Annotated in this window: 55 protein-coding genes and 1 tRNA gene (1 of these 56 running past the window's edge); 17 read left to right on the forward strand and 39 right to left on the reverse strand. The window is 61.7% G+C overall.

The features are described from left to right. Positions 1–215: 215 nt before the first annotated feature. Complete coding sequence (ffh, locus tag BT179_RS09150; RefSeq protein WP_072388092.1) at positions 216–1,592, reverse strand: signal recognition particle protein; 1,377 nt, start codon at positions 1,590–1,592, stop codon at positions 216–218. A 203-nt stretch (positions 1,593–1,795) separates the two neighbouring features. Between ffh and BT179_RS09155 the strand changes: the two genes are divergently transcribed. The 8 genes from BT179_RS09155 to cmoB all read left to right on the forward strand — a co-directional run bounded on the left by BT179_RS09155 (position 1,796) and on the right by cmoB (position 10,831). Then, positions 1,796–2,608: a cytochrome C assembly family protein gene (locus BT179_RS09155; RefSeq protein ID WP_072388094.1), complete on the forward strand. Its 813-nt coding sequence runs from the start codon at positions 1,796–1,798 to the stop codon at positions 2,606–2,608. Between the two features lie 12 nt (positions 2,609–2,620). Continuing rightward, entirely contained in the window at positions 2,621–3,835 is a 1,215-nt protein-coding gene (locus BT179_RS09160) for a CNNM domain-containing protein (protein ID WP_072388096.1), read from the forward strand. 76 nt (positions 3,836–3,911) lie between these two features. Next, the gene (locus BT179_RS09165) at positions 3,912–5,228 is read left to right on the forward strand and encodes an MFS transporter (RefSeq protein WP_072388098.1); all 1,317 of its coding nucleotides are present in this window, start codon (positions 3,912–3,914) and stop codon (positions 5,226–5,228) included. 166 nt (positions 5,229–5,394) lie between these two features. Further along, positions 5,395–7,809 carry an endopeptidase La gene (gene lon, locus BT179_RS09170; protein ID WP_072430824.1) on the forward strand — a complete coding sequence of 805 codons (2,415 nt, stop codon included), beginning with the start codon at positions 5,395–5,397 and terminating at the stop codon, positions 7,807–7,809. A 142-nt stretch (positions 7,810–7,951) separates the two neighbouring features. Continuing rightward, entirely contained in the window at positions 7,952–8,344 is a 393-nt protein-coding gene (locus tag BT179_RS09175) for a protease inhibitor I42 family protein (protein WP_072388102.1), read from the forward strand. Positions 8,345–8,346: 2 nt separating this feature from the next. Beyond that, the gene (locus BT179_RS09180) at positions 8,347–8,982 is read left to right on the forward strand and encodes a lysoplasmalogenase (RefSeq protein WP_072388104.1); all 636 of its coding nucleotides are present in this window, start codon (positions 8,347–8,349) and stop codon (positions 8,980–8,982) included. Between the two features lie 152 nt (positions 8,983–9,134). Further along, positions 9,135–9,878, forward strand: coding sequence for a carboxy-S-adenosyl-L-methionine synthase CmoA (cmoA, locus tag BT179_RS09185; protein WP_072388106.1), 744 nt, complete (start codon positions 9,135–9,137; stop codon positions 9,876–9,878). Continuing rightward, a complete protein-coding gene (gene cmoB / locus BT179_RS09190; RefSeq protein ID WP_072430823.1) occupies positions 9,875–10,831 on the forward strand; it encodes a tRNA 5-methoxyuridine(34)/uridine 5-oxyacetic acid(34) synthase CmoB in 957 nt (318 codons plus the stop codon). The genes cmoA and cmoB overlap by 4 nt, the downstream gene beginning before the upstream one ends. Positions 10,832–10,991: 160 nt before the next feature. Here the strand turns inward: cmoB and tadA are convergent, their stop codons facing one another. The 5 genes from tadA to BT179_RS09215 all read right to left on the reverse strand — a co-directional run bounded on the left by tadA (position 10,992) and on the right by BT179_RS09215 (position 15,241). After that, positions 10,992–11,489 carry a tRNA adenosine(34) deaminase TadA gene (gene tadA, locus BT179_RS09195; protein WP_072388110.1) on the reverse strand — a complete coding sequence of 166 codons (498 nt, stop codon included), beginning with the start codon at positions 11,487–11,489 and terminating at the stop codon, positions 10,992–10,994. After that, on the reverse strand, positions 11,489–12,865 hold the full coding sequence (locus BT179_RS09200) for a multicopper oxidase family protein (RefSeq protein WP_072430822.1): 1,377 nt from the start codon (positions 12,863–12,865) through the stop codon (positions 11,489–11,491). Before BT179_RS09200 ends, tadA begins: the two co-directional genes overlap by 1 nt. A gap of 111 nt (positions 12,866–12,976) precedes the next feature. Next, positions 12,977–13,840, reverse strand: a complete 864-nt coding sequence (locus tag BT179_RS09205; protein ID WP_072388114.1) for a class I SAM-dependent methyltransferase — start codon at positions 13,838–13,840, stop codon at positions 12,977–12,979. 26 nt (positions 13,841–13,866) lie between these two features. Further along, positions 13,867–14,256 carry an antibiotic biosynthesis monooxygenase family protein gene (locus BT179_RS09210; protein WP_072430821.1) on the reverse strand — a complete coding sequence of 130 codons (390 nt, stop codon included), beginning with the start codon at positions 14,254–14,256 and terminating at the stop codon, positions 13,867–13,869. Positions 14,257–14,347: 91 nt separating this feature from the next. Then, a complete protein-coding gene (locus BT179_RS09215) occupies positions 14,348–15,241 on the reverse strand; it encodes an NAD(P)/FAD-dependent oxidoreductase (protein ID WP_072430820.1) in 894 nt (297 codons plus the stop codon). Positions 15,242–15,347: 106 nt separating this feature from the next. On the opposite strand from BT179_RS09215, the gene BT179_RS09220 reads away from it, so the two are divergent. Then, complete coding sequence (locus tag BT179_RS09220; protein WP_072430819.1) at positions 15,348–15,977, forward strand: TetR/AcrR family transcriptional regulator; 630 nt, start codon at positions 15,348–15,350, stop codon at positions 15,975–15,977. A gap of 208 nt (positions 15,978–16,185) precedes the next feature. Here BT179_RS09220 and guaA read toward each other — a convergent pair whose 3' ends face one another. The 4 genes from guaA to BT179_RS09240 form a co-directional block, all read right to left on the reverse strand. Then, positions 16,186–17,763: a glutamine-hydrolyzing GMP synthase gene (gene guaA / locus BT179_RS09225; RefSeq protein WP_072388122.1), complete on the reverse strand. Its 1,578-nt coding sequence runs from the start codon at positions 17,761–17,763 to the stop codon at positions 16,186–16,188. 78 nt (positions 17,764–17,841) lie between these two features. Next, a complete protein-coding gene (gene guaB / locus BT179_RS09230; protein WP_072388124.1) occupies positions 17,842–19,311 on the reverse strand; it encodes an IMP dehydrogenase in 1,470 nt (489 codons plus the stop codon). A 291-nt stretch (positions 19,312–19,602) separates the two neighbouring features. Beyond that, positions 19,603–20,151, reverse strand: coding sequence for a sugar ABC transporter ATPase (locus BT179_RS09235; RefSeq protein WP_072430818.1), 549 nt, complete (start codon positions 20,149–20,151; stop codon positions 19,603–19,605). Between the two features lie 67 nt (positions 20,152–20,218). Next, positions 20,219–20,986 carry a sulfite exporter TauE/SafE family protein gene (locus tag BT179_RS09240; protein WP_072430817.1) on the reverse strand — a complete coding sequence of 256 codons (768 nt, stop codon included), beginning with the start codon at positions 20,984–20,986 and terminating at the stop codon, positions 20,219–20,221. Positions 20,987–21,233: 247 nt separating this feature from the next. On the opposite strand from BT179_RS09240, the gene xseA reads away from it, so the two are divergent. The 3 genes from xseA to leuA all read left to right on the forward strand — a co-directional run bounded on the left by xseA (position 21,234) and on the right by leuA (position 25,478). Next, on the forward strand, positions 21,234–22,613 hold the full coding sequence (gene xseA, locus BT179_RS09245) for an exodeoxyribonuclease VII large subunit (RefSeq protein WP_072430816.1): 1,380 nt from the start codon (positions 21,234–21,236) through the stop codon (positions 22,611–22,613). A 3-nt stretch (positions 22,614–22,616) separates the two neighbouring features. Next, the gene (locus BT179_RS09250) at positions 22,617–23,438 is read left to right on the forward strand and encodes a peptidoglycan DD-metalloendopeptidase family protein (protein ID WP_072388132.1); all 822 of its coding nucleotides are present in this window, start codon (positions 22,617–22,619) and stop codon (positions 23,436–23,438) included. A 360-nt stretch (positions 23,439–23,798) separates the two neighbouring features. After that, complete coding sequence (gene leuA, locus BT179_RS09260; RefSeq protein ID WP_072388134.1) at positions 23,799–25,478, forward strand: 2-isopropylmalate synthase; 1,680 nt, start codon at positions 23,799–23,801, stop codon at positions 25,476–25,478. A 120-nt stretch (positions 25,479–25,598) separates the two neighbouring features. Here the strand turns inward: leuA and BT179_RS09265 are convergent, their stop codons facing one another. The 22 genes from BT179_RS09265 to trmJ form a co-directional block, all read right to left on the reverse strand. Continuing rightward, on the reverse strand, positions 25,599–26,006 hold the full coding sequence (locus BT179_RS09265; RefSeq protein WP_072388136.1) for a hypothetical protein: 408 nt from the start codon (positions 26,004–26,006) through the stop codon (positions 25,599–25,601). A 67-nt stretch (positions 26,007–26,073) separates the two neighbouring features. Further along, complete coding sequence (locus BT179_RS09270) at positions 26,074–26,865, reverse strand: amidohydrolase (RefSeq protein ID WP_072388138.1); 792 nt, start codon at positions 26,863–26,865, stop codon at positions 26,074–26,076. Further along, positions 26,853–28,001 carry a pyridoxal phosphate-dependent aminotransferase gene (locus BT179_RS09275; RefSeq protein WP_072388140.1) on the reverse strand — a complete coding sequence of 383 codons (1,149 nt, stop codon included), beginning with the start codon at positions 27,999–28,001 and terminating at the stop codon, positions 26,853–26,855. The genes BT179_RS09270 and BT179_RS09275 overlap by 13 nt, the downstream gene beginning before the upstream one ends. A gap of 174 nt (positions 28,002–28,175) precedes the next feature. After that, complete coding sequence (gene der, locus BT179_RS09280; protein WP_072388143.1) at positions 28,176–29,648, reverse strand: ribosome biogenesis GTPase Der; 1,473 nt, start codon at positions 29,646–29,648, stop codon at positions 28,176–28,178. Between the two features lie 204 nt (positions 29,649–29,852). Then, positions 29,853–31,004, reverse strand: coding sequence for an outer membrane protein assembly factor BamB (gene bamB / locus BT179_RS09285; RefSeq protein ID WP_072388146.1), 1,152 nt, complete (start codon positions 31,002–31,004; stop codon positions 29,853–29,855). Further along, positions 30,997–31,638, reverse strand: a complete 642-nt coding sequence (locus tag BT179_RS09290; RefSeq protein ID WP_072388148.1) for a YfgM family protein — start codon at positions 31,636–31,638, stop codon at positions 30,997–30,999. The genes bamB and BT179_RS09290 overlap by 8 nt, the downstream gene beginning before the upstream one ends. 40 nt (positions 31,639–31,678) lie before the next feature. Further along, complete coding sequence (gene hisS / locus BT179_RS09295; protein ID WP_072430815.1) at positions 31,679–32,968, reverse strand: histidine--tRNA ligase; 1,290 nt, start codon at positions 32,966–32,968, stop codon at positions 31,679–31,681. 23 nt (positions 32,969–32,991) lie between these two features. Continuing rightward, positions 32,992–34,101 carry a flavodoxin-dependent (E)-4-hydroxy-3-methylbut-2-enyl-diphosphate synthase gene (ispG, locus tag BT179_RS09300; RefSeq protein ID WP_072388152.1) on the reverse strand — a complete coding sequence of 370 codons (1,110 nt, stop codon included), beginning with the start codon at positions 34,099–34,101 and terminating at the stop codon, positions 32,992–32,994. A 3-nt stretch (positions 34,102–34,104) separates the two neighbouring features. Beyond that, complete coding sequence (locus BT179_RS09305; RefSeq protein ID WP_072430814.1) at positions 34,105–35,133, reverse strand: RodZ domain-containing protein; 1,029 nt, start codon at positions 35,131–35,133, stop codon at positions 34,105–34,107. Further along, the gene (gene pilW / locus BT179_RS09310; RefSeq protein ID WP_072388156.1) at positions 35,133–35,891 is read right to left on the reverse strand and encodes a type IV pilus biogenesis/stability protein PilW; all 759 of its coding nucleotides are present in this window, start codon (positions 35,889–35,891) and stop codon (positions 35,133–35,135) included. Before pilW ends, BT179_RS09305 begins: the two co-directional genes overlap by 1 nt. A 12-nt stretch (positions 35,892–35,903) precedes the next feature. Beyond that, on the reverse strand, positions 35,904–37,052 hold the full coding sequence (gene rlmN / locus BT179_RS09315) for a dual-specificity RNA methyltransferase RlmN (RefSeq protein ID WP_072388158.1): 1,149 nt from the start codon (positions 37,050–37,052) through the stop codon (positions 35,904–35,906). 27 nt (positions 37,053–37,079) lie between these two features. Beyond that, on the reverse strand, positions 37,080–37,505 hold the full coding sequence (gene ndk / locus BT179_RS09320) for a nucleoside-diphosphate kinase (RefSeq protein ID WP_072388160.1): 426 nt from the start codon (positions 37,503–37,505) through the stop codon (positions 37,080–37,082). 92 nt (positions 37,506–37,597) lie between these two features. Beyond that, positions 37,598–37,798, reverse strand: a complete 201-nt coding sequence (gene iscX / locus BT179_RS09325) for a Fe-S cluster assembly protein IscX (RefSeq protein WP_072388162.1) — start codon at positions 37,796–37,798, stop codon at positions 37,598–37,600. Between the two features lie 14 nt (positions 37,799–37,812). After that, positions 37,813–38,154, reverse strand: a complete 342-nt coding sequence (fdx, locus tag BT179_RS09330) for an ISC system 2Fe-2S type ferredoxin (protein WP_008014719.1) — start codon at positions 38,152–38,154, stop codon at positions 37,813–37,815. Between the two features lie 3 nt (positions 38,155–38,157). Further along, on the reverse strand, positions 38,158–40,020 hold the full coding sequence (gene hscA / locus BT179_RS09335; protein WP_072430813.1) for a Fe-S protein assembly chaperone HscA: 1,863 nt from the start codon (positions 40,018–40,020) through the stop codon (positions 38,158–38,160). 50 nt (positions 40,021–40,070) lie between these two features. Further along, positions 40,071–40,592: a co-chaperone HscB gene (gene hscB / locus BT179_RS09340; RefSeq protein ID WP_072388166.1), complete on the reverse strand. Its 522-nt coding sequence runs from the start codon at positions 40,590–40,592 to the stop codon at positions 40,071–40,073. Positions 40,593–40,600: 8 nt separating this feature from the next. Further along, positions 40,601–40,924 carry an iron-sulfur cluster assembly protein IscA gene (iscA, locus tag BT179_RS09345; protein WP_030139597.1) on the reverse strand — a complete coding sequence of 108 codons (324 nt, stop codon included), beginning with the start codon at positions 40,922–40,924 and terminating at the stop codon, positions 40,601–40,603. Positions 40,925–40,946: 22 nt separating this feature from the next. After that, a complete protein-coding gene (gene iscU / locus BT179_RS09350) occupies positions 40,947–41,333 on the reverse strand; it encodes a Fe-S cluster assembly scaffold IscU (RefSeq protein ID WP_003185157.1) in 387 nt (128 codons plus the stop codon). A 43-nt stretch (positions 41,334–41,376) separates the two neighbouring features. Next, complete coding sequence (locus BT179_RS09355) at positions 41,377–42,591, reverse strand: IscS subfamily cysteine desulfurase (protein ID WP_072388168.1); 1,215 nt, start codon at positions 42,589–42,591, stop codon at positions 41,377–41,379. 50 nt (positions 42,592–42,641) lie between these two features. Next, positions 42,642–43,133 carry a Fe-S cluster assembly transcriptional regulator IscR gene (gene iscR, locus BT179_RS09360; protein WP_024777044.1) on the reverse strand — a complete coding sequence of 164 codons (492 nt, stop codon included), beginning with the start codon at positions 43,131–43,133 and terminating at the stop codon, positions 42,642–42,644. 269 nt (positions 43,134–43,402) lie between these two features. Beyond that, positions 43,403–44,179: a serine O-acetyltransferase gene (gene cysE / locus BT179_RS09365; RefSeq protein ID WP_072388170.1), complete on the reverse strand. Its 777-nt coding sequence runs from the start codon at positions 44,177–44,179 to the stop codon at positions 43,403–43,405. 1 nt (position 44,180) lies between these two features. Further along, the gene (gene trmJ / locus BT179_RS09370) at positions 44,181–44,951 is read right to left on the reverse strand and encodes a tRNA (cytosine(32)/uridine(32)-2'-O)-methyltransferase TrmJ (RefSeq protein ID WP_072430812.1); all 771 of its coding nucleotides are present in this window, start codon (positions 44,949–44,951) and stop codon (positions 44,181–44,183) included. Between the two features lie 144 nt (positions 44,952–45,095). On the opposite strand from trmJ, the gene suhB reads away from it, so the two are divergent. Further along, a complete protein-coding gene (gene suhB, locus BT179_RS09375; protein WP_072388174.1) occupies positions 45,096–45,914 on the forward strand; it encodes a type III secretion system regulator SuhB in 819 nt (272 codons plus the stop codon). Between the two features lie 352 nt (positions 45,915–46,266). Here suhB and BT179_RS09380 read toward each other — a convergent pair whose 3' ends face one another. The 6 genes from BT179_RS09380 to queA form a co-directional block, all read right to left on the reverse strand. After that, positions 46,267–46,815: a glycine zipper 2TM domain-containing protein gene (locus BT179_RS09380; RefSeq protein WP_053152520.1), complete on the reverse strand. Its 549-nt coding sequence runs from the start codon at positions 46,813–46,815 to the stop codon at positions 46,267–46,269. Between the two features lie 116 nt (positions 46,816–46,931). Further along, positions 46,932–47,846 carry a protein translocase subunit SecF gene (gene secF, locus BT179_RS09385; RefSeq protein WP_072388178.1) on the reverse strand — a complete coding sequence of 305 codons (915 nt, stop codon included), beginning with the start codon at positions 47,844–47,846 and terminating at the stop codon, positions 46,932–46,934. Between the two features lie 9 nt (positions 47,847–47,855). After that, positions 47,856–49,724 (reverse strand): protein translocase subunit SecD, encoded by a 1,869-nt coding sequence (gene secD / locus BT179_RS09390; RefSeq protein WP_072388180.1) that lies wholly within the window; start codon positions 49,722–49,724, stop codon positions 47,856–47,858. 63 nt (positions 49,725–49,787) lie between these two features. After that, complete coding sequence (gene yajC, locus BT179_RS09395) at positions 49,788–50,123, reverse strand: preprotein translocase subunit YajC (RefSeq protein WP_007956696.1); 336 nt, start codon at positions 50,121–50,123, stop codon at positions 49,788–49,790. A gap of 43 nt (positions 50,124–50,166) precedes the next feature. Further along, positions 50,167–51,282: a tRNA guanosine(34) transglycosylase Tgt gene (gene tgt, locus BT179_RS09400; protein WP_165887911.1), complete on the reverse strand. Its 1,116-nt coding sequence runs from the start codon at positions 51,280–51,282 to the stop codon at positions 50,167–50,169. A gap of 14 nt (positions 51,283–51,296) precedes the next feature. Further along, complete coding sequence (gene queA / locus BT179_RS09405; protein WP_072430811.1) at positions 51,297–52,346, reverse strand: tRNA preQ1(34) S-adenosylmethionine ribosyltransferase-isomerase QueA; 1,050 nt, start codon at positions 52,344–52,346, stop codon at positions 51,297–51,299. A gap of 108 nt (positions 52,347–52,454) precedes the next feature. Here queA and BT179_RS09410 point away from each other — a divergent pair. From BT179_RS09410 to BT179_RS26290, 3 genes are all read left to right on the forward strand, one after another. Next, positions 52,455–52,539, forward strand: a tRNA-Leu gene (locus BT179_RS09410). A gap of 287 nt (positions 52,540–52,826) precedes the next feature. Next, on the forward strand, positions 52,827–53,156 hold the full coding sequence (locus BT179_RS09415; RefSeq protein WP_072430810.1) for a hypothetical protein: 330 nt from the start codon (positions 52,827–52,829) through the stop codon (positions 53,154–53,156). Positions 53,157–53,200: 44 nt separating this feature from the next. Beyond that, positions 53,201–54,250, forward strand: coding sequence for a PD-(D/E)XK nuclease domain-containing protein (locus BT179_RS26290; RefSeq protein WP_083569802.1), 1,050 nt, complete (start codon positions 53,201–53,203; stop codon positions 54,248–54,250). Positions 54,251–54,307: 57 nt separating this feature from the next. Here the strand turns inward: BT179_RS26290 and BT179_RS09425 are convergent, their stop codons facing one another. Continuing rightward, positions 54,308–54,634, reverse strand: a complete 327-nt coding sequence (locus BT179_RS09425; protein ID WP_072430809.1) for a low molecular weight protein tyrosine phosphatase family protein — start codon at positions 54,632–54,634, stop codon at positions 54,308–54,310. A 1,005-nt stretch (positions 54,635–55,639) separates the two neighbouring features. Here BT179_RS09425 and BT179_RS26475 point away from each other — a divergent pair. Next, positions 55,640–56,911, forward strand: the 5' end (the start) of a protein-coding gene (locus BT179_RS26475; RefSeq protein ID WP_143148690.1) for a KGGVGR-motif variant AAA ATPase. 1,473 nt of this gene lie beyond the right edge of the window; the window shows 1,272 of its 2,745 coding nt (coding positions 1–1,272); the start codon lies at positions 55,640–55,642; its stop codon lies beyond the right edge, outside the window.

Below are 56,911 nucleotides of genomic sequence, written 5' to 3' on the forward strand. Positions count from 1 at the left end.
CTGTAGTCGGTGCTGCAAATCTAAATGCACAGCGGGCATGGGTGCCCGAAAGGCCGCATATTCTAAGGAATATCCAGACTTTTGCAAATGACTTTTTCCGGCGAGTGCCGGCCTGCCATTCAGATCTGCGACGTTCAGCGCCCGCCGGAGACGGGTTGGCTGGAGATCCCGCGTCCCCGCGGGTAACGCCGGCATGAAGCCGGCGGCTGGATTCTTTACAGCTTGGGCATGCCGCCGCCGGGCAACATACCGCCCATGCCGCGCATCATCTTGGCCATCCCGCCCTTGGCGGAGAATTTCTTCATCATCTTCTGCATCTGCTTGTGCTGCTTGATCAAGCGCCCGATGTCCTGCACCTGGGTGCCGGAACCCATGGCGATCCGACGCTTGCGCGAACCGCTGATCAGGTCAGGGTCGCGGCGCTCGGCCGGGGTCATGGAGTTGATGATGGCTTCCATCTGCTTGAACTGTTTTTCAGCCGCGCTCTGGGCATTGCCCATCTGCGCCAGGTTCACGCCACCGATGCTCGGCAGCTTGTCCATGAGGCCGCCGAGGCCGCCCATGTTCTTCATCTGTTGCAGCTGGTCGCGGAAATCCTCGAGGTCGAAGCCCTTGCCCTTCTTCAGCTTCTTGGCCAGTTTGTCGGCCTTTTCCTTGTCGAGGGTCTGTTCGGCCTGCTCGATCAGGCTGAGCACGTCGCCCATGCCCAGGATGCGCGACGCGATACGCTCGGGGTGGAACGGTTCGAGCGCTTCGCTCTTCTCGCCCATACCGATGAACTTGATCGGTTTGCCGGTGATGGCGCGCACCGACAGCGCGGCACCGCCACGGGCGTCACCGTCGACCTTGGTCAGGATCACACCGGTGAGCGGCAGCGCGTCACCGAACGCCTTGGCGGTGTTGGCCGCATCCTGGCCGGTCATGGCGTCGACCACGAAGAGGGTTTCCACCGGGTTGACCGCGGCGTGCAACGCCTTGATCTCGCCCATCATCTCTTCGTCGATGTGCAGGCGACCGGCGGTGTCGACAATGACCACGTCGATGAACTTGAGCTTCGCTTCCCGGATGGCCGCCTGGGCGATATCCACCGGCTTCTGGCTCAGGTCGGAGGGGAAGAACGTCACGCCGATGTCATTGGCCAGGGTTTCCAGCTGCTTGATCGCTGCAGGGCGGTAGACGTCCGCGGACACCACCATCACCGACTTCTTCTTGCGCTCCTTGAGCAGGCGCGCCAGCTTGCCGGCAGTGGTGGTCTTGCCCGCGCCCTGCAGGCCGGCCATCAACACCACCGCTGGCGGCACGGCGCTCAGGTTCAGGTCCTCGTTGGCAGCGCCCATCAGGCTTTCGAGTTCGGCCTGGACGATCTTCACGAACGCCTGGCCCGGCGTCAGGCTGCGCGACACCTCGGTGCCGACGGCGCGTTCCTTGACCGAATTGACGAAGTCCTTGACCACTGGCAGGGCGACGTCGGCCTCAAGCAACGCCATGCGCACTTCGCGCAGGGTGTCTTTGATGTTGTCCTCGGTCAGTTTCGCCTTGCCGGTGACATGGCGCAGCGTCTGCGAGAGACGGTCGGTTAGGTTTTCAAACATGCGCGATCCTTTCGGGCCCGGATGGGGCCGGGATAATGGCGGCCCAGACCGTGAAGAAATGTGCTCGGCGAGCCTGCGGCGTGGGCAGGTCGCGGATTATAGCGAAGAAGCGTGCGGCGTACACCTGGTGACTCCGGTGGTCTTTCGTACGGTATGGGTTCTATGCCAAACTCAGCGCCTTTCGGGCCTGCCTAACAGGATTTATGCTCCCCTTGTCACCCAGTTTGCTTGCCTCCCTCGCCGCCGCCTGCCTTTATGCCGCTGCGACCCTCTATCAAGGCACCCGCCTGGCCTCCGGCGCCAGGGCGAACAAGCGCCTGCTGGTCACGCTCGGCGTGCTGGCGGTGCTCGGCCACGCGGCCAGCCTTTATACCCACCTGATGACGCCGATCGGCCTGGGCCTGGACTTCTTCAATGCCGCCAGCCTGATCGCCGTGGCCGTGATCGGCCTGACGCTGCTGGCCTGCTCGCGCATCCCGGTGGAGAACCTCCTCGTGCTGCTGTTCCCACTGGGGTTGGCCACGGTGCTGCTGGCGCAGTTCGCGCCATCGGGTACGGTCCAGATCATCGATGAGGAACCGGGGATCCTGGCCCATATCCTGCTGTCGATCCTGGCCTACGGGCTATTCACCATCGCCGTGTTCCAGGCCCTGCTGCTGCTGGTGCAGGACCACCAGCTCAAGCACAAGCACCCTTCCGGGCTGATCCGCAACTTCCCGCCGCTGCAGACCATGGAGAGCCTGCTGTTCGGTTTCCTCTGGGCCGGCTGGACCCTGCTGTCGCTGTCGCTGATCTCCGGCTGGCTGTTCGTCGAGAACCTGTTCGCCCAGCACCTGGTGCACAAGACTCTGCTGGCCTGCCTGGCATGGGTGGTGTTCAGCGTGCTGCTCTGGGGCCGCAACCGTCTCGGCTGGCGCGGCCATAAAGCCATTCGCTGGACCCTGGCCGGCTTCTGCCTGCTGATGCTGGCTTATTTCGGCAGCAAACTGGTCCGCGAATACATCCTGCATATCTGACGGACGGCACTGATGGATAGGTTGCCCGCGGGGCCGCTGCTCGCTGTACTGGTGGTGCTGATCCTCTGGGCGGGGCTGTTCACAGCCATAGAAGCCGCTCGCTCGCACCTGTTGACGCTGCGCCAGGCCTCCCGGAGCGGCGACAAACCCCTGGCGAAGCTGCATTTTCCCCTGACCAGCCTGATCCTGGGCAACACCCTGTGCCGCACCCTGGCGGTGGTGATCGCCACGCTGCTGAGCCTCTTCACCTGGCTGGACAACGGCCCGTGGATCGCCTGGCTCGCCACTGGCGCGGCGTTGCTGGTCCTGGCCGACTACCTGCCTCGCACCCTGGCCCAGCGCTATCCCGATGCGGTGCTGGCGCTGGGCAACGCCCTGCTTGCCGTCCCCTTGAAGCTGGTTTATCCACTGGCCTGGCTGCTGAACGGGCTCAGCGAGCTATTGCTGCGCCCCTTCGCCCGCAAGGCCAGCGCCGTGCAGCAGAGCGATGACGACATGCTCCTGCCCCGCGCCGAACATGACCCTGAACACAGCACCGGGCGTCCCCATCCGGTTTCCGGCATCCACGCCCTGGACAACATCACCGTCAACGACATCCTGGTCCCCCGCAGCGAAGTCGATGGAATCAATCTCGACGACCCCATCGGCGACATCATCGAGCAGTTGCGCCTGAACCGTCGTACCCGGTTGCCGGTTTTCCACAGCGATATCAACCAGGTCGAGGCGGTGCTCAACACCCGCCAGGTCCGCCACCTGCTGGCGGACGCCAGCCTGACCAAGGAAGCACTACTGGCCGCCTGCCACGACCCTTACTTCGTTCCCGAAAGCACACCGCTGCAACTGCAATTGCTGAATTTCCACAAGCAACAGCGCCGCCTGGGCATGGTGGTGGACGAATACGGCGAAGTACTGGGCATCGTCACCCTGGAAGACATCCTCGAGGAGATCGTCGGCGAGTTCGAAAGCGAGCACAGCCTCGACAACCCACACGTTCATCCCCAGCCCGACGGACGCCTGATGATCGATGGTGCGGCGTCGATCCGCGAATTGAACAGGACCCTGGGCTGGCACTTGCCCTGCGACGGTCCCAAGACCCTCAACGGGCTGGTCACCGAAGCGCTGGAGACCATTCCCGAAAGCCCGGTGTGCCTGAAGATCGGCCGCTACCGGCTGGAGATCATCGAAACCGTGGACAACCGCGTCAGCCAGGTACTGGCCTGGCTGTAGAAACAAACGCTCACCGGTGTTCGACCCATAATAATAAATCGCTCCAACGGAGCACATGACTGTCAGGGATAACCGCATGACGACGACCACCACCTGCAACGACGCTGTGCCCGCCCAACCGACAAACTCCACTACCCGCGTGGCGACCGCGAGCTTCATCGGCACCGCCATCGAATTCTACGACTTCTACGTCTATGCCACGGCCGCCGCCCTGGTGATCGGACCGGTATTCTTCCCGCAGACATCCGGCACGGCACAGATGCTGTCGTCCTTCCTGACATTCGGTATCGCCTTCCTCGCCCGCCCGTTGGGTTCGGCGCTGTTCGGTCACTTCGGCGACCGGATCGGGCGCAAGTCCACCCTGGTGGCCTCCCTGCTGCTCATGGGCATCTGCACCACGCTTATCGGCGTGCTGCCCGGCTACGCCAGCATTGGCGCCTGGGCACCGTTGCTGCTCTGCCTGCTGCGCTTCGGCCAAGGCCTGGGGCTGGGAGGCGAATGGGGCGGGGCCGCACTGCTGGCCACGGAGAATGCGCCCAAAGGCAAGCGCGCCTGGTTCGGCATGTTCCCCCAACTGGGCCCCTCCATCGGTTTCCTGGCGGCCAACGGGCTGTTCCTGAGCCTGGCCATGGGCCTGGACGACGAGCAGTTTCGCTCCTGGGGCTGGCGGATCCCGTTCCTGCTCAGCGCCGTGCTGGTGATCGTCGGCCTCTATGTGCGCCTCAAGCTCCATGAAACGCCGGTCTTCGCCAATGCCGTGGCCCGTCAGGAGCGGGTGAAGGTGCCGCTGGTGGAGCTGTTCAGCCAGTATTGGGCACCGACGTTGCTGGGCGCGGCGGCGATGGTGGTGTGCTACGCGCTGTTCTACATTTCAACGGTGTTTTCCCTGAGCTACGGGGTCGCCACCCTCGGCTACAGCCGAGAGACATTCCTGGCCCTGCTGTGCTTCGCCGTGCTGTTCATGGCCGCCGCCACGCCCTTGTCGGCCTGGGCCAGCGATCGCTTCGGCCGCAAACCGGTGCTGATCGTTGGTGGCGTGCTGGCGATTGCCTCGGGCTTTCTCATGGAACCCCTGCTGACCCACGGCTCGACCTGGGCCGTGGCCCTGTTCCTGTGCGTCGAGCTGTTCCTGATGGGCGTGACCTTCGCGCCGATGGGCGCCTTGCTGCCGGAACTGTTCCCCACGCATGTGCGTTATACCGGCGCTTCGGCGGCTTATAACCTGGGAGGCATCGTCGGCGCCTCGGCTGCCCCGTTCTTCGCCCAGAAGCTGGTGGCAATGGGCGGCCTGGGCTATGTCGGTGGCTACGTATCCGCGGCTGCGGTACTGAGCGTGATCGCCGTGCTGTGCCTGAAGGAAACCCGTCATAACGACCTGAACCGGGTTGCCTGACCCTCATCGTGGCGAGGGGGTTCGCTCCCTCGTCCACCCGCCCATCGCCAAACCTGTCACAAAGCTGAACGCCTCCCAATGAAATAACCGCTAACAATCCCCCACCATTGAAACCGCCCCCCACCTGCCCCATCTAAGAGCCATACTCCATTGCGCAGGTGCCCCAATGAGCGACCAGCACTCTACTGAAGCCACGAACGACTACGCAGATTCCGAACACATCGAACATACCGTTTCCGGAACCGGCCTCGCCCTGCCCGGCCAAAGCCTGCCGGACAAGGTCTACATCATTCCCATCCACAATCGCCCGTTCTTCCCGGCCCAGGTGCTGCCGGTCATCGTCAATGAAGAACCCTGGGCCGAAACCCTGGAACTGGTAGCCAAGTCCGAACATCATTCCCTGGCCCTGTTCTTCATGGACACGCCCCAGGAAGACCCGCGCCATTTCGACACCTCGGCCCTGCCGCTGTACGGCACGCTGGTCAAGGTCCATCACGCCAGCCGTGAAGCCGGCAAGCTGCAATTCGTCGCCCAGGGCCTGACCCGGGTGCGCATTCGCACCTGGCTCAAGCATCACCGCCCGCCGTACCTGGTGGAAGTCGAATACCCCCACCAGCCGAGCGAGCCGACCGACGAGGTCAAGGCCTATGGCATGGCGCTGATCAATGCGATCAAGGAACTGCTGCCGCTCAATCCGCTGTACAGCGAAGAGCTGAAGAACTACCTCAACCGCTTCAGCCCCAACGACCCATCGCCGCTGACCGACTTCGCCGCCGCGCTCACCTCCGCCACCGGCAATGAGCTGCAGGAAGTACTCGACTGCGTGCCGATGCTCAAGCGCATGGAAAAAGTGCTGCCGATGCTGCGCAAGGAAGTGGAAGTGGTGCGCCTGCAGAAGGAGATTTCCGCCGAGGTCAACAGCAAGATCGGCGAACATCAGCGCCAGTTCTTCCTCAAGGAACAGCTCAAGGTCATCCAGCAGGAACTGGGGCTGACCAAGGACGACCGCAGCGCCGACCTCGAACAGTTCGAACAGCGGCTGGAGGGCAAGACACTGCCGTCCCAGGCCCGCAAGCGCATCGACGAGGAAATGAACAAGCTCTCCATCCTGGAGACCGGCTCGCCGGAATACGCCGTTACCCGCAATTACCTCGACTGGGCGACCTCGGTGCCATGGGGCGTGTACGGCCAGGACAAGCTCGACCTCAAGCATGCCCGCAAGGTGCTGGACCAGCACCACGCCGGCCTGGACGACATCAAGGACCGCATCCTGGAGTTCCTCGCCGTTGGCGCCTACAAAGGCGAGATCAGCGGCTCCATCGTACTGCTGGTGGGACCGCCCGGAGTGGGCAAGACCAGCGTGGGCAAGTCCATCGCCGAATCCCTCGGCCGGCCGTTCTACCGCTTCAGCGTCGGCGGCATGCGCGACGAAGCCGAGATCAAGGGCCACCGGCGCACCTACATCGGCGCCCAACCGGGCAAGCTGGTGCAGGCGCTCAAGGACGTCGAGGTGATGAACCCGGTGATCATGCTCGACGAGATCGACAAGATGGGCCAGAGCTACCAGGGCGACCCGGCCTCGGCCTTGCTGGAAACCCTCGACCCGGAACAGAACGTCGAATTCCTCGACCACTACCTGGACATGCGCCTGGACCTGTCGAAGGTGCTCTTCGTCTGCACCGCCAACACCCTGGATTCGATCCCCGGCCCGTTGCTGGACCGGATGGAAGTGATTCGCCTGTCGGGCTACATCACCGAAGAGAAGATCGCCATCGCCAAACGCCACCTGTGGCCCAAGCAGCTGGCCAAGGCCGGCGTGTCCAAGGGCAGCCTGAGCATCAGCGACAGCGCCCTCAAGGCGCTGATCGATGGTTATGCCCGAGAGGCCGGGGTGCGACAGTTGGAGAAACAGCTGGGCAAACTGGTACGCAAGGCCGTGATGAAGCTGATCGAGGACCCGAAGGCCGTGATCAAGCTCGGGCCGAAGGATCTCGAGGCCTCTCTGGGCAAACCGGTGTTCCGCAACGAGCAGGTGCTCTCGGGCGTCGGGGTGATCACCGGCCTGGCCTGGACCAGCATGGGCGGCGCCACCCTGCCGATCGAAGCGACCCGCATCCACACCCTGAATCGCGGTTTCAAGCTCACCGGACAGTTGGGGGAAGTCATGAAGGAGTCGGCGGAAATCGCCCACAGCTACGTCAGCTCACACCTGAAACAGTTCGGCGGCGATCCGAAATTCTTCGACGAGGCCTTCGTCCACCTGCATGTTCCCGAAGGCGCAACCCCCAAGGACGGCCCGAGCGCCGGGGTGACCATGGCCAGCGCCCTGCTGTCCCTGGCGCGCAACCAGCCACCGAAGAAAGCCGTCGCCATGACCGGCGAACTCACCCTGACCGGGCATGTGCTGCCGATCGGCGGCGTGCGGGAAAAAGTCATCGCGGCACGGCGGCAGAAAATCTTCGAACTGATCCTGCCGGAAGCCAACCGGGGCAACTTCGAGGAACTGCCGGACTACCTCAAGGAAGGCGTCACGGTGCACTTCGCCAAGCGGTTCGCGGATGTGGCGAAGGTGTTGTTCTGAGGGTTTTATAGACGCTGTACCGGCCTCATCGCGAGCCTGCTCGCGATGGCGCCATCAGCAACACCACATACCCGCCTGACACACCCGGTAGCATCTTCGGTTATGCTCGCCGTTCGTCGTGAATGCCGGAGCCCTTGCCCCAATGTCCCTCACTCGCCTGTTCGTACCTCTCAGCCTCGCCCTGCTGAGCGCCTGCGCCACGCAAACCAGCAACAACGTGACCGTGGAAAAACTGAGCCAGTGCCCGGTAAGGCTCAACAACGGACAGAACCTGATCCTGAGCCTGCCCAGCAATCCCAGCACCGGTTATCGCTGGGCGGTCCAGGATTCGGCCGGCGGTGTGCTGAAAGCACTGGGCCCCGAGGTGTACCGCAACCCGGAGGACGCCGGTATCGTCGGAGCTGCCGGGGTTTCGACCTGGCGCTTCCAGGCATTCAACCCGGGCACCGGCCGGCTGCGCCTGACTTATCAACAGCCCTGGGCCCCTGAAGTACCGCCCGTGGAGACCTTCGACTGCGCTATCGCGGTGAAATGAGCATGGGCTGGCTGATCCTCGCTCTGATGGGAGCGGCCACCTACCTGTATGGCCTGAGCGTGCATGCCTCGCTGCTGTGCCTGCTGGTCAAGCCGATGCCGGTGCTGGCGCTGCTGGGTTGGCTGCACGATGCGCCGCCCGGCGACTATCGACGCTGGATCAGTCTCGGGCTGATTTTTTCGCTGGCGGGCGACGTACTGCTGGCGTGGCCGGGCGACTTGTTCGTGTTCGGCCTTGGCGCGTTTCTCCTGGCGCACCTGGCCTACCTCAAAGCCTACCTCAGCGATTGCCGCCGACCGGCGCTGCTGCCCTTGGCCCTGGCCTTGGGCATCGGTGCGGTGCTCCTGGCAATCCTGGTGTCGAGCGGTCTCGGGCCGTTGCTGGTGCCAGTGGTGATCTACGGCCTAGTCATCAGCGCCATGCTCTGGCGGGCGTTGGCACGCCTGGGCACCAACGTGCCCAAGCGTTCGGCAGGGCTGGCCGCCGCCGGGGCGCTGGCGTTTGTGTTTTCCGACAGCCTCATCGGCATCAACCGGTTCGTGCACCCCTTCCATGCCGCGCCTTACCTGATCATCATCAGTTATTGGCTGGGCCAATGGGGCATTACAGCGTCGGCGTTCGCCCGAAAGCCACAGTGAGCCAGATAAGGTGGGAGCGAACTTGCTCGTGATAGCGGTCTGTCAGTCAACATTATGGCCGGCTGAACCATCGCCATCGCGAGCAAGCTCGCTCCCGCAGCATTTTTGGTTAAAATGCCGGCCTTTTCACCACCCATGCCGCTGGAATCGCCGTGAGCAAAGAGTCCGACCGCCTATTCGCCCAACCCCTGGCCCAAGTGCCTGACTTCGCGTTCAACGAGGACGTAGTGCGGGTGTTTCCGGACATGATCAAGCGTTCGGTGCCAGGCTACCCGACCATCGTCGAAAACCTCGGCGTGCTCGCCGCGCAATTCGCCCAGCCGGGCAGCGTGCTCTACGATCTCGGCTCTTCCTTGGGCGCGGTGACCCAGGCCCTGCGCCGTCATGTGCGCACTGATGGTTGCCGGGTGATCGCGGTGGACAACTCGGCGGCCATGGTGGAGCGCTGCCGCGAATACCTCAACGGCCAGGACTCGATGTTCCAGGAGCTGCTGCCGGTGGAAGTGATCGAAGGCGACATCCTGGCCCTGGACTTCCAGCCGGCTTCGGTGGTCGCGCTGAACTTCACCCTGCAATTCATTGCGCGGCCGCAGCGCACCGAGCTGCTGAGCCGAATCCGCCAATCCCTGTTGCCCGGTGGCGCCCTGATCCTCTCGGAAAAACTGCGTTTCAACGACCCCGAGGAACACGCCCTGCTCACCGACCTGCACGTGGCGTTCAAGCGCGCCAACGGCTACAGCGAGCTGGAGATTGCCCAGAAACGCAGCGCCATCGAAAACGTCATGAAGCCCGACAGCCTCGAAGAACACCGCGAACGCCTGCTGGCGGCCGGGTTCTCGAAAGTCGTGCCGTGGTTCCAGTGTCTTAACTTCGCCTCGTTGATTGCCCTGCCATGATCGATCTGTCTCCCCTCGCCCGCCGTCTGGCCGGTACACCCCTGGCCGACTGGGCCGCGACGCTGCAGTCGCAGCTCGATATCAAGATGCAGAAAGGCCATGGCGATCTCGAACGCTGGCAGAACGCCCTGGATGCCCTGCCGTCGCTGCAACCGACCCGGATAGACCTGCTGAACAGTCTGACGCTCGACACCGAGTGCAGCGATGAAACCCGCGCCCAGATGCGCACCGCCCTGATGGGCCTTTCCCCATGGCGCAAAGGCCCGTTCGAGCTGTTCGGCGTGCACGTGGACACCGAATGGCGTTCGGACTGGAAGTGGTCACGGGTGGCACCGCACCTGGACCTCAAGGGCAAGTGCATCCTCGATGTGGGCTGCGGCAACGGCTACTACATGTGGCGAATGCTGGGGGCCGGGGCAGACACCGTGATCGGCGTCGACCCCAACTGGCTGTTCTTCTGCCAGTTCCAGGCGGTGCAGCGCTACCTTTCGCAGCCCAACGCCTGGCACCTGCCGTTCCCCTTCGAAGACCTGCCGCCGGACCTCGAAGGCTTCGACACGGTGTTTTCCATGGGCGTGTTCTACCACCGCCGCTCCCCCATCGAACACCTGCTGGCCTTGAAGGACTGTCTGGTGAAAGGCGGCGAACTGGTGTTGGAAACCCTGGTGATCGAGGGTAACGAGCATCAGGTGCTGGTCCCCGAGGACCGCTATGCGCAGATGCGCAACGTCTGGTTCCTGCCGTCGGTTCCAGCCCTGGAGCGCTGGCTGCGCCGGGCCGGGTTCAGCGATGTGCGGTGTGTGGACGTGAGCCTGACGACCGTGGAAGAACAGCGCAGCACCGAGTGGATGAAGTATCAGTCGCTGAGCGACTTCCTTGACCCTGCTGACCATGGCAAGACCATCGAAGGGCTACCGGCACCGATGCGGGCGGTGATCGTGGCGCGTAAATAAATCGCCCAACCACCACGAACCTCTGGAAGCGAGCCGGCTCGCGAAGGCAGTGGTTCAGTCACAGGGATGTCGGGCTTGCCGGCCTCATCGCGAGCAAGCTCGCTCCCATAGGTTCTTGTGTGGTGTGCGGATGCTGTGAATACACACAGGGGGCCGGTATCTAGTCTGTGGCCTTGGCTCTACGCGCCTTGAAGAACTCGCTCAGCACCGTGCTGCACTCCTCGGCCAGCACGCCGCCTTCGTACATCACGCGATGGTTCAGGAAACCCTGGCTGAAGAACTGCCCTTGGCTCTGCACGATGCCGGCCTTGGGCTCCAGGGCACCATAGACGACCCGGGCAATGCGCGAGTGAACGATCAGGCCGGCGCACATGCTGCACGGTTCCAGCGTGACGTAGAGGGTGCTGCCGGGCAGGCGATAGTTGCGCATGGCCTGGGCCGCGGCGCGGATGGCGACCATTTCCGCATGGGCACTGGGATCGTGACCGCTGATCGGGCAATTGAAGCCGCGTCCGATGATCTCGCCGTCCTGCACCAACACCGCTCCCACCGGCACCTCACCCAGGGCGGCACCCTGGGCGGCAAGGGCCAGGGCTTCGCGCATGAAATCCTGGTCACGGCTGCGGTCGATGATCCTGGCGGGACGAATCTGGCGCATCACGCCACCTCGATGGCGGCCATCAGGCCGGTTTCCATGTGATCAATCACATGGCAGTGGAACATCCACACCCCAGGGTTATCCGCCACCAGCGCCACCTGCGCCCGCTCGTTCTTGCCCAACAGGTAGGTGTCGGTGAAATACGGCACGACCTTGTGCCGGTTGGACGCGATCACCTTGAAGCTCATCCCGTGCAAATGGATCGGGTGCTGGTACTGGGTCATGTTCTTCAATTCGAAAATGTAGCTCTGGCCTTTCTTCAGGGTAGCGATCGGCCGGTCGGCGCAGGTCTTGTCGGTGATGTCCCAGGCCTTGCCGTTGATCTGCCACAGGCTCGGCGGCTTGCCGTTGTCCACATTGACCGACACCGAACCGACCCACTCGAAATTGAAGTTGAGTTTCTCGGCATTGGCCAGGTCCGGCTCGGCCACCGGGTTGGCCGGCAATGCTGGCGGCCAGGCAGTGGGGGCATCGCTGTTGGCGACCGACCGCAAGGTGCCCAGGCGTACCGGGCCGTTGCGCAACGACAACTCTTCTCCGGCCGCCGGTGCCTTGATGGCCAGGCAGATGCGCATGCCCGGGCCCAGCCAGTACTCCTTGCCCAGCGGGCGCGGCTCGACGGGGTTGCCGTCCAGGGCGTAGATCTGCGCCTCGACGCCGGGAATGTTGATGCGATAGGTCAGGGTGTTATCCAGGTTGAGCAGGCGCACCCGGGTGATCTGCCCCGCCGGCAGGTCGATCACCGCCTGCGGCACGCCGTTGATGGTCGAAAGCCGCCCGGCCGTGCCGCCACGGGCGGCCTCGCGAGGGATGCTGAACTCCACGAACTGGCCTTGCTCGTCTACATGCCAGCTCTTGAGGCTCAGGGTCTGTTCGTACTTGAACCCGGTAGGCTCGCGCTCCTCGACGATCAACGGCCCCACCAGTCCCCGTCCGAGCTCTTCGCTGCTGTTGACGTGAGGGTGATACCAATAGCTGCCGGCGTCCGGCACACGGAACTCGTAATCGAAGTATTCGCCCGGCAGCACCGGCAGTTGCGAAACGTACGGCACGCCATCCATTTCCAGCGGCAGACGGATTCCGTGCCAGTGGATCGTGGTGGCAACCGGCAGGCGGTTGATGAAGCGCACCCGCAACCACTCGCCCTGACGTACCCGCAGCTCGGTGCCCGGGGCCGACGGACCGAACGCCCAGGCCTGGGTCTTGTGCCCGGCCACCAGCTCGACGTCCAGGGGCGCCGCGATCAGCTCATAGTCATGACCGGCCTGGGCATCGGCCATCCTGCCCAACCAATACCGCGAAGCCCCTCCCGCCCCGACGCCAACGACAACAAGACCGGCCAGGCCACCGAGTATTTGGCGACGGGTAAAGGACATGAACGCAACCACCTATTGAATCTGCGGCGAACCGGCAGGTCCGCAAAAGGCGAATACGATACACCCGCGATTGAGAAATATTAAGTGAAGGATTGTCGCGGATAAGTAATGTCAGCTAGCCGATTTGCGTGCCGTGACAATCCATGCCGCGCCGTCAATCATCACCGACCGCTCGCCGGGGAGACCCGCGAAGGCGGCGCGAACCGCGGCCCAGGCGTGGGCACGGATGTCGTCGGGCTGATCAGCGAGCACAAGCGACAGCGGGCCACCCTCGAATGCCATCTTCACGGCGTCGTCGATCGCCGCGTCCCGAGTCTCGCCTTGGCCGAACGAGATGGAAGCATCGAAGGGCGCGATAGTGATATCGGTGAAGCCGGCCGTTGTCAGGATGCGCTCCACGCGCCCCCGGTCGCCGAACGAGAATGGGCCGGGCACGTCAGGACCGGGCGGCGCGGGCAGCGGGACAATGTCCTTGATCGCGATCATGGGCAGACGCACCCAATCGTTCTCGGCCACGCCGCGCCAGCAGACGAAAGCGACCCGCCCGCCCGGTCGGAGCGCGCGTCGCATATGAGTGAACGCCGCTGTCGGATCGTCGAAAAACATCACGCCGAAACGCGAGAACAGCATATCGAACGCGCCCTCGGGCAGCTCGGCGCTGCTGGCGTCGGCCACTTGGAACAGGACCGGCGTATCCTGTGGCGCAAGTGCGCGCGCACGGCCAATCAACGGCTCGGATATGTCCACGCCCAGCACTTGGCCGCCCGCGCCGACGCGGGCGGCCAGATCCAGACTCGATGCGCCCGCGCCACAGCCGACGTCCAGCACCCGCTCACCCGTCGCGGGCGCGGCGGCTTCGATCGCGGCCTGGCCGAATACCGCAAACATGGCGTCGAGCCGGGCCTGGTTGACGGCCCAGTACTCCCCGCTTTGGCCATTCCAGTCGGCGACCTGATAGGTTTTTTGCTCTGTCATGACATTTCCTCATTTTGACGCATTCTTCAGGCCACGCAAAAGCCGCGGACGGCGACCTTCTGGAACAAGTGCGGGCTGCCTACGACGGATGACGGATAGGCTGAAAGCTTCGCGACGAACTCGGGATGAGTGAGACCGGCGCGGACCGTCTCGGTGGACTCCCACACCACATAGTTCAGGTAAGTCGGGCTATCGCCGATCGCTCGATGCAGTTGCATGGAAATGAAGCCCGGTTGCTTCGTTATGATCTCGGCAGCCACCTTGAAAGCGTCCAGGAAGCCCGCTTCGTCGGCATAATCGAGCGTGAACAGGTTGATGAGCACAACTGGCGCGGCAGTGATGCCGAGTTGACGCTCAAGCGGGAATTTATCGTCTAGCGGTTTGAATTTACGCTCTTGCGACTTTGGGTCGGCCATGGTGGCACTCCCGTCTAATGGGAAAATGAAACTACCGTAATCGATGCTGCTTCGAAGCAACCTTTAAAAGCCTGCGCCATCCGAAGTGCCCTCAAACCAGCATCGACTGCTGGGCGCAGATGCCCGCCGTCGCGCCTTGCCATGATGCCGTGGTGACCGAGGGCATTGCGGGGTTGGCGAGGTCGCCGGCGGCGTAGATGCCGGGCACGCTGGTTTCGCGGCGCTCGTCGACCTTGAGGACGATGCCCTGGGGCGTATCGACCGTGGCGAGCCCCAGCGATTCATGCAGGCGTGCGGACGGCTTGTTGCGCGGATGCGCGAACAGGATGTCGACCGCAACAGAGGGGCCGGCGTCGAGCCTGACGGTGGCGTTATGGCTCTCGTCATGGTCGATTTCGGTGACCCGACCATCGACGACAGGGATGCCACGGCGAGCCAGATCGGCCCGGATCTCGGGTGGAATGTCGTGACCATTGGCGAAGACCGTCAATGTGTCAGTCCAATCGTGGTATAGCCTGACGTAGTTGTGCGACATTGGGCCGGACCAGACGAGGCCCCAATGCCGGCCGGCAACTTCAAAGCCGTCGCAATACGGGCAAGGCACGATGGAGCTGCCCCAGCCTTCGGCAAAGCCGGGAAGTTCAGGCATCTGGTCGGCGACGCCATAGCTCAGGATCAGGCGGCGCGCCCTCAGGGTTGCGCCCTCGCCAGTGAGGACGGAGAAATCGTCGAGGGCGCCGGAGACGCTCTCGGCCCGGGCATTGACCAGCTGGATCGTGGGATAGCGTGCCAGTTGCTGCCGCGCCTCGGCCAGTATTTCCAGCGGTGGCTTGTGGTCGTGGCCGAGCAGGCCATGGGAGTGGTCGGCGAAACGATTGCGCGGCAGGCCGGTATCAAGAACGGTGACCTTGCGGCGGGCACGGCCGAGTTGCAGGGCGGCGGCAAGACCGGCAAAACTGCCGCCGATGATGATGACGTCATTCATGATGATGGGCTCCGCGCTGTGGATGAAGGGAGATCGGCTTGCACAATTAAGATACTTACGAGTACCATAATTCACAAATTTAGATACTGTCAAGTACTGGAATTTTATGACCGAACACAGTCAGGCCCGACGCGGCCGGCCCGCCAACGATGCGCTAGGCCAGACGATCATCGACGCCGCGGGCGAACTTTTTGTGGAATTGGGTTTTCAAGCGACGACAATGGACAAGGTCGCCCAGCGGGCGAAGATATCCAAGCTCAGCATTTATCGGCACTTCGAGAACAAGGAGGCGCTGTTCAGTGCGGCCATTGCGGCCCACTGCCATCAGTTTGCACCCCAAGCCCTTATTGAAGGCGTCGGCGGTTCGGCGGCAGATCAGCTCATGGCGGTGGGAACATCCCTGCTTCGCACGTTGCTGAGTCCCAACGTGCGCAGTGTCGAAGCCATGATCATGGCCGACAAGACGAATCAAAAATCGTTAAGCAAGCGCCATTACGAAGCCGGCCCCGCCTATGTCATTGCTCAGATCGAGGCCCTGTTGCGTCAGTTGCACGCGAAGGCGGTTCTGAACGTGCCCGATCCTCTGCAGTCCGCCCGTTTGTTTGCCGCGCTTTTCAAAGGGTCCGATCTGCTGATGATCGCGCGCTTCGATGAGGCCAGGGCAGAGGACGACAACGAAATCGAATCCTATTGCCGGGCAGCCGTCGCCATGTTCATCGCCGCGCACGAAAAATAAGACCGTGCCCGGAAAAGCACTCATGGATCACGAGAGAACCCAACGAAACCGGGCCGATCAAGAGATTTGATCCCAGGCCCTTCCCTGCCGTGGCGACAGGGTATCGAGCCCCCGGCAGGGCATTTGCCCCAAAAGGCCAAAAGCCCGCAATTACGCGGGCTTCAGCGCATTTCCTGTTAATGGGTGCCGGACAATGCCGGACGCCCAATCATTCCCATTCAATCGTCGCCGGCGGCTTGCTCGACACGTCATACGTGACGCGAGAGATACCTTCGATCTCGTTGATGATCCGGCCGGAAACAGTTTCCAGCAGCTCGTAGGGCAGGTGCGCCCAACGAGCGGTCATGAAGTCGATGGTTTCCACGGCACGCAGGGCCACGACCCAGGCGTAACGACGACCATCGCCCACCACGCCCACCGATTTCACCGGCTGGAACACCACGAATGCCTGGCTGACCTTGTGGTACCAGTCGGCCTTGCGCAGTTCTTCGATGAAGATATGGTCGGCGCGACGCAGCAGGTCGGCGTATTCCTTCTTCACTTCACCGAGGATCCGCACGCCCAGGCCAGGGCCCGGGAATGGGTGGCGGTAGACCATGTCGTACGGCAGGCCCAGCTCCAGGCCAAGGCGACGTACCTCGTCCTTGAACAGTTCGCGCAGCGGCTCGACCAGCTTGAGGTTCATTTCCTCTGGCAGGCCGCCGACGTTGTGGTGAGACTTGATCACGTGGGCCTTGCCGCTCTTGGCACCGGCCGACTCGATCACGTCGGGGTAGATGGTGCCCTGGGCCAGGTACTTGATGTTTTCCAGCTTGCAAGACTCGGCGTCGAACACATCGATGAAGGTACGGCCGATGATCTTGCGTTTCTTCTCGGGGTCGGATTCGCCGGCCAGGTTGGCCAGGAACTGATCCTCGGCGTTGGCGCGGATCACCTTGACGCCCATGTTCTCGGCGAACATCGCCATCACCTGCTCGCCTTCATGCAGGCGCAGCAGGCCGTTGTCGACGAAAACGCAGGTCAGTTGGTCGCCGATGGCCTTGTGCAGCAACGCAGCGACCACCGAGGAGTCCACGCCGCCGGACAGGCCCAGCAGCACGTTATCGGTACCCACCTGCGCACGCACCTGGGCGATGGCGTCTTCGGCGATCTTCGACGGGGTCCACAGGGCCTCGCATTCGCAGATGTCGAGGATGAAGCGCGACAGGATACGACCGCCCTGCTTGGTGTGGGTCACTTCCGGGTGGAACTGGACGCCGTAATAGCGGCGATCGTCGCTGAACATGCCGGCAATCGGGCAGCTCGGAGTGCTGGCCAGGATATGGAAATCTTCCGGCATGCGGGTGACCTTGTCACCGTGGCTCATCCACACGTCAAGGCCGAACAGGCCGTCGGCATCGATATGGTCTTCGATGCCGTCCAGCAGGCGGCTCTTGCCGACCACGTCCACACGGGCATAACCGAACTCGCGCAGATCGGAGCCTTCCACCTTGCCGCCCAGTTGCTCGGCCATGGTCTGCATGCCGTAGCAGATACCGAAGACCGGCACACCCAGGTCCCAGACCGCCTGGGGCGCCCGAGGGCTGTCGGCGACGTGCACGGACTCCGGGCCGCCGGCCAGGATGATCCCTTTTGGCGCGAATTCGCGAATCGCTTCGTCATCCATATCGAACGGATGCAATTCGCAATACACGCCGATTTCACGCACGCGGCGGGCGATCAGCTGGGTGTACTGGGAACCGAAGTCGAGAATCAGGATGCGGTGAGCGTGAATGTCGAGGGCCATGACTCATTCTCATATAGGGAATCAGAAACAACTCGGGGCTGAATGAACAGCCCCGGTGATTACGTTTGCAGGAAAGCCTTAACCTACGCGGTAGTTCGGCGCTTCCTTGGTGATCTGCACGTCGTGGACATGGGACTCGGCCATGCCCGCGCCGGTGATGCGGACAAATTCCGGCTTGGTGCGCATCTCTTCGATGTTGGCGCTGCCGGTGTAGCCCATGGAAGAACGCAGGCCGCCCATCAGTTGATGGATGATGGCGCTCAGGGTGCCCTTGTAGGGAACGCGACCTTCGATGCCTTCCGGCACCAGCTTCTCGGCACCTGCGGAGGAGTCCTGGAAGTAACGGTCGGACGAGCCCTGGGCCTGGGACATGGCGCCCAGCGAGCCCATGCCGCGATAAGCCTTGTAGCTACGGCCCTGGAACAGTTCGATCTCGCCCGGTGCCTCTTCGGTACCGGCGAACATCGAGCCCATCATCACGCAGGACGCACCGGCCACAATGGCCTTGGACAGGTCACCGGAGAAACGGATACCGCCGTCGGCGATCAGGGGAATGCCGGAGCCTTCGAGGGCTGCGGCGACGTTGGCGATGGCGCTGATCTGTGGAACACCGACACCGGCGACGATGCGGGTGGTGCAGATCGAGCCAGGGCCGATACCGACCTTGACCGCGTCGGCGCCGGCTTCGGCCAGGGCCTTGGCGGCAGCGCCGGTGGCAATGTTGCCGCCGATCACCTGGACGTCAGGGAAGTTCTGCTTGACCCAGCGAACGCGGTCGATCACGCCCTTGGAGTGACCGTGGGCGGTGTCGACCACCACCACGTCCACGCCGGCATTGACCAGGGCGGCGACGCGGTCACCGGTGTCCTTGCCGGTGCCGACCGCGGCACCGACGCGCAGACGACCCTGGTCGTCCTTGCTGGCCAGCGGGTAGGCCTTGGCCTTTTCGATGTCGTTGACGGTCATCATGCCCTTGAGGGCGAACTTGTCGTCGACGATCAGCACGCGCTCAATGCGGTGCTTGTGCAGCAATTCGCGGACTTCGTCCTTGCTGGTGCCTTCCTTGACCGTGACCAGGCGCTCTTTAGGCGTCATTACCTGGCGCACGGTGGCATCCAGGCGGTTCTCGAAACGCACGTCGCGGGAAGTGACGATGCCGACCAGGTCGCCATCGTGCAGCACCGGAACGCCGGAGATGTTGTGCATGCGGGTCAGTTCGAACAGATCGCGCACCGTGGCATCGGCCTCGATGGTGATCGGGTCCTTGACCACGCCGGCCTCGAACCGCTTGACCTTGCGCACTTCGGCGGCCTGCTGTTCGATGGTCATGTTCTTGTGGATGATACCGATGCCGCCTTCCTGCGCCATGGCAATGGCCAGGCGGGCTTCGGTCACGGTGTCCATGGCGGCGGATACCAGCGGAATATTCAGCTCGATGCCACGGGTAAGACGGGTTTTGAGACTGACTTCGTTAGGCAGTACCTCGGAATAACCGGGCACAAGGAGAATGTCGTCGAATGTCAGGGCTTCTTGGCTGATACGCAGCATCGCGGGGGCTCCCGAGCGGGAAAATGGAAGCGCGCCATTATACTCATGGACCCCGTCTCGCTCAATGTAAAACTCTGCCTATTATTGCCGGGCAGATTGACGGGGCTGATCCCCTCACTGCGACTGTACATCGCCCCTGTGGCGAGGGGATTGATCCCCGCTGGACTGCGCAGCAGTCCCGAAGCGGCCGACTCGATATGCCAGATGTACCGCATAGCCCGGTTCAGGGCCGCTTCGCGCCCCAGCGGGGATCAATCCCCTCGCCACAAAAACAGTCCGCCGTGTGCCTATCTACAACTCCACCTTCACCCAACTCACCGGCTGGTCCAGCCAATCGGCGAATTCATCGAGGAAATCCTGCTTGAACCCGGCCTCGAGCCAGTTGTTGAAGATGAACCCCAGGTTGGAAAAGGCGCAGGGCTGCAGGAACAGGAACCCGTTGATGTCATCTTCATGCCCGCATTCGGGACAGGTGAAATTGTCGGTGCGGCCTGGCATCCAGTCTTCCAGGCTTTCGAACAGCGCTTCGCCGATTTCCCTGCGGCACTCGGCGCAACCCGCCTCCTCGAGGAATCCCTTGGCCGGGGTATAGATACAGCGCCGGGTAATGATCTCCAGGCCGTTGACGGGCTCGCCGAACGGCAAGGCTTCGGGGTACAGGGCCACCTCCCGGGCGCCAGGGGCAATGGCGTGGCCCATGCGGTTGCCGGTGCGGCCGCAGGTGGTCAACTGTTCCTGGACAATATTCTTGCGTACCAGCCAGCGCACGATCGCACGGGCCCGGGGTTCGTGGACCGGCAGCGTGGAGATTTTCGGGACGATGATGCTTTGCGAATTCATGGCGAGGCCCGCTGTTTCCCTTGCTGAGCGAATGAAGGCCGGCAGCTTAATCCCTGGCCGGGCCAGGTCAAGCACTCAGGTAGCGCACGATCAACGCGATGCCGCTGGCGAGCACCAGCCAGGTGACCAGGCGCACGAATGCCTCGCGGGACATCCGCAGGGTCAGGCGACGCCCCACCCACAAGCCCAGCGCCATGGCCGGCAACAAGCACAGCGCCAGTACCAGCAAGGGTAGCTCGGCATATACCCCGGCGATGACGAACAGCGTCAAGCGCACCACGGTACTGCAACTGATCAGCGCGCTTTGCGTGGCGCGGGCCGGGTCCTTGGGCAAGCGGCTGTTCAGATAGATGGCGTATAAAAAGCCGCCACTGCCAAACAGCGCACCGAACATCCCGCCCACCGTCCCCATCGGCAGCGCCCACAGCGCCGACAGCTGCGCCGGCCGGGCCTTTACCCACAGGCTATAGATCGCATAGGCGCTGATGAACAGTCCCATCAATAACAGCAGCAGGTCGGATTTGAGGTTGAGCAGGAATATCACCCCCAAGGTGCAACCCAGGGCCATGCATGGCAGCAAGCGCAGCAGCTCCGACCGGGACACGTCCCGCCGCGACGGCAGCAGGTTGCCGAATGCGGCGACGAAATCCAGCAGCACCAGCAGCGGCACGATTTTCGACAGGGGCATGAACAGCAACAGAATCGGCGCGGCCACCAGCGCCGTCCCGAACCCGGCGATGCCGAACACGATGTAGGCCAGGGCTATGGCCGAGCCGATCACCAGCCATTCCAAGGGGGCAAATGCCCACTGGCCCAACCACGACAGCAGATTCATCCGACACTTCCTTGCTGAGGAGAGCGGGGACTTTAGCCAGTTGTGTCACGGCATATCCAGCATTTGTGGTGACAGGTGCACCGCTATCGCGAGCAAGCTCGCTCCCGCTAATGGCTCCCTGGTGTTCACAAAGCTTGCGACCACCCAAGATCCCTGTGGGAGCGAGCTTGCTCGCGATGAAGGCAACCCGGTCCGATTTGTCTTCACTCATGGAGATTCACCGACGAATGCCCTTATCATGCCGCCCATGATTAAAGATCCCTTTGCCCGACTGGGCCTGGACCGCGAGGTCCTGACTGTCAGCCAGCTCAACGGCCGTGCGCGGGTGTTGCTTGAAGACGTGTTCAGCAATATCTGGGTCGAGGGGGAAATTTCCAACCTGGCCCGGCCCGCCTCCGGCCATGTGTATTTCACCCTCAAGGACAGTGGCGCCCAGGTGCGTTGCGCGCTGTTCCGGCAGAACGCCGCGCGGGTGCGCCAGGCCCTGAAAGACGGGTTGGCGGTCAAGGTGCGCGGCAAGGTCTCGCTGTTCGAAGGGCGCGGCGACTATCAACTGATCCTCGACACCGTGGAGCCGGCCGGCGACGGCGCCCTGCGCCTGGCTTTCGATGCCCTCAAGGAAAAGCTCAGCGCCGAAGGCCTGTTCAGCGCCGAGCGCAAGGTGCCGCTGCCGGCCCATCCGCAACGCATCGGCATCATCAGTTCGCCCACCGGCGCGGTGATCCGCGACATCATCAGCGTGTTCCGCCGCCGGGCGCCGCAGATCGCCCTGACGTTGATTCCCACCGCCGTACAGGGTCGCGAAGCCACCGCGCAGATTGTCCGCGCCCTGAAACTGGCGGATACCCGCGGTTTCGACGCGCTGATCCTGGCCCGGGGCGGCGGTTCGCTGGAGGATCTGTGGTGCTTCAACGAAGAGGCCGTGGCCCGGGCGGTGGATGCCTGCGTCACGCCAATCGTCAGTGCCGTCGGCCATGAGACCGATGTGTCCATCAGCGATTTCGTCGCCGACGTGCGTGCCCCCACCCCCTCCGCCGCCGCCGAACTGCTGGCGCCGGATGCCGGCGAACTGGTGCGGCGGGTCGAAAGCCTGCACCGACGCCTGGTGATGCGCATGCGCGACCGCCTGATGCGCGACCAACTGCGCCTCGAAGGCCTGACCCGGCGCCTGCGTCATCCGGGCGAGCGCCTGCGTCAGCAGGCCCAGCGCCTGGACGACCTGGACATGCGTCTGCGCCGGGCCTTCGAACGCAGCCTCGATAACCGTCGCGAACGCCTGATTCGCCTGGAAACCCGCCTCACCGGACAGCATCCGGGCCGCCAGCTGGCTTTGTTGCGTCATCGCCTGGACAGCCTGGCCGAGCGCCTGCCCCGGGCCATGAACGAAGGCCTGAAGGCGCGTCGCCTGCAATTGCAGAACCAGATGCAGACCCTGCACATCGTCAGCCCCCTGGCGACCCTCGGCCGGGGCTATAGCATCCTTTTGGACGAACGCGGCCATGCGATCCGCAATGCCGGGCAGACCCACACCGGCCAGCGCCTGACCGCCCGGCTCGGCGAAGGCGAACTGCTGGTGCGGGTCGAAGACAACCACCTGACGCCGGTCACCCTTTCTCTACTGGATTGATTCATGCCGCGATCTATCGCCCCCCTGCTGTTGCTGTGCCTGACCATCAATGCCCACGCCGACAGCTACATCACCCGTCTGCTGAACAAACCGGTACCCGGCGGCGTGGCCGTGGTGGACCTGGGCAGCGCGACCCAGGCCCCCAAAGTCAGCTACCAGGGCAAACCGGTGCTGGTGGTCAAGGAACAGCAGAACTGGCTGGCGATCGTCGGCATCCCGCTGACGGTCAAGCCCGGCACCGAGCAGATCAAAAGTGGCGGCAGCACCCAGCCCTTCGTGGTCGGCTACAAGAAGTACCCCGAGCAACACATCACCTTGAAGAACAAGCGCCAGGTCAACCCGAACCCGGCGGACCTCAAGCGCATCGACGCCGAACTGGCCGTACAGTTGAAGGCCTACCGCACCTTCAGCCCGAACATTCCCAGCAACCTGTTGCTGGACAAGCCTGTCGATGGCCCACTGTCGAGCAAGTTCGGCGTGCGCCGCTTCTTCAATGGTGAAGAGCGCAACCCGCATTCGGGCCTGGACTTCGCCGTACCCGCCGGGACGCCCATCAAGACCCCGGCCGCAGGCAAGGTGATCCTCACCGGCAATTACTTCTTCAACGGCAATACGGTGTTCGTCGACCACGGCCAGGGCTTCATCAGCATGTTCTGTCATATGTCGAAAATCGATGTGAAGGTCGGCCAGCAGTTGGCCAGGGGAGCGGTCGTGGGCAAAGTGGGTGCAACCGGCCGGGCAACAGGGCCGCACATGCACTGGAACATCAGCCTGAACGATGCGCGAGTGGATCCGGCGATTTTCATCGGGGCGTTCCAGCCCTGAGTTCATGGTGGGGCTACTTCCCTCAGCCCCATCTTCCGTGAATTGCCAAGCTCAAAACATCGACGCAATTTCCAACATGGAAGCTCCGAATATTCGCGATTAAATCTCGCAAAATCGCTCGAAATCAGAACTTCTCTCAATTTTTTTCGATTGCTTGCGATCCTCTGCCCACCCGGTTAGGGTTGAGGGCATGAAAACCTCTCACACCCTCATCCAGCTTCGCCAGCACCGCAGCCTGTGCCTCGTCAGCGCACGACTGCCGGGCTGAATCGCGGCACCTCGTTCCGGCTGAGAAGCCACCCCGTTCGAACCACCGGCAGGCCGCCTTTTTTCGGCCACGACAATAAAAGGATTCCGCCCATGAGCATGCTCAAAGACCCGTCTTCCAAATACCGCGCCTTCCCGACCATCAACCTGCCGGATCGCACCTGGCCGTCGAAGACCATCACCACCGCGCCGATCTGGTGCAGCTCCGACCTGCGCGACGGCAACCAGTCGCTGATCGAACCGATGGACGCGGTCAAGAAACTGCGTTTCTGGAAAACCCTGGTCGCCGTCGGCGTCAAGGAAATCGAAGCTTCATTCCCGGCCGCTTCCCAGACCGACTTCGACTTCGTGCGCACCCTCATCGAGGAAGGCCACATCCCGGACGACACCACCATCCAGGTGCTGACCCAGGCTCGTGAAGACCTGATCGCCCGCACGTTCGAATCCCTGCGCGGCGCGAAAAAAGCCATCGTCCACCTGTACAACGCCACCTGCCCATCGTTCCGCCGCATCGTGTTCAACCAGGACAAGGAAGGCGTGAAGGAAATCGCGGTGAACGCGGCCAAGCTGTTCGTCAAATACGCCGCCCAGCAGCCGCAAACCCAGTGGCAGTTCGAATACTCCCCGGAAACCTTCAGCGCCACCGAGCTCGAGTTCGCCAAGGAAGTCTGCGATGCGGTCATCGAAGTGTGGAACCCGACGCCCGAGCGCAAGGTGATCCTCAACCTGCCCGCCACCGTGGAAGTCGCCACGCCGAATGTCTATGCCGACCAGATCGAATGGTTCGGCCGCAACATCACCCGTCGCGACAGCGTGATCATCAGCCTGCACACCCACAACGACCGTGGCACCGGTGTGGCCGCCACCGAACTGGGCCTGATGGCTGGCGCCGACCGTGTCGAAGGCTGCCTGTTCGGCAACGGCGAGCGTACCGGCAACGTCGACCTGGTGACCGTGGCACTGAATCTCTACACCCAGGGCATCGACCCTGAACTGGACTTCTCCGACATCGACGGCGTGCGCAAGGTCGTCGAGGAATGCAACCAGATTCCGGTGCACCCACGCCATCCGTATGTCGGCGACCTGGTCCACACCGCATTCTCCGGCTCCCACCAGGATGCCATTCGCAAGGGCTTCGCCCAGCAGAAACCGGACGCCCTGTGGGAAGTGCCCTATCTGCCGATCGACCCGGCCGACATCGGCCGCAGCTACGAGGCGGTGATTCGTGTCAACAGCCAGTCGGGCAAGGGCGGCATCGCCTACCTGCTGGAACAGGAATACGGCATCAGCCTGCCCCGCCGCATGCAGATCGAATTCAGCCAGGTGGTGCAGCGCGAAACCGATCGCCTGGGCCTGGAAATGACCGCCCAGCAGATCCACAGCCTGCTGCAACGCGAATACCTGCAAGCCAACACCCCGTATGCGCTGGTCAGCCATCGCCTGCAGGAAGAAAACGGCCACAGCGCCGTGGAAGTGGAAGTGGCCAGCAAGGGCCAGGGCGAAACCAACCTGCACTGGCGCGGCAAGGGCAACGGCGCCCTGGAAGCGCTGGTGGCCGGCCTGCCGATTCCCGTGGAAATCATGGACTACAACGAACATGCCATCGGCGCCGGCACCAACGCCAAGGCCGCGGCCTATATCGAGCTGCGGGTCAACGGTGAGCGCGCGGTACACGGCGTAGGCATCGATGAGAACATCACCACCGCCAGCTTCAAGGCTTTGTTCAGTGCGCTGAACCGCTCCCTGAGCCAGCCGGAAGCCAAGGCGGCCTGATCCTGGGCTGACATGCAAAAAGGCCCCAGGGTGTGAATCCTGGGGCCTTTTTGTTTGACTTGGGATATGGGTTGCCGTCCGGGACCTGCTCGCGATAACGGCCTACCGCGCTACCCCCTCTCAGGCATGGGTATCGATCCCGACCGTCATGGCCTGCAATAGCGCCGCTCGAAGCGTCTGCAGGGCCGCCTGGGTTCCCATGATCTGGGTCTGGATGGCCATGGCCTGCTGAGCCTTCTGCTCTTCGCTGGCCTGGCTCTTCTGCACGCGAGCCAATTGCACCTGTTGCTGGGCCAGCAGTTTCTCGGTCTGCTCGATCTGCTTCTTGATCTGCTCGATCACATCCACACCCGTGCTGCTGGGTGCGCCGGCGACGTTAGCACCGCTGGTATCGACCTTCAGTGACTTTTCCTTCTCGCTGCCGGCGTCCGTGGTCGCGTCCGCAGTCTCCTCGGTCGTACCTTTGATCGACACCTTAGGGGCCGACATCGGATACGGGTTTACGGTCGTTGCGCTGATAGTGGTCATGAGCATTCTCCTTGGCTGACCGTTTATCGGCACGCAATAGCCGTTCTTGAGGGTTGAAACGATTCAATCAGATGAATTCGAAACGATCGGCATCCAGGTTCGCCGGAAACCGCGCACGATACGCCGCCAGGTCCGCCGCATTGAGATTCACCATGAACACGCCATCGGCCTCTCCCACGCTGAGCAAGGTCTCGCCCTGGAAGTCCAGCACCTGACTGTCCCCAGTGTAGGCAAAACCCTTGCCGTCGGTGCCGATGCGGTTCACTGCCGCTACGTAACACAGGTTCTCGATGGCCCGGGCCGGCAGCAGGCGGTTCCAGTGCAAGCGCCGGGCGCCAGGCCAGTTGGCGGTGTACAGCAGCAGGTCGGTGTCCTCGGCGTCGCGGCTCCAGGCCGGGAAACGCAGGTCGTAGCAAATCAACGGGCGCACCCGCCAGCCCTTGAGTTCGAACAGCACCTGACGCTCACCCGGTGTGTAGTGGTTGTGCTCCCCGGCCATGCGAAACAGATGGCGCTTGTCATAGTGCAGCACCTCACCGTCCGGACGGGCCCAGAGCAGGCGGTTGCGATGGCTGCCGTCGGCGGCCTGGACAATCAGGCTGCCGGTGATCACCGCATCCAGCCTCGACGCCTGCGTCCTGAGCCAAACGCTGGTAGGCCCGTGCTCCGGTTCGGCCAGGGCCTGGGATTCCATGGAAAAGCCGGTGGTGAACATTTCCGGCAAAATCACCAGGTCGGCCCCGCGGGCCTGTTCCAGCAGACTTTCGAAATGCTCCAGGTTGGCCTCGCGGTCGTGCCACGCCAGGGTGGTCTGGATCAGGGCAACATTGAGATTGGGCAACATACTCAGATCACGCATAGCTTTTGCGCCGCTTCGCGCAGCGTCTCCTCGCGTTTGGCGAAGCACAGGCGCACCAGGCGCTGTCCCTCGGGAGGGGTCTGGTAGAACACCGACACCGGGATCGCCGCCACCCCGTGCTCACGGGTCATCCAGACCGCCATGTCGACGTCATTCAGGTCCGGGCGGATCCGGGAATAATCCACCAGTTGGAAATAGGTGCCGGCCACCCGCTTGAAGCTGAACCGCGACGGGGCCAGCAAGTCGCAGAACAGGTCGCGCTTGGCCTGGTAGAAATCGGGCAATTGCTCGACATGCTCCGGGTGGTCGGCCATGTAGTCGGCCAGGGCGTATTGCAGCGGTGTCACCCCGCAAAAGCTGACGTACTGATGCACCTTGCGCAGCTCGGCGGTGAGGGCCGGTGGCGCCACGACGTAGCCGGTCTTCCAACCGGTGACGTGGTAGGTCTTGCCGAAGGAGCTGACCACGAACGCGCGCCGATACAGCTCCTCATGGGCCAGGACACTGGCATGGGGCACGCCGTCGAAGACCAGGTGTTCATACACCTCGTCGCTGACCAGATAGATGTCGCGATCATGGATCAACGCCGCCAACTGATCCAGCTCGGCCCGGCTGATCAGGGCCCCGCTGGGGTTGTGCGGTGTGTTGAGGATGATCATGCGCGTACGCGGCCCCAGGGCGTCACCGAGCTTCTGGAAGTCGATGGCAAAGTCATCCAGGCCCAGTTGCACGTGCACGCACCTCCCACCGGCCAACTGCACCGCTGGCTCGTAACTGTCGTAGCTGGGGTCGAACACAATCACTTCGTCGCCGCTTTGCACCACCGCCGCGATGGCGCAGAAAATCGCCTGGGTCGCGCCTGGGGTCACGGTGACCTCCTGGTCGGCGTCGACATCGACGCCATAGCTGCGGGCGATCTTCGCCGTGATCTGCTGACGCAACGCCGGCAGGCCGGTCATGGGCGAATACTGGTTATGGCCTTGGGCGATGTGCCGGCCGACCGCATCGCGCAGCGCCTGGGGGCCATCGAAATCGGGAAACCCCTGGGACAGGTTCAGCGCACCGGTCTGGGCGGCAAGCTGGGACATCTGGGTGAAGATGGTGATGCCGACATTCGGCAACTTGCTGGTGATCATCGAGGGTTCCCTGCTCTACACCCGGCTCTGGCGCGGCGCGGGAGAGTTCGAGGATAGCCCAATCGCCAGGTATGAAAAAGGGTGCCACCCAGGGCACCCTTTCTTATGCTGACACAACTCAAACCTTGTGGAGCGAGCTTGCTCGCTCCACAGTGGATCTGCGGTGACTATCAATCAGCGCTTGTCGCGGCGCTTCTTGTCGGCCTTCTTGTGGTGCGACATCAAGCGACGCTTCTTGTTGACCTGCCGGTCGGTGAGCGTGTTCTTGTTGCCTTCATACGGGTTCTCGCCGCCCTTGAACTCGATACGGATGGGCGTACCCACCAGCTTCAGGACGCGACGATAGGTGTTTTCCAGGTACCGAACGTAGGATTTGGGTACCTTCTCGATCTGGTTACCGTGGATCACGATGATCGGCGGGTTGGCGCCCCCCAGGTGAGCGTAACGCAGTTTGATCCGGCGGTTGTTGACCATCGGTGGCGCGTGCTCGCTGACGGCGTCTTCCAGGATCTGGGTCAGGCGGTTGGTCGGCCAGCGGGTGACCGCCGACTTGAACGAGTTCTGCACCGACGCGTAGAGGTTGCCCACGCCCGTGCCGTGCAAGGCCGAGATGAAGTGGATATCGGCGAAGTCGACGAAGAACAGCCGGCGCTGCAATTCCACCTTCACAAAATCCCGCTCGCTCGGGGTCATGCCGTCCCATTTGTTGATGGCGATGACCAGCGCACGTCCGGCCTCCAGGGCGAAGCCCAGCAGGTTCAGGTCGTGATCGACCACGCCTTCGCGAGCGTCCATCACGAAGATCACCACGTTGGCGTCCTTGATCGCCTGCAGCGTCTTGACCACGGAGAACTTCTCGACTTCCTCGTGGATCTTGCCGCGCTTGCGCACACCGGCGGTGTCGATCAGCGTGTACTTCTCGTCGTTACGTTCGAACGGGATGTAGATGCTGTCGCGAGTGGTACCGGGCTGGTCGTACACGATGACCCGGTCTTCGCCGAGCATGCGGTTGACCAGCGTCGACTTGCCCACGTTCGGGCGGCCGATGATGGCGATCTTGATCCCGTCCTTCTCGCTCGGGCCCGGAATGCGCTTGGCTTCCTCGCCTTCGGCAACGATCTCTTCCTCGCCTTCTTCCGGCTCGTCTTCATCGTCTTTCGGGAAATCCGCCAGGGCGACTTCCAGCAACTGGCTGATGCCGCGACCATGGGCGCCGGCAATCGGGATCGCCTGGCCCATGCCCAACGGCGCGAACTCGGCGCGGGCCATGTCCGGATCGATGTTGTCGACCTTGTTGGCGACCACATGGGAGCGCTTGTTACGCTTGCGCAAATGCTCGGCGATCATCTGGTCGGCGGCGGTAAAACCGGCCTTGGCGTCTACCAGGAACAGCACCACATCCGCTTCTTCGATGGCCAGCAGCGACTGCTCGGCCATTTTTTCGTCCATGCCGTGTTCGTCACCGGAGATGCCACCGGTGTCGATCAGGATGTAAGTACGCCCTTGCCACTTGGCCTCACCGTATTGGCGATCACGGGTCAGACCGGACAAGTCGCCGACAATGGCGTCGCGAGTCCTGGTCAGGCGATTGAACAAGGTGGACTTGCCGACGTTCGGTCGGCCCACCAGGGCGATTACGGGAACCATGCGGCTCTCCACTTCGTTATTTCAGAAAATACAAAAGCCGCTGCGAGGCAGCGGCTGGTGCTCGGAGGCAGTCCCGTGGGATCGGGCTTGCTCGCGAAAGCGGTGTGTTCAGTCGACAACAGTTTTCTTCTGATACACCGCATTCGCACGCAAGCCCGCTCCTGCACAGGACGGGCCGCTTGGGATCTAGCCCCAAGCATAGTCTTACTTGATGGTCAGGGCTTCCAGTTTGCCGCTGTTGCCATACACATAAATCATGCTGCCCACCACCAGCGGACGGGCACGCAGGCCATCGCTGTCGATACGCTCACGGCCGACGAAGCGACCGTCCACCTGGCTGAGCAGGTGCAGGTAACCTTCCAGGTCACCGACTGCGACGTAGCTGGAGAACACTTCCGGGGCCGACAGCTGACGACGGGCCAGGGAATCGTTGCTCCACAAGGCGGTGGTGGAACGCTCGTCGACGCCTTCGACCGTGCCCGAGGCCAGGCTTACGTAGACGCTGCCGAAACCCTGGGCGACACCCGCGTAGCTGGACGCGTCGCGCTGCCACAACGGACGGCCGGTTTCCAGGTCCAGTGCCGCGACGCGACCCTGGTAGCTGGCGACATACAGCGTGCCGCCGGACAGCAGCAGGCCGCCGTCGATGTCGACCACGCGCTCCAGTTCCGAACGGCCCTGGGGAATGGCGACACGCTGTTCCCACACCGGCACGCCGTTGGAAACATCCAGGGCAACCACTTTACCAGTGGACAACCCGGCCACCGCGAGGCGGTTGGTCACGATAGGGGCGCTGGTGCCGCGCAAGGTCAGCACCGCCGGGGTGCTGTCGTACAGCCAGCGCTGGCTGCCGGTGGCGGCATCCAAGCCGATCAGGCGGTCATCCTGGGTCTGGACCACAACCACGTCGCCATTGGTGGCGGGCGGTGCGAGCACTTCGCTGGTCACCCGGGCACGCCATTTCTCTTCGCCGCTGCTGGCGTCCAGGGCCACGATCTCGCCCTTGAGGGTACCGATCATGACCAGCCCGTAACCCACGCCAACGGCACCGGATACAGGCAGTTCGAGATCCTTTTCCCATTTGACGTCGCCGTTCATGCGATCCATCGCCATGACGACACCCGTCACGTCGCCGGCATAGATGGTATCGCCATCGATGGCCGGCACCAGCATGTTGTAGGTTTCGCCCTGGCCGTCACCGATGGAGCGGCTCCACTGCTTCTGCAGCACGACTTCTTCTTTGAAGTCGGTCAGCTCGGCCGGTGGCAGTTCTTTCTTGCTGTTGCTGCTGCAACCCGCGGCCAGAATGGCCAGAGCCAGCAATGCTGCATGTTTCCACTGGATCACGTCACGCATCCCCTTTGGCCAGGTCGTCCAGCTTGATTTGCAGGCCACCGACCGCGGCTTCATCCGACAGCGCAGCCTTGGCTTTTTGGTAGGCCGCGTGGGCCTCGTCGGCACGACCCAGCTGTACCAGCAGGTCGCCCTTGAGTTCTTCGCGGGTCGCCAGGAACGCCTTGTCGGCGTCGCCGGCCAGCAGCTTCAGCGCGTCTTCGACCTTGTTCTGTGCCGCCAGCACCTGGGCCAGGCGCTGACGTGCCACTTCGCCCAGGGTCGGGTTGGCCGGCTTGTCGACGATGGCCTTCAGCTCGGTGGCCGCGTCGTCCAGCTTGCCGCTGTCTACCGCTACCTTGGCCACGAACAGGCTGCCGTACTGGGCGTAGGCGGTGCCGCCGAATTCCTTGTTGAGCTTGCCGGCCAGGTCCGCCACGCGAGCAGCGTCAGGCTTGCCGTCCGGGGTCAGCGTGGTTTCCAGCAATTGCTGGTAGAGCACCGAGGCGCCTTGCGACTGGTTGCTCTGGTATTTCTGGTAGGCCTGCCAGCCGAACACGATGACCAGCGCCAACAGGCCGCCAGTGACCAGCGGCTTGCCGTTGCGCGTCCACCAGTCCTTCAAATCCGCCAGCTGTTCATCTTCGGTACTCGACACCCCAATACTCCTTAATCGCTAAATCGGCTGTTTGACAGCTTCAACCCTGCACGACGCAGGTGGCCAGGTGTGCAGCAAGCGCATCCCAGGCAATGCTTTGTTGTTCGCCCTGGCCACGCAGGGGTTTGAAACCTACCACTTGTTGGGCCAGTTCGTCGTCACCCAGGATCAGTGCGTACAGCGCACCGCTCTTGTCGGCCTTCTTGAACTGGCTCTTGAAACTGCCGGCGCCGGCATTGACCTGCAGGCGCAGGTTGGGCACCTGGTCGCGGATCCGCTCGCTCAGGGCCAGGGCCGCCAGTTCCGCCGCTTCGCCGAAGGCGCAGAGGTAGACGTCGACCTGGCGGGCCAGCTCTTCAGGCACCTTGTCCAACGCTTCGAGCATCAGCACCAGGCGCTCGATACCCATGGCAAAACCCACGCCGGGGGTGGGCTTGCCGCCCATCTGCTCCACCAGCCCGTCGTAGCGGCCGCCGGCGCATACGGTGCCCTGGGCGCCGAGCTTGTCGGTGACCCATTCGAAAACGGTCTTGCTGTAGTAATCCAGGCCACGCACCAGCTTGGGGTTGATCACGTAGGGAATGCCGACAGCGTCGAGACGCGCCTTCAGCCCTTCGAAATGCGCACGGGACTCGTCGTCGAGGTAATCGGCCATCTTCGGTGCATCGGCCAGGATCGCCTGGGTATCGGCGTTCTTGGTGTCCAGTACGCGCAGCGGGTTGGTCTTGAGGCGGCGCTGGCTGTCTTCGTCGAGCTTGTCCATGTGGGCGGAGAGGAACTCCACCAGCGCTTCGCGATAGCGAGCGCGGGATTCACTGGTGCCCAGGCTGTTGAGCTCGAGCTTGACCGCATCACGCAGCCCCAGCTCGCCCCACAGGCGCCAGGTCAGCACGATCAGTTCGGCGTCGATGTCCGGCCCTTCGAGGTTGAACACCTCGAGACCGATCTGGTGGAACTGGCGATAGCGGCCTTTCTGCGGGCGCTCGTGACGGAACATCGGGCCGACGTACCAGAGCTTCTGCACCTGGCCACCGCCGGTGATGCCATGCTCCAGGACCGCGCGCACGCAGGCCGCCGTGCCTTCGGGGCGCAGGGTCAGCGAGTCGCCGTTGCGGTCCTCGAAGGTGTACATCTCTTTTTCGACGATATCGGTCACTTCACCGATGGAGCGCTTGAACAGCTCGGTGAACTCGACGATCGGCATGCGGATCTGCCGGTAACCGTAGTTATCCAGCAAACGCGCCACGGTGCCCTCGAAATAGCGCCATAGAGGCGTCTGTTCGGGCAGGATGTCGTTCATGCCACGGATGGCTTGCAGGGACTTGCTCACAGAATTTCCTTAAATTCGTTCGATCAGCCGCGTGCGATGACCGCTGCGTCGGCTTCGACCTTTTCGGCCGCCTTCTCGCGGATCAGCTTTTCCAGCTCGTCCACCAGATTGTCATTCGTCAGTTTCTGCGACGGCTTGCCGTCGATGTAAATCAGGTTCGGGGTACCGCCGGTAAGGCCGATATGCGCCTCCTTGGCTTCGCCCGGCCCGTTGACCACGCAACCGATCACCGCGACATCCAGTGGCACCAGCAGGTCTTCCAGGCGCCCTTCCAGCTCGTTCATGGTCTTGACCACATCGAAGTTCTGCCGCGAGCAACTCGGGCAGGCAATGAAGTTGATCCCACGGGAACGCAGGTGCAGGGACTTGAGGATGTCGTAGCCGACTTTCACTTCCTCGACCGGATCGGCCGCCAACGAGATGCGGATGGTATCGCCAATCCCTTCGGCGAGCAGCATACCGAGGCCGACGGCGGATTTCACCGTGCCCGAACGCAACCCGCCGGCTTCGGTGATGCCCAGGTGCAGCGGCTGGACGATTTCCTTGGCCAGCAGACGGTAGGCCTCGACGGCCATGAACACGTCGGAGGCCTTCACGCTCACCTTGAAGTCCGGGAAATTAAGGCGCTCAAGGTGCTCCACATGACGCAGGGCCGACTCCACCAGCGCGGCCGGGGTCGGTTCGCCGTATTTCTTCTGCAGGTCTTTTTCCAGGGAACCGGCGTTGACGCCGATGCGGATCGGGATGCCCCGGTCGCGGGCCGCATCCACCACGGCGCGCACGCGGTCTTCGCGGCCGATGTTGCCCGGATTGATGCGCAGGCAATCGACGCCCAGCTCGGCCACGCGCAAGGCGATGCGGTAGTCGAAGTGGATGTCGGCCACCAGGGGCACCTTGACCAGTTGCTTGATCCTGCCGAACGCCTCGGCGGCGTCCATGTCCGGCACGGAAACCCGCACAATGTCGACGCCGGCGGCTTCCAGGCGATTGATCTGCGCGACCGTGGCGGCCACGTCGTTGGTGTCGCTGTTGGTCATGCTCTGCACAGCGATAGGCGCATCGCCGCCCACGGGCACGTTACCGACCCAGATCTTGCGGGATTCGCGACGTTTGATTGGAGATTCGCCGTGCATGACTTATTGACCCAGCTTCAGGCGAGCAGTCTCGCCAGTGGTGAACGGAGCCACGTCGACCGGCTGGCCGTTGTAGCTGACCTGCGCGCCACGGGCATAGCCCAGGCGTACGGCAAAGGGTGGCTTGCCATTGACTGAGGTGCTGTCGCCCTTGCGCTTGAGGCCGCTGAACAGCACCTTGCCGTTGCCGTCGGTGATCTGCGTCCAGCAATCGGCCGTGAATTGAATCTGTACCTGGCCTTCGCCGGCGGCAGGTGCCACAGGCGCAGCGGAAGGCGTAGCCGGCGCAGTCGGAGCCGCCACGGTCGGGGTCGGGGTGGCCGGTGCAGGAGCGGGCGCTGCAGGGGTGGCCGGGGCAACCGGCGCGCTGGTACCGGGTGCAGGCGTGGCTGGCGCGGCCGGAGCGGTTGGTGTCGCAGGCACGCTTGGCTCGGCGCCGGCCTCGGCATCGGCACCGTCCTGACCCTGCGGCAGCGCCAGGCTGGTTTCGCCCTCCGCCTGGCCCTCCAGCACCGCCTGGTCTTCCGGCTCGTCCAGCGGATGGATCCGGGTGGTGCCGTCGGCCCCCTCCACTTCCACATGCTCGGGGGCCATGGCCACCGGTTCCTTGGTGCGCAGGGAGGTCTGATCCTGCCACCAGACGAAACCGCCGCCGATCACCGCGATCAGCAACAACAGGCTGACGATTCGCAAAATGGTGTGGGAAACACGCACTGGCTCCTCGATGCGGCCCAGGCTGTGTACGCTGCTGCCTTGGGCGTCGGAACCGGTGTACTGGTCGAATTGCTGGACCAGTACGGTCTGGTCCATGTCGAGCAACTTGGCGTAGGCACGGATGTAGCCCCGGGCAAAGGTATGCCCTGGCAGCTTGTCGAACGCACCCGCTTCCAGGTTGCTCAGGGAAGCCACGGTGAGATTGAGCTTGAGGGCCACTTGGGCCAGCGACCAACCATTGCTTTCGCGGGCTTGACGCAGGGTCTCACCGGGATTTACGCGAGTCGCTGCTACAACTTCAGGATGCGCCGCTTTCATCATTGCTCCGACAGGTATTGCTGATATTCCGGCGTACCGGGATAGAGTCTTTTGAGTTGCAGGCCATAACTTGCGGCCTTGTCGCGATCTTCAAACACATGGGCCAGCCGAACGCCGAGCAATAGACTACGTGCATTTTGCTCGCTGAGCAGGCTAAAACGCTCGTAATAGTCGCGCGCCGGCACATAATGCCTGTCTTCGTAAGACAACTCAGCCATTTCCAGCAAGGCCCGGGGCTGCTGGCGGTTGAGCCGCAGCGCCTTTTCCAGCTGCTGGCGGGCCAGATCGCGCTGGCCGAGCTTGGCGGCCGTCATGCCAAGGTTCTCGAAAACCCGCGAACGCTCAGGATAAAGGGTATCGGCGGCGGCCTGCTCGAAGCGCTCGTACGCCTCTTTGTAACGTTGTTGCTCGTAAAGGAAGCTGCCGTAGTTGTTCAGGATCCGAGCATCCTGAGGCCGGGCGGACAACGCCTTGCGAAAATGCTCGTCGGCCAGCTCGGGTTCCAGCTCGGCCTGGAATACCAGGGCCAGGGCCGCGTTGGCATCGGCATCGGAACTGTCCAGCTCCAGGGCCTTCTTGAGCGGTACCTTGGCCCGTTCGGTCATGCCCTGCTGCAGGTAGCCGATGCCCAGCTGCACATAGGCCTCGCGCGCCTCGTCGCGCCCCTTGCTGGTCTTCATCGGGTTGTAGTCGCCCGACAGGACACAACCGGAGCAAAGCCCGGCCAACAGCAACAGTAGCGCGAAGCGCAAGGACATAGAGTTCCTCTCTTAGTGGCTGTTCGCAGCGTTCTGCGCCACATCGTCGGCGGCGTTCAATTCGCGCACGGCAATGTAGCGTTCGCTGCGACGGGTGCGATCCAGCACCTGCCCTACCAATTGACCACACGCCGCATCGATGTCTTCGCCGCGGGTAGTGCGGACGGTGACGTTGAAGCCGGCGTGATGAAGCTGATCCTGGAAGCGACGAATCGCATTGTTGCTCGGACGCTCGTAACCGGAGTGCGGGAACGGGTTGAACGGGATCAGGTTGATCTTGCACGGAATATTCTTGAGCAGTTCGATCATCTCGACCGCGTGCTCGACTTTGTCGTTCACATCCTTGAGCAGGGTGTACTCAATGGTGAGCACACGCTTTTCACCCAAGGCCGACATGTAGCGCTGGCACGAGTCCAGCAGCATCTTAAGCGGATACTTCTTGTTGATCGGCACCAATTGGTTACGCAATGCGTCATTGGGTGCGTGCAGCGACAACGCCAGGGAAACGTCGATGTGCTTGGCCAGCTCATCGATCATCGGCACCACGCCGGAGGTGGACAGGGTCACGCGGCGCTTGGAGATGCCGTAGCCCAGGTCGTCCATCATCAGGTGCATGGCGGCAACGACGTTGTCGAAGTTCAGCAGCGGCTCACCCATGCCCATCATCACCACGTTGGTGATGGCACGGTCGACGGTCGCCGGGACGCTGCCAAAGGATTTGTTCGCAATCCACACCTGGCCGATCACTTCGGCGGCGGTGAGGTTGCTATTGAAGCCTTGCTTGCCGGTGGAGCAGAAACTGCAGTCCAGGGCACAGCCTGCCTGGGACGAAACGCACAAGGTGCCGCGCTTGCCCTGGGGAATGTAGACGGTCTCGACGCAGCTGCCGGACGCCACGCGCACGACCCACTTGCGGGTACCGTCGCTGGAAATGTCCTGGCTGACCACTTCGGGACCACGAATCTCGGCAACGGCCTTGAGCTTTTCGCGCAGGGCCTTGCCGACATTCGTCATGGCGTCGAAATCGTCGACGCCAAAGTGGTGGATCCATTTCATTACCTGACCGGCACGGAAACGCTTCTCCCCGATTGAGTCGAAGAATTTCTCCATTTCCGGCTGGGTCAGACCCAACAGGTTAGTCTTGCCGATCGATGCAGTCATGGTCTCACCCTCACTCACCAGCTTTACTTAGCGAGTGGTTACTTCAGTAGCGGCGAAAAAGTAGGCGATTTCGCGAGCAGCGGCGGCTTCGGAGTCCGAACCGTGGACGGCGTTGGCGTCGATGGACTCGGCGAAGTCAGCGCGGATGGTGCCTGGAGCAGCTTCCTTAGGGTTGGTGGCGCCCATCAGCTCACGGTTGCGAGCGATGGCGTTTTCGCCTTCCAGCACCTGAACGACAACCGGACCGGAGGTCATGAAGGCAACCAGCTCGCCGAAGAAACCGCGGGCGCTGTGCTCAGCGTAGAAGCCTTCGGCTTCGGCCTTGGACAGTTGCTTCATTTTCGAAGCGACAACGCGCAGGCCGGCGTCTTCGAAGCGGGTGACGATCTTGCCGATCACGTTTTTAGCAACGGCGTCAGGCTTGATGATGGAAAAAGTACGTTGAACAGCCATGGTGTAACTCCAGAAACGGTAATTTGCGAAAAATTAAACCCGCGAATTATACGCGGGTTATCGGGTATTGCCTAACTGCGTACAGTACAGACTCAATCTGCTTCTTCGATCCAGGCGGCTTGAATGGCCTCAAGCACTTTCTCGCCGCCACGGGACGGATCATCGCTGAACTCCGGCAAGGCCAGCACCCACTGGTGCAGATCGACGAAGTTCACGTAACGCGGGTCTACATCAGGCTTGGTCTCGGCCAGCTGGATCGCAATCTCCAGCACATCAACCCATTTCAGACTCATGTTGGATTCCCGGATCAGTGCGGCGCTTCGGCAGCGTGGTTGAGCGAGTATTTGGGGATTTCGACGGTCAGGTCTTCCGTACCGACGATAGCCTGGCAGCCAAGGCGCGATTGCGCCTCCAGCCCCCAGGCCCGGTCGAGGAAGTCCTCTTCCAGTTCGTCCGCCTCTTCCAGCGAGTCGAAGCCTTCACGGATGATGCAATGGCAAGTGGTGCAAGCGCAGACGCCGCCGCAGGCACTTTCCATTTCGATATGGTGCTCATGGGCGAGCTCAAGGATGGAGATCCCAGGTTCAGCCTCCACAACCATGCCCTCGGGGCAGAACTTCTCGTGGGGCAGGAAAATCACCTGTGGCATCAATTACTCCTCGATTTCATTCAGGTTGCGCCCCGCCAGGGCGGCCTTGACCGTCGAGTCCAGGCGGCGGGCGGCAAAGGCATCGGTGACTTGCGACAGACGCTTGGTCTGCTGCTCGATGGCATGGCCATCGGTACCCTTGATCAATTCGGACAATTCCTGCATCTGCAGCTCGATGACCATGCGCTCTTCGGCGTCGAGCAAACGCTCGCCGTCCGCTTCAAGGGCGCCCTGCACGGCCTCGATCAGGCGCTGGGCATCCACTTGCTGCTCGCGCAGTACGCGGGCCACCTTGTCGTCGCCGGCGTGCTGGAACGAATCCTTGAGCATGCGGGCAATTTCGCCGTCGGTCAGGCCATAGGACGGCTTGACCTGGATGCTCGCCTCGACGCCCGAACCCAGCTCGCGGGCGGAGACATTGAGCAGGCCATCGGCGTCGACCTGGAAGGTGACGCGGATCTTTGCCGCGCCAGCCACCATGGCTGGAATGCCGCGCAATTCGAAGCGCGCCAGGGAGCGGCAGTCGCTGATGAGCTCACGCTCGCCTTGCAGCACATGGATCATCATGGCCGACTGGCCGTCTTTATAAGTCGTGAAGTCCTGGGCGCGGGCGACGGGGATGGTGGTATTACGCGGAATCACCTTCTCCATCAGGCCGCCCATGGTTTCCAGGCCCAGGGACAGCGGAATCACGTCGAGCAACAGCAGTTCGCCGCCATCGCGCTTGTTGCCGGCCAGGGTATCGGCCTGGATCGCGGCGCCAATGGCGACCACCTGGTCCGGGTCGATTTCCGTCAGCGGCTGGCGGCCAAAGGCCTCGGCGACGGCTTCGCGAACCCGAGGCACGCGGGTCGAACCGCCCACCATGACCACGGCCTTGACGTCTTCGAGCTCCACGCCGGAATCGCGCACGGCGCGGCGGCAGGCCTTGAGGCTGCGGGCCACCATGGGTTCGATCAGGGCATCGAAGACTTCACGGGTCAGCGAGGCCTTCCAGTCGCCGTAAGCGACTTCAACCGCGGCGGCATCGGTCAAGGCTTCCTTGGCCGCACAGGCGGTTTGCAGCAGATGACGTTGCGCGCCCGGGTCGAGGTCAGCGGACAGGCCCGCCTGCTCGATGATCCAGCCAGCGATGGCATGGTCGAAATCATCGCCGCCCAAGGCGCTGTCGCCGCCGGTGGCCAGTACTTCGAAGACACCGCCCGTCAGGCGCAGGATCGAGATATCGAACGTGCCGCCGCCCAGGTCATAGATGGCGACGAGGCCTTCGGCATGCTGGTCCAGGCCGTACGCCACCGCAGCCGCGGTGGGCTCGTTCAGCAGGCGCAGCACATTGAGGCCGGCGAGCTTGGCCGCGTCCTTCGTGGCCTGGCGTTGGGCGTCATCGAAATAAGCCGGAACAGTGATGACCGCCCCCACCAGCTCACCGCCGAGGGCGGCCTCGGCCCTTTGGCGCAGGACCTTGAGGATGTCGGCGGAAACCTCTACCGGGCTTTTCGGCCCCTGTACGGTTTCGATGAACGGCATGTGCGATTCGCCGCCCACGAAGCGGTACGGCAGTTGGTCGCCCAACTGCTTGACGTCGGACAGACCCCGCCCCATCAGGCGCTTGACTGACACAATGGTATTGAACGGATCGGTGGCCGCGGCCAGCTTGGCCTCTTCGCCCACTTCGACGCGGTCGGCGTGATATCGCACGGCGGACGGCAGGATGACCTGGCCGCGCTCGTCAGCCAGCGGCTCGGAAAGGCCGCTGCGCACTGCAGCGACCAGGGAATTGGTGGTACCCAAGTCGATTCCGACAGCCAGCCGACGCTGGTGCGGTTGTGGACTTTGGCCGGGTTCGGCGATCTGCAGTAGGGCCATCGTGATCAGGACTTATCTGTAATCAGGCGTGCGACCGGAGCGGCACTGGGTTAATCGTCGAGGCGCTCTTCGAGCTGGCGCACTTCATAGGTGAGCTTGTCGAGGAACTGCATGCGCCGCATCAGGCGCTCGGCCTGTTCGCGTTGCGCAGCATCGTTCCAACAGGCTGCGAAGCTTTCGTTCAGGGTTTGCTGGGCGTCCTTGAGGCGGCGCTTGAACGCCGCGACGCCTGCCAGGTCGGCGCTGTCCTGCAGGTCCTCGAGCTCTTCGCGCCACTGCATCTGCTGCAGAAGAAACTCGGGGTCGTGCACCGTGACTTCCAGGGGCAGCTCATGACCACTGATGGCGAGCAGGTATCGCGCGCGCTTGGCAGGGTTCTTGAGCGTCTGGTAGGCCTCGTTGAGGTTCGCGGATTGCTCGAGCGCCCGGCGCTGCTCAGCCTCGGAGGCATCGGCGAAGCGATCCGGATGGACGCCACGGGCCAGTTCGAGATAACGCGCAGACAGCTCGTCGAGATCCAGGCTGAAACCTGGCTGCAACTGGAACAACGCAAAATGACAAGGAGTACCCACGAGCCGCCTCAGATGTTGAAGCTTTCGCCGCAGCCACATTCACCGCGTACGTTGGGGTTGTTGAACTTGAAGCCTTCGTTCAACCCTTCCTTGACGAAATCCAGCTCGGTGCCGTCCAGGTACGTCAGGCTCTTCGGATCGATGATCACTTTCTGACCATGACTCTCGAAAACCTGGTCGTCTTCGCCCACTTCGTCGACGAATTCCAGTACGTAGGCAAGGCCAGAGCAGCCCGTGGTGCGAACACCCAGGCGGATACCCTCGCCCTTGCCGCGCCCCGCCAGGGAGCGCTGCACATGCTTAGCTGCCGCTTCTGTCATCTGGATAGCCATGGAAACTCCTTACCTGTACAGATCAGATCAAGCCTTTCTTCTGCTTGTAATCGCGAACGGCGGCCTTGATGGCGTCTTCGGCGAGTACCGAGCAGTGGATCTTCACCGGCGGCAGGGCCAGCTCTTCAGCCAGCTGGGTGTTCTTGATGGTTTCGGCTTCATCAAGGGTCTTGCCCTTCATCCACTCGGTGGCCAGGGAACTGGACGCAATGGCCGAACCGCAGCCGTAGGTCTTGAACTTGGCGTCTTCGATGATGCCTTGCTCGTTGACCTTGATCTGCAGGCGCATTACGTCGCCGCAAGCCGGTGCACCGACCATGCCGGTGCCGACATCAGGATCCTGCGCGTCCATCTTGCCGACGTTGCGCGGGTTCTCGTAGTGGTCGATGACCTTTTCGCTATATGCCATTTGCTTCAATCCTCATCAGTGGAGCCGCTCTGGTGGCGACTTCTCAGTGCGCCGCCCATTCGATTTTCGAAATATCGACGCCGTCTTTGTACATGTCCCAAAGCGGCGACAAGGCGCGCAGCTTGGTCACTGCCTCGCAGACTTTCTGCGCGGCATAATCGATTTCTTCTTCGGTGGTGAAGCGGCCGAAGGTGAAGCGGATCGAGCTGTGGGCCAGTTCGTCGTTGCGGCCCAAGGCGCGCAGTACGTACGACGGCTCCAGGGAAGCCGAGGTGCAGGCCGAACCGGACGACACGGCCAGGTCCTTGAGCGCCATGATCAGCGACTCGCCTTCGACATAGTTGAAGCTCAAGTTCAGGTTGTGCGGTACGCGGGCGGTCATGCTGCCGTTTACGTAGAGCTCTTCCAGGTGCTCGACCTGCTTGAAGAAGCGCTCGCTCAGGGCCTTGATGCGCACGTTTTCGGCAGCCATATCTTCCTTGGCGACGCGGAAGGCTTCGCCCATGCCGACGATCTGGTGGGTCGCCAGGGTGCCGGAACGCATGCCGCGCTCGTGACCACCGCCATGCATGGTGGCTTCCAGGCGAACCCGTGGCTTGCGGCTGACATACAGCGCGCCGATACCCTTGGGACCGTAGGTCTTGTGGGCCGAGAAGGACATCAGGTCGACCTTGAGCTTCGACAGGTCGATGTCGACCTTGCCGGTGGACTGGGCCGCGTCGACATGGAACAGGACGCCCTTGGAACGGGTCAGTTCGCCGATGGCTGCGATGTCGTTGATGGTGCCGATTTCGTTGTTCACGTGCATGATCGAAACCAGGATGGTGTCTTCACGCAGCGCGGCTTCGACCATGGCCGGGGTGATCAGGCCGTCTTCACCTGGCTCGATGTAGGTGACTTCGAAACCTTCACGCTCCAGCTGGCGTGTGGTGTCCAGGACCGCCTTGTGCTCGATCTTGGAGGTGATCAGGTGCTTGCCCTTGGTGTGATAGAAATGCGCGACACCCTTGATTGCCAGGTTGTCCGACTCGGTGGCACCGGAGGTCCAGACGATTTCACGCGGGTCGGCGTTGACCAGGTCGGCGACCTGGCGACGGGCATTCTCGACCGCTTCCTCGGCCTTCCAGCCGAACACGTGGGAGCGGGACGCCGGGTTGCCGAAGTTTCCGTCGACCAGCAGGCATTCACTCATTTTTTGCGCGACACGCGGATCGACCGGGGTGGTCGCAGAGTAATCAAGGTAAATCGGCAATTTCATGGACTCTCTCCTAAATCAGGCTGGCTGGCGTTCCGCTTGCTCTGCGGCAGTCATTCGACGGCGGACGCTTCAATCTTGTCCAGGTGCGGCGCCTTGCCATTGCAACGGCGCTGGTCCTGACGCTGGGCTACTTCCTGCACCTCACGGCGGGTGACAAGGTCAGCCAAGCTGATACCGCTCAGAAATTCGTGGATCTGCAGGCTCAGGTCGCACCACAGATGGTGGGTCAGGCAAGTATCGCCGCCATGGCAATCGCCCAGCCCCTGGCATTTGGTCGCATCGACCGATTCGTTCACGGCGTCGATCACCTGGGCGACCTGGATGCCCTGCATGTCACGCGACAGTTGATAACCGCCACCGGGACCACGCACGCTGGAAACCAGGTTGCTGCGGCGCAGCTTGGCGAACAGTTGTTCAAGATAGGACAGGGAAATGCCCTGGCGCTCGGAGATATCGGCCAGGGACACCGGCCCGTGCTGCGCATGCAATGCCAGGTCCAGCATCGCGGTCACGGCGTATCGGCCTTTTGTAGTCAGTCGCATGGACAATTACCACGGAGTTCGGAATGGGGGCGAGTATGCAATTCCCGAGTGTTTAAGTCAAGTATAAGACCTAGTAGGTTACTCAGGTTTACCCGCGAAAGAGCGCGCGCATGATAGCAAAGGCTGGCCGGTGGCGACCAGCGATACCGCGTTGTGGTTTATCGCGAACAAGCTCGCTCCCATCAGGGAGGGCTTCGGTGGATGCACAATGGGCGCACACCACAGATCCCCTGTGGGAGCGAGCTTGCTCGCGATGAGACCAGCCGGCTTTAGCTGGCCCGGGTTTCGTCCTTGTCCTTCACGCAGGCGAAATCTTCTTCGCGCAGCTCAGGCAGGTCCTTGGCACAGTAATTACTGCCCAGGTCCTTCAGGGCGCCGCACATCCCCTCCAGGCGCCCATCGACGGCCTGCAGGTGATCGAGCAGTTGATTGATGGCGCGGGCCACCGGGTCGGGCATGTCTTCGCCGACACCGTAGGCATCGAAGCCGATCTTCTCGGCCATGGCCTTGCGGCGAGCATCCTGCTCGTCATCGGTTTTGACGATGATCCGCCCCGGGATCCCCACCACGGTGGCACCAGGCGGCACCGCCTTGGTCACCACGGCATTGGAGCCGACCTTCGCCCCCGCGCCCACAGTGAACGGCCCCAGCACCTTGGCACCGGCACCCACCACCACGCCATCGCCCAGGGTCGGGTGGCGCTTGCCCTTGTTCCAGCTGGTGCCGCCCAGGGTGACACCCTGGTACAGCGTCACGTCGTCGCCGATCTCGGCGGTCTCGCCAATGACGATGCCCATGCCGTGGTCGATGAAGAACCGGCGACCGACCTTGGCGCCCGGATGAATCTCGATGCCGGTGAGCCAGCGACCGAAGTTCGAGACCAGCCGCGCCAGCCACTTCCAGCCCATGTTCCACAACGCGCCGGACAGGCGGTGGATCCAGATCGCGTGCATTCCCGGGTAGCAGGTCAGCACTTCAAAGGCGTTGCGCGCCGCCGGGTCACGATGGAAAACGCTTTGGATATCTTCACGCAAACGATCGAACATTTTATTCCTTCCGCTTAATCAGCTCGCCACGGCCCGCTTTCTGGGTTTCCGTGAGGATGCCGCGCAATATATTCATCTCCGCTCGGCTGACCGAGCTTCGTCCGTACAACCGACGCAGGCGCGCCATCAAGTGCCGCGGCTTTTCCGGGTCGAGGAATTCGATATCCACCAGGGTCTGCTCCAGGTGTTCATAGAATCGCTCCAGCTCATCCATGGTCGCCAGTGTCTCACTGCGCGGCGACGTCGCCTCGAATTTTTCGACCTTGCTTGGCTTGCCTTCGGCGGCCAGCCAGGCCATGCGCACTTCATAACTCAACACCTGCACCGCCGCCCCGAGGTTCAGGGAGCTGAACCCGGGGTCGGAAGGGATATGCACGTGGAAATGACATCGCTGCAGCTCTTCGTTGGTCAGGCCGGAATCTTCGCGGCCGAACACCAGGGCGATCTCGACGCCCTGCGCGGCCTCCTCGACCACTTTTGTCCCGCACTCGCGGGGGTCGAGCAGCGGCCATGGGATACGGCGATCACGGGCGCTGGTGCCCAGCACCAGGCTGCAACCCACCAGGGCATCCTCCAGGGTGGCGACGACCTGGGCACTGGCCAGGATGTCACCGGCGCCGGACGCCCGGGCATCGGCTTCATGGTGCGGAAACGAGCGAGGCTCGACCAGCACCAGGCGCGACAGGCCCATGTTCTTCATGGCCCGCGCAGCCCCGCCGATGTTTCCCGGATGGCTGGTATTGACCAGGACGACACGAATGTTCTGCAACAAGGGAGGCGCTCTCGAACACGATAAAGGGAGCAAATCTTACCTAAGCACCTACCGTTAAGCTATGAAAGCGAACGCCAACCTTCTCCTCGGAAAAGTTTCTGATAGAATGCGCGGCTTTCTTTAACAACCTTAGGTGACACATCCATGCAGCCCATGCTGAATATCGCGCTGCGCGCCGCCCGCAGCGCCAGTGAACTGATCTTCCGCTCCATCGAGCGCCTGGATACCATCAAGGTCGATGAAAAAGACGCCAAGGACTATGTGTCCGAGGTGGACCGCGCCGCCGAACAGAAAATCGTCGACGCCCTGCGCAAGGCTTACCCGAACCACTCGATCATGGGTGAAGAGACTGGCATGCACGCCGGTACCGGCATCGAGGGTGAAGAGTACCTGTGGATCATCGATCCGCTGGACGGCACCACCAACTTCCTGCGTGGCATTCCTCATTTCGCTGTCAGCATCGCCTGCAAATACCGTGGCCGCCTGGAACACGCCGTCGTGCTGGATCCGGTTCGCCAGGAAGAATTCACCGCCAGCCGTGGCCGTGGCGCCCAGTTGAACGGTCGGCGCCTGCGCGTCAGCGGCCGCACCAGCCTGGACGGCGCCCTGCTGGGTACCGGCTTCCCGTTCCGCGATGACCAGATGGACAACCTGGACAACTACCTGGGCATGTTCCGCGCCCTGGTCGGCCAGACCGCCGGCATCCGCCGCGCCGGTGCCGCGAGCCTGGACCTGGCTTATGTGGCTGCCGGTCGTTTCGATGCGTTCTGGGAGTCGGGCCTGTCCGAGTGGGACATGGCGGCAGGCGCCCTGCTGATCCAGGAAGCAGGCGGCTTGGTGAGTGATTTCACCGGCGGCCACGATTTCCTTGAAAAAGGCCATATCGTTGCCGGCAACACCAAATGCTTCAAGGCTGTGCTCACTGCTATCCAGCCACATCTGCCGGCTTCGCTGAAGCGCTAAGCAGCCCGACTACAGAAAAAGCACCTTTCGGGGTGCTTTTTTTATGCCTGCCAGAACCTGCCCATGCAAGCAACTCCCTTGCGGCGAGGGGATTTATCCCCGCTGGGGCGCGAAGCGGCCCTAAATGCTGGCAACCCGGTATGTCAGGCAATTGAATCGGCTGCTTGTGGAGGGCTGCTACGCAGCCCAGGCGGGGATAAATCCCCTCGCCACAATGGATGTCACCCAGAACACGGATGCAGACTGACCCACTGCAATCGCGAGCAAGCTCGCTCCCACAAGGGGTTGGCGTGAGTCGTGGATCACGGGCACAAAAAAGCACCCCGAAGGGTGCTTTTTTGTAGCGGTTGGATCACTGGGCTGGTTCGTTCTGCCCCAGGATCAGTTGGCCTTCCTTGTTCACCGGGATCTGGTTGCCCGGGTCACGATCCATGCGGACCTTGCCTTCCTTGCCGTCGAGCATGTAACGAACGTCGTAGCCGACCACCTTGTCGCTGATGTCGTTGACGGTGTTGCAGCGCGTCTGGGTGGTGGTGTAGGTGTCGCGCTCCTGCATGCCTTCCTGAATCTTGTTACCGGCATAACCACCACCGGCCGCACCTGCCACGGTGGCGATCTTCTTGCCGGTGCCGCCGCCGATCTGGTTACCCAACAGGCCGCCGGCCACGGCACCCAGGACGGTACCGGCGATCTGGTGTTGATCCTGGACCGGTCTCTGCCGGGTCACGGTGACATCCTTGCACACTTCACGCGGGGTCTTGATCTGGGTCTTGACCGGTTCCACGGCCAATACTTGCGCATACTCAGGGCCACTTTTTACCAAGCTGTAGGTGGCGACCGCACCACCGGCAGTAACACCGACAGCACCCAATACCGCACCAACCAGCATCGATTTGTTCACTTGAACCTCCTGACCATCACAAGCGGGATTAACCCGCGCTTCTCCCAGCCTTGGAGCACAAAAAAAGGCGCGAGTTCAACTCGCGCCTTTTGAGCGGTGACGGACGAGGCGAAGCCTTATGGACGGTCGTCCACTTCCGTTTCGGTGGCCGCGGGCGGAATCAGGTCCTCGGTATTCAGGTTCAGCCAGATCAGCACCACGTTGGCGATGTAGATCGACGAGTAGGTACCCGCCATCACGCCAATGAACAGGGCAATGGAGAAACCGAACAGGTTGTCGCCACCAAAGAACAGCAGCGCAGCAATCGCCAGCAAGGTGGAGATCGAGGTCGCCATGGTCCGCAGCAGCGTCTGGGTGGTCGAGATGTTGATGTTCTCGATCAAGGACGCCTTGCGCAGCACACGGAAGTTTTCACGCACCCGGTCGAAGACCACGATGGTGTCGTTGAGGGAGTAACCGATGATCGCCAGCACCGCCGCCAGCACCGTCAGGTCGAAGGTGATCTGGAAGAACGACAGGATACCCACGGTCACGATCACGTCGTGGATCAGCGAGACAATCGCGCCCACCGCGAACTTCCACTGGAAGCGGAAGGCCAGGTAGAGCAGCACGCCGCCCAGCGCCATCAGCATGCCGAGGCCGCCCTGGTCGCGCAGCTCTTCACCGACCTGCGGACCGACGAACTCGACACGCTTGACCTGGGCCGGGTTGTCGCCGCCTGCCTTCTGCAAGGCCTCGGCAACCTGGTGGCCCAGCTGCGGGTCTTCGCCCGGCATACGCACCAACAGGTCGGTGGTGGCACCAAAACTCTGGACGACCGCTTCACCGTAGCCCGATGTCGCCAGTTGCTCGCGCACCTTGGTCACGTCGGCCGGACGCTCGTAGGTCAGCTCGATGAGCGTACCGCCAGTGAAGTCCAGGCCGTAGTTCAGGCCCTTGGTGGCCCAGCTGAACAGCGCCAGGACCGTAAGGAACAGTGTGACGCCGAACGCAACGTTGCGAACGCCCATGAAGTTGATTGTACGTAACATGGCAGCCCCTTAAATCCACAACTTCTTGAAGTCACGTCCGCCAAAGATCAGGTTGACCATTGCGCGGGTCACCATGATGGCCGTGAACATCGAGGTAAAGATCCCGAGGGACATGGTCACTGCGAAGCCTTTTACCGGGCCGGTGCCCATGGCAAAGAGAATCCCGCCGACCAGCAAGGTGGTCAGGTTGGAGTCGAGAATCGCGGTGAATGCCCGGCCGAAGCCTTCGTTGATTGCACGCTGGATCGACATGCCCGCGGCGATCTCTTCACGTATCCGCGAGAAGATCAGCACGTTGGCGTCCACCGCCATGCCCATGGTCAGCACGATACCGGCGATACCCGGCAGGGTCAGCGTGGCCCCCAGCAGCGACATCAGGGCCAGCAGCAACACCATGTTCACCGCCAGTGCAACCGTGGCGATCAGGCCGAAGAAGCGGTAGATGGCGATGATGAACAGCGAGACGAACAGCATGCCCCACAGGGATGCATCGATACCCTTGGTGATGTTGTCGGCACCCAGGCTCGGGCCGATGGTACGCTCTTCAGCGAAGTACATCGGCGCGGCCAGGCCACCGGCACGCAGCAGCAGGGCCAGTTCCGAGGACTCGCCCTGGCCGTTCAGGCCGGTGATACGGAACTGACTGCCCAGCGGCGACTGGATGGTCGCCAGGCTGATGATTTTCTTCTCTTCCTTGAAGGCTTGCACCGCGACGTCTTTCTCGACGCCGTCGACCACTTGCCTGGTATAGGTGGTGATCGGCTTCTGCTCGATGAAGATCACCGCCATGCTGCGACCGACGTTGCTGCGCGTGGCGCGGCTCATCAGTTCGCCGCCGTGGCCGTCGAGGCGGATGTTCACCTGCGGGCGACCCTGCTCGTCGAAACTCGCCTGGGCATCGGTAACCTGGTCACCGGTGATGATCAGGCTGCGCTCGATCTGTGCCGCCGGGCGGCCGCCCTCACGGAACTCGAAGCTCTCGGAGGTGGCCTTGGACGCGCCCGGCTCGGCGGCGAGGCGGAACTCCAGGTTGGCGGTCTTGCCGAGGATACGCTTGGCTTCGGCGGTGTCCTGCACGCCTGGCAGCTCGACCACGATGCGGTTGGCGCCCTGGCGCTGCACGATCGGCTCGGCCACGCCCAGCTCGTTGACCCGGTTGCGCACCGTGGTCAGGTTCTGCTTGATGGAGTATTCGCGGATTTCCGCCAGCTTGGCCGGGGTCATCGCCAGACGCAGCACCGCCTGACCGTTGAGGTCGGCCGGTACGATGTCGAAATCGTTGAAATTCTTGCGGATCAGCGCACGGGCCTGCTCGCGGGCATCTTCATCGCTGAAGCCCAGCTGGATGGCACCGTCGAGCTGCGGCAGGCTGCGATAGCGCACGCGCTCCTTGCGCAGCAGGCTCTTGACGTCGCCTTCGTAGACTTTCATTCGCGCGTCGAGGGCTTTTTCCATGTCCACTTCCAGCAGGAAGTGCACACCACCGGACAAGTCCAGACCCAGCTTCATGGGGTGCGCGCCAAGCTTGCGCAGCCATTGCGGAGTGGTCTGGGCCAGGTTCAGGGCCACGACGTATTCGTCGCCCAGCGCCTTGCGCACCACGTCCTTGGCCGGCAGTTGGTCCTCAGCCTTGACCAGGCGCAACAGGCCGCCCTTGCCGTTTTCGGCGATGGACGCAGCCTTGACCTCGATATTGGACGCCTTGAGCGCTGCGCTCGCACGGTCCAGATCGGCCTGGGTGACCTGCAACGCCGTGCTGGCGCCGCTGACCTGAATGGCCGGGTCATCCGGGTAAAGATTGGGAGCGGAATAAATCACACCGACCGCCAGCACCGCCAGGATCAGTACGTATTTCCACAGAGGGTATTTGTTCAGCATCACGCCGCCCGCTTATGACGCGGGGCGCCTTGCGCGCCCCGTCGATTGAAGAGAAGTTGTTACTTAGATCGCTTTCAGCGTGCCTTTTGGCAGCGTGGCCGCGATGGCGCCCTTCTGGAACTTCATTTCAACAGTGTCGGACACTTCCAGAACCACGAAGTCGTCGGCCACTTTGGTGATCTTGCCGGCGATACCACCGGTGGTCACCACTTCATCGCCTTTCTGCAGGCTGCTGAGCAGGTTCTTCTGCTCTTTGGCGCGCTTGGCCTGTGGACGCCAGATCATCAGGTAGAAAATCACCAGGAAGCCGACCAGGAAAATCCACTCGAAACCGCCACCCATAGGCGCAGCTGCAGGTGCAGCGGCATCGGCCATGGCGTTAGAGATAAAAAAGCTCATTTAGCACTCCAGTTGCAAGTATTGAATCTTAGGATCGGAAAACTCAGTCCAAAGGCGGAACAGGCAACCCGCGCTTGGCATAGAAGGCCTCGACAAAGGCGGCCAATGTACCCTGTTGGATAGCCTCGCGCAAACCAGCCATAAGCACCTGATAGTGGCGCAAATTATGGATGGTATTGAGCATACTGCCGAGCATTTCGCCGCACTTGTCCAAATGATGCAGATAAGCGCGAGAGAAGTTCTGGCAGGTGTAGCAATCGCACGTCGGATCCAGCGGCGAATCATCGTGGCGATGAAACGCGTTACGGATCTTCAGCACGCCGGTGTCGATGAACAGATGCCCATTGCGGGCATTACGGGTTGGCATCACGCAATCGAACATGTCCACCCCGCGGCGCACACCCTCAACCAGATCTTCCGGTTTGCCAACGCCCATAAGGTAACGAGGTTTGTCAGCCGGCATCTGGCCCGGCAGGTAATCCAGCACCTTGATCATCTCGTGCTTGGGCTCGCCCACCGACAGGCCGCCGATGGCCAGGCCGTCGAAGCCGATCTTGTCCAGGCCTTCAAGGGAGCGCATGCGCAGGTCCTGGTGCATACCGCCCTGGACGATGCCGAACAGTGCCGCCGTGTTGTCGCCATGGGCGTTCTTCGAACGCTGGGCCCAGCGCAACGACAGCTCCATGGACACCCGCGCCACGTCTTCATCGGCCGGGTACGGCGTGCATTCGTCGAAGATCATCACGATGTCCGAGCCCAGGTCGCGCTGCACCTGCATCGACTCTTCCGGGCCCATGAACACCTTGGAACCGTCCACTGGAGAGGCGAAGGTCACGCCCTCCTCCTTGATCTTGCGCATCGCGCCCAGGCTGAACACCTGGAAACCGCCGGAGTCGGTCAGGATCGGGCCTTTCCACTGCATGAAATCGTGCAGGTCGCCGTGGGCCTTGATCACTTCCATGCCCGGGCGCAGCCACAGGTGGAAGGTGTTGCCCAGGATGATCTGCGCACCAATCGCCTCGATGTCCCGTGGCAGCATGCCCTTGACCGTGCCGTAGGTGCCCACCGGCATGAACGCCGGGGTTTCCACGGTACCGCGGGGGAAGGTCAGACGACCGCGACGAGCCTTGCCATCGGTGGCGAGCAACTCGAAGGACATGCGACAGGTGCGACTCATACTGTTTCCTCGGGTCCGCGTGGCGCGGGGTTACGGGTGATGAACATCGCATCACCGTAGCTGAAAAAGCGGTATCCATGCTCGACGGCGGCCTTGTAGGCGGCCATGGTTTCGGGATAACCGGCGAACGCCGAAACCAGCATCAACAACGTGGATTCGGGCAGATGGAAGTTGGTGACCAGGGCATCGACCACATGGAACGGCCGGCCCGGGTAGATGAAGATATCGGTGTCGCCACTGAACGGCTTGAGCACACCATCGCGAGCAGCGCTTTCCAGGGACCGCACGCTGGTGGTCCCCACCGCCACCACCCGCCCACCGCGCGCGCGGCAGGCCGCCACGGCGTCCACCACTTCCTGGCTCACTTCCAGCCATTCGTTGTGCATGTGGTGGTCTTCGATACGCTCGACCCGCACCGGCTGGAACGTACCAGCGCCAACGTGCAACGTCACGAACGCGGTCTCCACGCCCTTGGCGGCAATCGCCTCCAGCAATGGCTGATCGAAATGCAACCCCGCCGTCGGCGCCGCCACCGCCCCCAGGCGCTCGGCGTACACGGTCTGATAACGCTCGCGGTCCGAGCCTTCATCGGGACGGTCTATATAAGGAGGCAACGGCATGTGCCCGACACGGTCGAGCAGCGGCAACACCTCTTCGGCAAATTCCAGCTCGAACAACGCATCATGCCGCGCCACCATCACCACCTCGCCGCCGCCGTCGATGAGGATCGACGAACCGGGCTTGGGCGACTTGCTGGAGCGCACATGGGCCAGCACACGATGACTGTCCAGCACCCGCTCCACCAGAATCTCCAGCTTGCCGCCGGAGGCTTTCTGACCAAACAACCGTGCCGGAATCACCCGGGTATTGTTGAACACCATCAAATCGCCCGGACGCAAATGCTCAAGCAAATCAGTGAATTGACGGTGAGCCATGGCCCCGCTGACCCCGTCCAGGGTCAACAGGCGACTGGCGCGACGCTCGGCCAGAGGGTGGCGAGCGATCAGCGAATCAGGGAGGTCGAAGGTAAAGTCAGCAACACGCATGATGGGGTTCGTCTAGCAGGGCCGGAAAGTCTAGCGGAATTATCAAAAATTGACCATGAAACGTGATTGACCAACGGTAGGCACCTCTCTATACTTCGCCGCCATTGAGCCCTGATGGCGGAATTGGTAGACGCGGCGGATTCAAAATCCGTTTTCGAAAGGAGTGGGAGTTCGAGTCTCCCTCGGGGCACCATCTTAAAGAAAGACCTTGAAATTCAAGGTCTTTTTTTTCGTCTGCAGGAAAGTCACCGATCCATTTGTGGCGAGGGGATTTATCCCCGCTGGGTCGCGAAGCGGCCCCAACCACCAAATCGGTGACAAGGAAGAATCTGTGGCTAGTAGGAACCTGTGGCGAGGGAGCTTGCTCCCGCTTGAGCGCAAAGCGCTCACGAAAATGTCACAGCTCCCATCGATGCTCCGCCTTGCGACGCCCAGTTGATCCACCGCCCCTCCTCACCCGCTGACAAAGGACTTCACCCCATGGAATTGCTACTGGAAACGGTCGCTCTTTACTCGCTGAAGCTGGCTTATGAGACGGAGGGGCATAGTCCGATTTTGCGGGATGACCACCTGATGGCGGACTATGAGCGGGAAGTGTTTGGGTTGTTGGTGCGCAGAGAAGACATCCAAACTATCCAGGCGAAAGTGCAGCACTGCCTGGACTTGGCGCTGGAGGCACTTGGGGGCAGCAACACCGCTTTGGGACGGGAACTGGGCCGGTTGGCGACTGACTTCAGCGCTACCCAGACGATAGCGGAGCTTCGGGATACGCTTATAACCCTTAGGGATTACCTGAAAGATATCCAGTAAACCTGCGGGACCTGGCGCAACCGAACATCTTGGAGAAATACGTTTTGCTGAAATGGATCTCTGCATTTTTTGTTAGAAGTCGCGAAAACGATACGCTGGGCGAGTTAGTGATGGAGAACCGGCGCTGGCGCATGTTCGCCAAGGTCGGCTTCACCATATTGGTGTTCATGCCCATCCTCACCTACTGCTCCTGGATAGCCCCACGGTTTGAGGACTCGGGGCTTACCAATCCCGCAGTGCTTGAGGTGATCAATAGCGAAGAGTATCAACGGGCAACCCGGGAGGTCTTTGCTCTGCTCGACCTGTATAACCGCGGGGAGATCGACCTGGATTCGCTGCATGGTTTACAGGGCGTACATCGAATTGGCGGGGTGATGGTCACTTTCAACCTGAAACTGGTGCCACGAGACGAGCCCAGGCAGGGAGGAGGCAGCAAATACAAGCTTGATGGCCAGTACAAAGTGACAGTCTCCATAGGCTATCTTGTTTTGTTTTTGACCATCGAGTTGGTCCTGATCGGGCTAGCAGCCTGCGCAATTTTCCAAGGGCCACCAAAAGCGCAACGCAGGTTTGAGGAACAGATACTCCAAGAGCATTTCTCCTTTGATATGCCCGTGCTCCCCGCCCCCCAAGAGCGAGCCGACCAGATCATCGAGCGCATGCTGCTGCGTTTTCACCGTTTTGCGAAAGACCTGGAACACCGCCCACGCGGCCGAAAGGGAATCCAGCTTGACGATGAATACGACGTCCAGTTTCTGGTCAACGCGTTGCTAAGATTGCAGTTCGATAACGTAAAGCCTGAAGAGCCGTCCCCTAGCATGGCAGCAGGCGGCACCCGCGCAGACTTCTTTCTGCCTGAACATGGGCTCTTTATTGAACTCAAGATGACCCGCGATGGCATGACGGTAAGATCGCTGGCAGGTGAGCTTATCCTGGATATCGCACGCTACCGGGCCCATCCCGAATGCCATGCAATCATTTTCTTCGTCTATGATCCTCGCGGCCTGGTTAAAAACGTTGTGGCATTGCGGACGGAGCTATCGGAAATTGCGGGTGAGTTGCCTGTGAGTCTGATCGTTTCGCCTAGCCACTGAGGGATGAGATACCCCCTCCCCAGTGGGTTCGACCAAGCGTTTCAACTCTACGCTCGCTCAGATGCATAGATACGACGTCACCGCTCGCTCAAGCATGTCCTCCAGCTCAGTGTCCAGGAAGCAATAGTCATCGGGAATGTCCAGAACGTGCGGCCGCTTGCGCTCAAGCAGCCGAGCGTACTCTGCCCATAGACGATGCTCGTGCTTACGCTCCATCACAAAAATGACATCGGCCCAACGGATATCCGCTGGGCCGATAGGCTTGCGTGCGTTCGGACTGGTGCCCGCCGAACGAGTGCTGAAGCCAGGACGCCGACGCCAGATCGCCTCCCCGGTAGGGCTGCGCCATTGGTTACGACTGCAAACGAACAAGAGATTAGTCACTCTTGATCCAACAGTTGGCGGGTGATGCCGATGGGATAGCTCATACCGAGCTGACGCGCCCGATGCAGCTTGTCGGCACGGGTGTAGATCAGCTTCCAGTTCTTTTTGATTTGGGGTCCTGCGGGCTAATCGCTTCGCGCCCATTGTGCTTGCGGGATTGCGCGCGTCTCCAGCTGCGGGTTCTTTCCATGGTTGTTTCCTCGTGAGTACCGGGTTCAGCAACCGCGGTAATACGAGGTGGTGGGATGGTAAGCGTGAATTGGGTTGTGGCTAGTGCGGGTGGGGTTGGACAGCGGTGGTTAGACGGTCCGTAACGGCTGTCGTTTCGGGATAAGGCAAGAGGAAGGTGTCGATCCATTGCTAGTAAAAGAAAATAAATCTGTCCCCTCTTCGGAAACTCCGACGGTCTGGGCGCCGGCGGTGAACTCATCCTCCGCGGGCGCTTGCCACTCTTCAAAGATTTTATTTTCCCCTAAGCCTCAGTGGATCTTTTCTCCCGCCAGCGCTATCGTCGCCATAATCACATGACTCCGATGGACGCTATCAGGTAGATCCATCGCTCCTTTTGAATTTAGGCTTCAGGTGTAGGAAATTGATCAACCCGCCATTTTTAGCCCTGAGACGAAGAGCTCAGGAATTGCATACCTCCGCGAATCGTGAAATGCCTCATAACCCTGACTCGGGAGCGTTACTACTTTTTTATGCGGCAGAATGCTCTTTAAAAGCGGCGTATATGCAAAAAAACAATCTTCGGGACACGAACGAAGAACGTGGCCCCTATCGATCCGCCAAAAGCTTCATTCACAACTTAATTTTGCTAATTAAAGAACTAAATATACCCGCGACCTCCATACCAGCCACTCCATTGGTCGTATTGAGCCGCACGGGTCAGAGAAATGAAATCAGCAACCTACATCAAGCATGGAGATACGGTGAAAAGATAGAGGAAACCGTAACCATTTGTCAGTGGCTGACTAAACTAATCGAATGGTGCAGGAGGAACACATGACTCCTATTGATCAAACTCCCATGACTTGGATGGATGTTGCTCGAGCCTTCGCAACAATTCCTCCTGAAAACTCATCTATCCCAGCAACACTCATCCGCGCTCGAGTAGGCTGGTTTGGAATCATTCTTGAGGCGACGGAAAAGAACGACCCAATTGAAATTCTAGACTGGTTAGAAAACTTATTCCCAACCCGTCTGAGAACCAATCCTCTATCGCTTGAACTTGAAGGCCCCACGCACGGCAACGTGCTCCCAATAGAAATAGTGATAGAGGAAGAGAAATCTCGCTTCCGTCAATCATTTGGCATTATAGATGGAGTGGTTGAGTTCTCCTCCCCACCTCCTACAACCTCAAATACAAGACCAGTTCCGGTCGTCGCCACCCTTAGTGTCAAAGGCGGAACGGGACGAACTACAACTGCAATAGCCTTCTCATTGCGTTGGGCGGAACTATCAAAATCTCCAGTGCTACTGGTAGACGCAGATCTCGAGGCTCCGGGCGTTAGCTATTTATTCGAAAGTTACGCTGGAACCCCAAAAATATCCCTCGAAGATATAATAACCCTCGCACACTCGGAAGAGACCGAAGGAGCGCCGAGAACAATATCCTTTGCGGCTGACAGACTAAAAGACCACACAATTAGCGGAAGCCTGATAGTTCTCCCGCTAAGAAGAAACATAGACGAACTGGCAAGTTCCTCTATTCGACCTGAGCACCTATCCACACCTGAACATCCTTTCGCGCTCGCTGACATTCTTTCAAATATTGCAGCCGAACTCGGTTGTTGCGGAGTTGTTGTTGACGTTCGTGCTGGGCTGGTACCTCTAGGTGTAACAATGGCAATGGACCCCAATGTCTCCCCTATCATAGTAACAACCTTGGCAGATCAGTCTATTAGAGCGACATCCGGCTTAGTTAAATTTCTATCCAGAGAGCTAAGCCGTCATGGCGGCCACCTTAGAAAACCATTAGTAGTAATCAATCGGGTTCCCGCAATTTTCAAGCAGGCCGGCCTGGACAAAAAGCTCATTGAACCGTTGACCGCCGAACTATTATCAAATCTCGTCTCTGACAAATCGGATAGTATTTCCGCGCACTCCGATTTATTTGATGACCCAATAGAACTAGAACCCTACATACAAGTAGAGATCCCCGAACTACCCGACATTCAAATTTCATCCAGAGAATGGGACATCTACACCTCACAAATCATCGGAAGCGGATTCTCTAAAATAATTGGTTCCGGCATAGACCATTGGATATCAACC

The sequence above is a fragment of the Pseudomonas sp. NFACC43 genome (assembly GCF_900119645.1).
In the GTDB taxonomy this organism is placed as follows: Bacteria; Pseudomonadota; Gammaproteobacteria; order Pseudomonadales; family Pseudomonadaceae; genus Aquipseudomonas.

What these genes read in the sequence shown, in the direction of transcription:
- ffh (WP_072388092.1), bottom strand. Translation starts at nt 1,592, where the DNA reads ATGTTTGAAAACCTAACCGACCGTCTCTCGCAGACGCTGCGCCATGTC.
- BT179_RS09155 (WP_072388094.1), top strand. Translation starts at nt 1,796, where the DNA reads ATGCTCCCCTTGTCACCCAGTTTGCTTGCCTCCCTCGCCGCCGCCTGC.
- BT179_RS09160 (WP_072388096.1), top strand. Translation starts at nt 2,621, where the DNA reads ATGGATAGGTTGCCCGCGGGGCCGCTGCTCGCTGTACTGGTGGTGCTG.
- BT179_RS09165 (WP_072388098.1), top strand. Translation starts at nt 3,912, where the DNA reads ATGACGACGACCACCACCTGCAACGACGCTGTGCCCGCCCAACCGACA.
- lon (WP_072430824.1), top strand. Translation starts at nt 5,395, where the DNA reads ATGAGCGACCAGCACTCTACTGAAGCCACGAACGACTACGCAGATTCC.
- BT179_RS09175 (WP_072388102.1), top strand. Translation starts at nt 7,952, where the DNA reads ATGTCCCTCACTCGCCTGTTCGTACCTCTCAGCCTCGCCCTGCTGAGC.
- BT179_RS09180 (WP_072388104.1), top strand. Translation starts at nt 8,347, where the DNA reads ATGGGCTGGCTGATCCTCGCTCTGATGGGAGCGGCCACCTACCTGTAT.
- cmoB (WP_072430823.1), top strand. Translation starts at nt 9,875, where the DNA reads ATGATCGATCTGTCTCCCCTCGCCCGCCGTCTGGCCGGTACACCCCTG.
- tadA (WP_072388110.1), bottom strand. Translation starts at nt 11,489, where the DNA reads ATGCGCCAGATTCGTCCCGCCAGGATCATCGACCGCAGCCGTGACCAG.
- BT179_RS09200 (WP_072430822.1), bottom strand. Translation starts at nt 12,865, where the DNA reads ATGTCCTTTACCCGTCGCCAAATACTCGGTGGCCTGGCCGGTCTTGTT.
- BT179_RS09205 (WP_072388114.1), bottom strand. Translation starts at nt 13,840, where the DNA reads ATGACAGAGCAAAAAACCTATCAGGTCGCCGACTGGAATGGCCAAAGC.
- BT179_RS09210 (WP_072430821.1), bottom strand. Translation starts at nt 14,256, where the DNA reads ATGGCCGACCCAAAGTCGCAAGAGCGTAAATTCAAACCGCTAGACGAT.
- BT179_RS09215 (WP_072430820.1), bottom strand. Translation starts at nt 15,241, where the DNA reads ATGAATGACGTCATCATCATCGGCGGCAGTTTTGCCGGTCTTGCCGCC.
- BT179_RS09220 (WP_072430819.1), top strand. Translation starts at nt 15,348, where the DNA reads ATGACCGAACACAGTCAGGCCCGACGCGGCCGGCCCGCCAACGATGCG.
- guaA (WP_072388122.1), bottom strand. Translation starts at nt 17,763, where the DNA reads ATGGCCCTCGACATTCACGCTCACCGCATCCTGATTCTCGACTTCGGT.
- guaB (WP_072388124.1), bottom strand. Translation starts at nt 19,311, where the DNA reads ATGCTGCGTATCAGCCAAGAAGCCCTGACATTCGACGACATTCTCCTT.
- BT179_RS09235 (WP_072430818.1), bottom strand. Translation starts at nt 20,151, where the DNA reads ATGAATTCGCAAAGCATCATCGTCCCGAAAATCTCCACGCTGCCGGTC.
- BT179_RS09240 (WP_072430817.1), bottom strand. Translation starts at nt 20,986, where the DNA reads ATGAATCTGCTGTCGTGGTTGGGCCAGTGGGCATTTGCCCCCTTGGAA.
- xseA (WP_072430816.1), top strand. Translation starts at nt 21,234, where the DNA reads ATGATTAAAGATCCCTTTGCCCGACTGGGCCTGGACCGCGAGGTCCTG.
- BT179_RS09250 (WP_072388132.1), top strand. Translation starts at nt 22,617, where the DNA reads ATGCCGCGATCTATCGCCCCCCTGCTGTTGCTGTGCCTGACCATCAAT.
- leuA (WP_072388134.1), top strand. Translation starts at nt 23,799, where the DNA reads ATGAGCATGCTCAAAGACCCGTCTTCCAAATACCGCGCCTTCCCGACC.
- BT179_RS09265 (WP_072388136.1), bottom strand. Translation starts at nt 26,006, where the DNA reads ATGACCACTATCAGCGCAACGACCGTAAACCCGTATCCGATGTCGGCC.
- BT179_RS09270 (WP_072388138.1), bottom strand. Translation starts at nt 26,865, where the DNA reads ATGCGTGATCTGAGTATGTTGCCCAATCTCAATGTTGCCCTGATCCAG.
- BT179_RS09275 (WP_072388140.1), bottom strand. Translation starts at nt 28,001, where the DNA reads ATGATCACCAGCAAGTTGCCGAATGTCGGCATCACCATCTTCACCCAG.
- der (WP_072388143.1), bottom strand. Translation starts at nt 29,648, where the DNA reads ATGGTTCCCGTAATCGCCCTGGTGGGCCGACCGAACGTCGGCAAGTCC.
- bamB (WP_072388146.1), bottom strand. Translation starts at nt 31,004, where the DNA reads ATGCGTGACGTGATCCAGTGGAAACATGCAGCATTGCTGGCTCTGGCC.
- ispG (WP_072388152.1), bottom strand. Translation starts at nt 34,101, where the DNA reads ATGCACGGCGAATCTCCAATCAAACGTCGCGAATCCCGCAAGATCTGG.
- BT179_RS09305 (WP_072430814.1), bottom strand. Translation starts at nt 35,133, where the DNA reads ATGAAAGCGGCGCATCCTGAAGTTGTAGCAGCGACTCGCGTAAATCCC.
- pilW (WP_072388156.1), bottom strand. Translation starts at nt 35,891, where the DNA reads ATGTCCTTGCGCTTCGCGCTACTGTTGCTGTTGGCCGGGCTTTGCTCC.
- rlmN (WP_072388158.1), bottom strand. Translation starts at nt 37,052, where the DNA reads ATGACTGCATCGATCGGCAAGACTAACCTGTTGGGTCTGACCCAGCCG.
- ndk (WP_072388160.1), bottom strand. Translation starts at nt 37,505, where the DNA reads ATGGCTGTTCAACGTACTTTTTCCATCATCAAGCCTGACGCCGTTGCT.
- iscX (WP_072388162.1), bottom strand. Translation starts at nt 37,798, where the DNA reads ATGAGTCTGAAATGGGTTGATGTGCTGGAGATTGCGATCCAGCTGGCC.
- fdx (WP_008014719.1), bottom strand. Translation starts at nt 38,154, where the DNA reads ATGCCACAGGTGATTTTCCTGCCCCACGAGAAGTTCTGCCCCGAGGGC.
- hscA (WP_072430813.1), bottom strand. Translation starts at nt 40,020, where the DNA reads ATGGCCCTACTGCAGATCGCCGAACCCGGCCAAAGTCCACAACCGCAC.
- iscA (WP_030139597.1), bottom strand. Translation starts at nt 40,924, where the DNA reads ATGGCTATCCAGATGACAGAAGCGGCAGCTAAGCATGTGCAGCGCTCC.
- iscU (WP_003185157.1), bottom strand. Translation starts at nt 41,333, where the DNA reads ATGGCATATAGCGAAAAGGTCATCGACCACTACGAGAACCCGCGCAAC.
- BT179_RS09355 (WP_072388168.1), bottom strand. Translation starts at nt 42,591, where the DNA reads ATGAAATTGCCGATTTACCTTGATTACTCTGCGACCACCCCGGTCGAT.
- iscR (WP_024777044.1), bottom strand. Translation starts at nt 43,133, where the DNA reads ATGCGACTGACTACAAAAGGCCGATACGCCGTGACCGCGATGCTGGAC.
- cysE (WP_072388170.1), bottom strand. Translation starts at nt 44,179, where the DNA reads ATGTTCGATCGTTTGCGTGAAGATATCCAAAGCGTTTTCCATCGTGAC.
- suhB (WP_072388174.1), top strand. Translation starts at nt 45,096, where the DNA reads ATGCAGCCCATGCTGAATATCGCGCTGCGCGCCGCCCGCAGCGCCAGT.
- secF (WP_072388178.1), bottom strand. Translation starts at nt 47,846, where the DNA reads ATGTTACGTACAATCAACTTCATGGGCGTTCGCAACGTTGCGTTCGGC.
- secD (WP_072388180.1), bottom strand. Translation starts at nt 49,724, where the DNA reads ATGCTGAACAAATACCCTCTGTGGAAATACGTACTGATCCTGGCGGTG.
- yajC (WP_007956696.1), bottom strand. Translation starts at nt 50,123, where the DNA reads ATGAGCTTTTTTATCTCTAACGCCATGGCCGATGCCGCTGCACCTGCA.
- tgt (WP_165887911.1), bottom strand. Translation starts at nt 51,282, where the DNA reads ATGTCCTTCGAGTTGCTCGCCACCGATGGCAAGGCTCGTCGCGGTCGT.
- queA (WP_072430811.1), bottom strand. Translation starts at nt 52,346, where the DNA reads ATGCGTGTTGCTGACTTTACCTTCGACCTCCCTGATTCGCTGATCGCT.
- BT179_RS09415 (WP_072430810.1), top strand. Translation starts at nt 52,827, where the DNA reads ATGGAATTGCTACTGGAAACGGTCGCTCTTTACTCGCTGAAGCTGGCT.